Genomic DNA, 57,671 nt, shown 5'->3' on the forward strand with positions numbered 1-57,671 from the left:
GGCTCAGGCGCGTAGCGCAGTCCGGGTGTGCTGCCGGTGGGCATCCCCGTGGCTTACGCGGATAGTTGGCACTGTGCAGCACAGAGCTGCAATGGCAGCAGCCCCTGTCCCGCGCCACCGTCATCAGGTCTTCGTCGATCCGGCGTAACAGGGCAAAAAACGCCGGCGTTTGTAGCAAGGCATGGCACACTGCTGAGGTCTCCTTCATTGCTCGACACAATAAAGGCGACATCTTCCCTCAGGCGCGTGCGTGCACGCTCCCTGAGGGAACCCCTCCAGCGTCCATCACCGTTCTTGCTCAAATCCCCGCGCTTTCGGCATCACGAAAGCTGCTTATGCACAGGGCCCGCTGCGCAGCCGCCGGCGGTGTCTGCAACAGCGCATGATGCAGCGCCTGTGCGGCTTTGACGTCGTGCGCGCTTGGCGCGGGTTCCTTCGGGCTCATCATGATTCCAGCCATTTTTTGTCTCCCTTAACCGCCAAGCCGGCTGAGCATGCCGTGGATGGCCTTGATCTGGATGGCTTCGCGGGAATAGTAATCGGGCCGTTCGGCGTCCGCGCAGGTATATCCCCACCAGTCCCAGCACCCATCGGGGTTCTGCGTGAGGCTGTCATCGGTGCCCTCGGCTTGCGGGTACAGCACGATGATGTTGTTGCTGTCGGCAATGCTGTTGTAGCCGGTCGTGGTGATATACCGGTTGCCATAGGGCGGCTGGCTGGCGAAGTCTGACTGCCCGAACGTGAAGTCGATGTAGTTGTAGCCTTGCTTGCAACCATGCAGGACGATATGGACGCGCGCCTCGGCGCCTTCGGCCACCGCCTGCGGTACATAGGCGTAGCCGTACTTGCTCATGCTGGCGCGCGGCTCGTTGCCAAAGAATTCGGTCTGGTCGAATCGCATCAGGCGGCCGCTCAGGCGGTCTGAAGGCGCAGCAAGGTTGCCGTAGATATGCTGCAGGATACTGTGCGACTGGATGAATCCGCCGTTGTTGATGTAGGGCGGCTGATTCGTTTCCAGCGGTGAATCCTCGGCATTCCCGGTGATAATCGAGTGGCCAGCCGGCACGCTGTCATCGTAGTGGATGTCGGTCGTGCTCACGCCAAGCAGGTGGTAGAAATCGCGCGTGCGTGCCACCACGCTCGAATACACCACGCTGTCCTTGCTGCCGGTAAAAATATAAAGCCGATGCCCGGCAAGGTTCGTGATCTCGTCGATGAGACCGTCGCGCGCGGTTTGCCGTGCAAGTTCGGCGAGGCGGTTGGCGTTGGGTGCGTTCTGTGGCACCAGCGGATTCATACATAGATGGAGGGCGTTCAGCTCATACGCGTCTTCGCCTACCGCGGATGCCGCCCGGAAAGATTCGGCGCAACGGTACGGGCCGCCGGCAATCACCCCTGCGCCGCAAAAGCTCGACGAGTGGGCCATATGAAGCTGGACTGTCATGAATGCGCCCGAGGAAAGCCCCGAAACGGAGCTTTCGCCCTTTTTGACGTTATATGCGCCCAGTTTTACGACTTCGCCATCCATATCACCTGCCATGTCAACGCCTCCCTCTTCGAATATTTGTCTGGCACAGGCATGACCGCGCTGCGGCTCTGGCCTCAGGCACGAGGACTCCTGTCATGCCTGAGTTGCCGAACACGGTACCGAAATGGTGCAATGCACCATTGCAATGGTAGTCCAGCTTCAAAGGCGGTGCCACACAAATTTTCGGGGGCGGGTCATGCCGCTGTCATGGCGGCCGGTTAGGCGAGTATCGGAAAGCTGCAAGAGCCCTCGTCGCGAGAGCCGTGACGTCCCGCCAGGCCCTCAGCCCAACCACCGCCAGGCCAGCCGCGCCGCCACGCGCGCGCCCTGATTGTCCCGGTCGTAATGCGGGTTGTATTCCGCCAGGTCTGCCGCGCGCAGCTTGCCGCTGCGGCGCGCGAGCAGGGCGACTTCCTCCACCACCGACAACGGCACGCCGTAGGCGGCAGGCGCCGACACGCCCGGCATCACGGCCGCCGGCAAGGCGTCGAGGTCGATGGTCAGGTACACGTGGTCCGTGGCATCGATGCACGCCGCCAGTTCCGCGAGACGCGATGCCAGGTGGCGCTCCTGCAAGTCGACGTCTTCCACGTAGCTGACGCCCAGCGCATCGGCGCGGCTGAAGAGCGCCGGCGTGTTGCTCAGGCGGCTGACGCCCAGGCAGACATAATCGAACGGCTGGCCGCGCTCCGCGCACGCATTGGCGATCTGGTCGAACGGCGTGCCGGAGCTTGCGGGCCGGCTGGTGCGCAGGTCGAAGTGGGCATCGATATTGATGATGAGCAGGCGCCCGTCATCGTTCCGTGCATCAGCACCTTCATCACCTGCAGCACTTCGCCGACCAGTTCCAGGTCCAGCGCCGAGGTGGGTTCGTCGAACAGCATCACGCGCGGCTCCATGGCCAGGGCGCGCGCAATGGTAACGCGCTGCTTCTGGCCACCCGACAAGCTGGCGGGCATGGCGTGCGCCTTGTGCGCAAGGCCGACTTTCCCGAGCAGGCTCATCGCCTTGCGTTCGGCTTCTTCGCGCGAAGCACCGCGCAGCATGCGCGGGCCCACCGTGACGTTGTGCAGCACCGACAGGTGAGGGAAAAAATTGAACGACTCGAACGCCATGCCCACATCGGTGCGCAACTGGTTCAGCTCGTGTTCCGGATCCGGATGATTGCGGAATCGCTCATTCATCAAAACATCGAGTCCCGGAAAATGGGAATGATGACCAAGGGATAACCCTTAAAACGCGCAGATTCGTCGGCGAAGCGCCCGAAACGCCGCTGCGCGCCTCGGTGTACCGCAAGACTCTCACCACGCGCATCTCCTCCTGGCGGATCCTTCCCTGTCAGATAAGGGAAAGCGCCAGACGCATACGGGAAAGCGGAAAACCAGGTCAGACCCGATGATTCGCCACACAGGTTGTCCCTGCGGCGAGCCCGATCCGCAAGCTGCAGGTGCACGTTCATATTCGACAGAAGACAGGAGACGACATGGCGAAAGTCGTGAGGATTTACGAAACGGGCGGCCCCGAAGTTCTTCGTTTTGAAGACGCCAACGTTGGCGAGCCGGGACAGGGAGAGGTCCGCATCCGTCACGTGGCCGTAGGACTGAACTTTGCTGACACCTATTTCCGCAGCGGCACGTATCAGGTCCCACTGCCTAGCGGCATCGGCAATGAGGCCGCCGGCGTGGTCGAAGCCGTCGGGCCCGGCGTCACCCATCTGACGGTTGGCGACCGGGTGACTTATACGGGCTTCACCAACACGCTCGGCGCCTACAGCACCGAGCGCCTGATCTCTGCCGCGCCGCTGATCAAGCTGCCGCCGGAAATTAGTTGTGAAGCCGCCGCGGCAATGACCATGCGGGGCTTGTCAGCCTCTTACCTGATGCGCCGGATCTGGCCGTTCAAGGCCGGCGACACCATTCTGCTGCACGCCGCGGCGGGTGGCGTCGGCCTGATCATTTCGCAATGGGCCAAGCTGCTGGGGCTGACCGTGATCGGAACGGTGTCTACCGATGCCAAGGCCGAAGTGGCGCGCGCCCATGGCTGCGATTACACGATCAACTACAGCCATGAGGATGTGGCCAAGCGCGTGCGCGAACTGACGGATGGCGTGGGCGTCTCCGTGGTGTTTGACAGCGTGGGCAAGGACACCTTCATGGCCTCGCTGGACTCGCTCAAGCGCCGCGGCCTGCTGGTGTGCGTGGGGTTCGCTTCTGGCCCCGTCACCGGCTTCGATCCGGCCATCCTGGCCCGCAAAGGCTCGGCATACCTGACGCGTCCGGGTCTTGCCGACTACATCGCCGATCCCGCCGAAAAGGCGGAGCTGGTCGATGAACTGTTCGGCCATGTGGCGGCAGGCCGCATCCGCATCGAGATCAATCAGCGCTATGCGCTGGAAGATGCCGTGCAGGCACACCGCGACCTCGAGGCCCGAAAGACCACGGGCTCGTCCATCTTTGTGATTTGACGGTTTCCCGCCCGGGAAACGCGCTTATCCAATTCGACCTTCTCAATATTCACGATTCATCCTGGAGACCCATCACCATGAACTTCCTTGACGGCCACCTGTATCCCGAGAACCAGCAACCGCTGATCATTACGGCTGCTCCGTATGCGCCGGGCTGGATTCCTTCGGACTTCCCGGAAGATATCCCGGTCACCATGGAAGAACAGATCCAGAAGGCGGTGGATTGCTACGAAGCCGGCGCCCGGGTGCTGCATCTGCATGTGCGCGAAGCCGATGGCAAGGGCAGCAAGCGCCTGTCCATGTTCAACGAGCTGATTGCCGGGGTGCGCAAAGCCGTGCCCGACATGGTGATCCAGGTGGGTGGCTCCATCAGCTTCGCGCCCGAAGAGGGCCAGGCCGCCAAATGGCTCAGCGATGACACGCGGCATATGCTGGCCGAACTCGATCCAAAGCCGGACCAGGTCACGGTGACCGTCAACACGACGCAGATGAACGTCACGGAGCATGCCGGCCTGGACGACTTCAAGGGCGTGTCGCGCGGATTCCCGCATCTGTACGACACGTACAAGGACATGATCGTGCCCTCGAATCCCAGCTGGGCCGAGGAACACATCCGACGCCTCACGGCCGCCGGCATCCAGAGCGAGTTCCAGGTCTACAACATCAACAGCTTCGAAACCATCGAGCGCATGATCCGCCGCGGCGTCTACAAGGGCCCGCTGGTGATGAACTGGGTGGCGATCAGCGGTGGCATGGACCAGGCGAACATCTACAACCTGGCCAATATGCTGCGTGCGGTACCCGATGGCGCGGTGGTCACGGTGGAAAGCTCGGTGCTCAATGTGCTGCCCATCAACATGATCGGCATGGCCCTGGGCCTGCATGTACGATGCGGCATCGAAGATGTGCTCTGGAACCAGTCCCGCACGGGCAAGATGAGTTCGGTCGAGCAGATCAAGCAACTGGTGCGCATTGCCCGCGAATTCGGTCGCCCCATCGCAACGGCGCAGCAGACGCGCGAGATCCTGAAGCTCGGCGTGTTCTATGACACCGTGGAAGAAACGCTCCAGGCCAACGGCTTCGCGCCGAATCGCAACGGTGGCCACCAGGGTTTCCTGCGCAAGCACGAGAACCTGCCGGCCTGAGCTTAGACAACGGTTCACGCAGCCTCTTCATGCGCCGAGCTCCGCGTCAGCGTTGCTCATCCCGCGTCGGGCTGCGTGGGCTTTGTAGTTGGCGTGGCTGTGCGGCCAGGGCGATGCATCTGGAAATAGCGCAGGTAGAGCGATCGCCAACAGAAGAACTATATGGAGGGTGACAATGACATTTCGAATGCAAAAACCGCTTGCGGCCACGCTGGGCACGGTAGCGCTTGTGGCATTGTGCGCGTCCGCGGCGGTGCGCGCGGAAGATGCCTGGCCCGCGCGCCCGATCCAGATGGTCGTCGCATCATCGGCAGGCTCGGGAACCGATTCCCTGGCACGCCTGATGGCGCAACGGCTGTCGGTAGCCTTGAAGCAACCGGTCGTCGTTGACAACCGGCCGGGCGGCAGTGGCGTGGTCGGGACCAATGTTGTCGTCAAGGCGCCGTCCGACGGATACACGCTGCTTTACACCACGGCATCGAACATGGTCATCGCCCCGGCCGTGTTGAAGACCATCCCCTACGATCCGAAGAAGAGCCTTGTACCGATCGCCGAAACGGCGGAGGGTGGGGTGGTGCTGCTGGTGAGCAACGATCTGCCGGTTCACAACCTGCCGGAGCTGATCCAGTTCCTGAAGGCGAACCCGGACAAGTACGGATACGCCACGTGGTCCACGGGCTCGTCCGGGCAACTGACGATGGAGTGGCTCAAGAAGCAGACCGGCATGAAGACCGATCACGTCCCGTACCGGACTTCGAATCAGTTGTTGACCGACCTCGCCTCGGGTGTCGTGAAGATCGGCTGGACCGATCCGGGCGCGCCCATGCCGTTCCTGCGTTCCGGCAAGGTCCGGGCCATCGCCATTGCCGGCAATGCGCGTGCACCGCAACTGCCGGATGTCAAAACCATGGGTGAACAGGGCTACAAGTTCGATGCGGTGGGCTGGTTCGGCGTCTTCGCACCAGCGGGAACCAGCCCGGCGATCCTGAAGCGGCTGGCCGATGAGATCAACAAGGTCCAGAAGTCTCCCGATGTCGCCGCCACGATGAAAACCATGAACTTCGGGCCGCCTCCTTCGAAGACCCCCGAGCAGTTCCGCGACCTGGTCAGCCACGACCTGCAACTCTGGTCGAAGATCGCGACCGATGCGGGCATTCAGATCGATTAACGCTCTGATTCCGCTGCAGACCCGCAGCAAATTCAAGCTCTAAAACCGGACGAAGCGCAATCGCTCACCCAAGAGGGGAGGGGTCGCGCTCGTCCCTGCACATGCGCGGCTGTTCTGCGCATAGGGAGGAAATCGAATCTCGATTCGTCCCTTCGAAACGCTTTGACCTCTTGGCATTCGCGCGCCACCAGGTTGAAGACGATAACAATGAGCGTGGAGGAGTTCTGGTGAAAAGAAAGATTCTTGCCCTGGCCGCCGTCAGTGCGTGTGGGGCAGCGAGCGCGCAATCCGGCGTGACCTTGTATGGTGTGGCAGATATCAACGTAGAGTACGTCAACCGCGTCGGCGCCGCCGTGCCGTCGGCCGCCAACGGCTTCCAGTCGGGTGCCGGCCATAGCGTCGTCCGTGAGAACTCCGGTGGGTACTCCGGCTCGCGTTGGGGTCTTCGCGGCACGGAAGATCTGGGCGCCGGGATGAAGTCCATCTTCGTTCTGGAAAGCGGCTTCAATCTCGATACTGGCACGTCGCAGCAAGGCGGCCGTTTGTTTGGGCGCCAGGCCTTTGTGGGTCTTAGCTCGCAATATGGGCAGCTCACCTTCGGCCGGCAATACCATTCGATGTTCTCTACGCTGGCCAACTTCATTCCGGCTCGATATGCCACTCAGTATGAACCCGTTGGCGTGATCGCCGGTGGCAACTTCCGCGAGGACAATGCGCTGAAGTACGTCGGCGTGTTCGGCGGCCTCACGGCACAGGCCAACATGTCGTTCGGCGTAGGGACGACGCTCCCGCAAGTGATCGCAAGCGTTCCAGCCGCCGGTGGCAATGGCGAGGTGCCGGGGCAGTATCGCCGCGACACGGCCTATGGTGTTGGCTTGAGCTATCTCGCCGGGCCGTTTGGGGCAGGCGTTGCCTATGATCAATGGAATCCGACGATCGGCACCGGCAGCGGTACCTTCAGGAAGGCGGCCGTCATGGGCAGCTACGCCATCAATGGCACGGCGAAGATCATGGGCGGCTATCGTTGGGGCCAGAACAAGAACCAGAACGATGTCGTGACCCTGCGTGACGATTTCTATTGGATTGGCGGTCAGTACCGGTTCTCTCCTGCACTCGACTTCACGCTCGAGTATGACTATCAGAACGTGAAGAGCCTCGGCGGTAATGCGCACGTTGCCAATCCCTGGCAGGTCGCGCTGATTGCCGACTACTCGCTCTCGAAGCGGACAGACATCTATCTGACCATGGCCTATGCAAAGAACGCCGGCCTGGCGATGGAATCGGCAGCGAGCAATTATGCGACCAGCCTTACGGTCAACAACTACACGCTCTCCAATGGCCAAAGCTCGATGTTTGGCGCCGCGGTGGGTATCCGCCACGTGTTCTGAGGGCGGCTCTGAAGCGCAAGCGGCATGAGTTCCACCGGAAATGCCGATGCCAGGCCGATGCCAGCCTGGCACTTTCCTCGGCATTTCCGGTTTCAAAGGTTCGACAGGTAGCCCCTGTGGAACCTTTGTCCTTTTTTGATGATGCGGGTTTCAGGGGATGCGCGGCTGTGGTCTGCCTTGGACGAACCACGCGAGGGACGAAGCGGCGCAGGACTGTGATTGCGCCTCTCCTTGATGCTTTGGTGCGTGACGACGCCTTGAGACAGGCAGCTTACGCAGCAGTCTTCCCGCCGTTTACGTGAAGGATCTGGCCCGTGATGTACGTCGATTGGTCGGATGCCAGGAAGACGATCGCATCAGCCACTTCTTCCGGCGTGCCGACGCGTCCTGCGGGGATCGTTGCTGCGACGGACGCTATCCGATCCTCGCCACCGGCAATGCGGCCGAGCATGGCCGTTTCGATCGGGCCTGGCGCCACGGCGTTGACGCGGACATTCGATTGGATGGCATCGAGCGCAGCCGACTTGGTAAGGCCCTCGACCGCGTGCTTGCTGGCCACATACATCGGATTTCGCGGGTTGCCGCGGCTGCCCATCGTGGAGGAGAGATTGACAATCGCCCCACGCTTTTGCGGGATCATCGCCTGTAGTTCGTGCTTCATGCAGAGGAACGTACCAAGGACATTCGCATCGAAAGTCGTCGTGTACGACGCGACTGTTTGCTCGACGATCGATCCCGGTGTTCCTTCCGTTCCGGCACTGTTCACGGCAGTATCGAGGGATCCAAAGCGTTCGACGGCATGCCTGACAAGACGGATGACATCGTCTTCACGGCTGATGTCGGCCGCGAGGAAGTCCGCTTCCGCGCCCATTTGCCGGAGTTCCGAAACGAGGGCGTCTCCGGCAGCGGCATTCCGCCCGGAGCAGACCAGCCGCGCACCTTTGGCTGCGAAGGCAAGCGCTGTCGCGCGGCCGATGCCTGCGGTGGCACCGGTGATCAGGACAACAGGATGAGACATGGGAATTTCCTGGAGTGAGTGAAGAGAAGCGATTCGACCAATCAGAACGCGACAGCGTCCCGGCCCTTCAGCTGAAGCATGTCGCGGGCCTCGTCAGGCGTGGCCACCTCGAGGTTCAGTGATTTCAGAATGCCGACAACACGCTTGACCTGATCGGCGTTACTGGTGGACAGCCGGCCCCGGTCTTCCCACAGCGAATCCTCCAGGCCGACGCGAACGTTTCCGCCCATGGCAGCGGCCATCGAGGCAATCGGCATCTGGCTTCGGCCGGCGCCAAGCACGGACCAGTAGTAGTCCTTGCCAAACAGGCGCTCCGCGGTGCGGCGCATATGCATGACATCGTCGGGGTGCGTGCCGATACCGCCGAGCAGGCCGAATACGGACTGGATGAAGAAGGGCGGCTTGAGGATGCCTCGGTCGATGAAATGCGCTGCGGTGTAGAGATGGCTGGTGTCGTAGCACTCGATCTCGAAGCGCGTGCCGTTGCCGGCACAGGATTCGAGGATGTAGCGGATCTCCTTGAACGTATTGCGGAAGACGCGGTCTTCGGAGCCCTCGAGGTAAGGGCGTTCCCAGTCGTACTTGAAGGTCTCGTGCCGGGCGAGCATCGGATAGAGGCCGAAGTTCATCGAGCCCATGTTCAACGAGGCAACTTCCGGCTTGAGCTGCAGCGCCGGTTGCAGGCGTTCCTCCACAAGCATGTTGGGGGCGCCGCCCGTCGTGAGATTGATCACGACGTCGGAACGCGCTGCGATCCGGGGAAGAAACTCGCGGAAAAGCGCGGGATCCTGTGATGGCTGGCCATTCTCCGGCCTGCGCGCATGGAGATGGACGATTGCGGCGCCGGCCTCTGCAGCCGCAACGGACTCGTCTTCGATCTCCCTGGCGGTAATGGGGAGATGAGGCGACATCGTCGGGGTGTGAATACCGCCCGTCACGGCGCACGTGACGATCACTTTGTTCTGTGGTGCTGCCATGGTGGATGCCCTTCGCGCTTTGGCTGGGAATGCACGGCTTCGTGCGACGTTGCCATGCTACGAAACATTGCCGTCGCTTGCCGCAACGGCGCCCGCAATGTCGCTAATTGGTAAGTGAATGTCCTCGCCGAGTAAGCGTGGAAGCCTGGAACGCCAGATACTGGGCCACCAGAAAGTCGGACAGACGGAATCAACCGGACTGCAGGAGACACAGCAATGAAGATCAGGCAAATCACCCCCGCCATTGGTGCCGAGATTTCCGGCGTGAACCTTGGCGAGGCGGCACGCGATCCGGCACGTTTCGCCGAGATCAGGGCGGCGCTGCTCAAGCACCGGGTGCTCTTCTTTCGCAAGCAGGAGATCACCCGTGCCGATCACGTGGCCTTCGCAAGCGGCTTCGGCAAGCTCGAAGACCATCCGGTTGTCGGCAGCGTTCCCGATCACCCGGGCCTCGTGAAGGTCTACCGCAGCGACAACCCGCACAGCTTCGAGAACAGCTATCACTGCGACGGCCTGTGGCGTCCCAATCCGGCCATGGGCGCAGTGCTGCGCTGCCTGGAATGTCCCGAGATCGGCGGCGACACCATCTGGGTCAATATGGTGAAGGCGTACGAGGAACTGCCCGATGACATCAAGAAGAAGATCGACGGGCTACGCGCCAGGGCCAGTATCGAACACAGCTTCGGCGCAGTCATGACGCCGGAGAACCGCGCCAAGCTGGCCCAGGATCATCCTCCGGTGGAACATCCGGTGGTGCGCACCCATCCGGAGACCGGGGAGAAGATCCTGTTCGTCGGTGCCTCGTTCACGACGCACTTCACCAACTACAGCACGCCGGACAATGTGCGCCACGGCATCGACAAGTCGCCAGGAGCCTCCCTGCTGCTCAACTACCTGACCAGCCGCGCCACCATTCCCGAATACCAGGTGCGCTGGGCCTGGCAGGAGGGCGACGTTGCGGTCTGGGACAACCGTAGCACGCAGCACTATGCCGTCAACGACTACTATCCGGCGCCGCGCAAGATGGAGCGCGCGGGCATTGTCGGTGATATCCCGTACTGATTCGACGCCAGGCTGGCAGAACGACTTGTTGCGCGCAACGCGCGGCGGGACAAGGGCACCATGAAGGCGATCTGGTACGAAAGACAAGGGCGGGCGGAAGACGTATTGGCATTCGGCGATCTGCCCACGCCGCAACCGGCCCCCGGCGAAGTCCGCGTGCGGCTCCATGCGTCGGCCGTTAACCCGGCCGATGCAAAACGGCGAGCGGGACGCATGCATGGTGGCATGGAGTTCCCGCGCATCATTCCGAATAGCGATGGCGCGGGTGTGATCGACAAGTTGGGGCACGGCGTCGATCAGAAGATGCTGGGCACGCGGGTCTGGCTGCATTTCGGGCAGCGCGGGCGTCCGTTCGGTACGGCGGCCGAGTACATCTGCGTGCCGCACGAGTTGACCTCGCCACTGCCCGAGCATCTTGACTTCGCACAGGGTGCCTGTCTGGGCATTCCGGCGATGACGGCCTATATCAGCCTGTTCCAGCGCGGAGCCATCCAGGGCAAGTACGTGCTCATTACCGGCGGTGCGGGAGCTGTTGGGCACTACGCTGTGCAACTCGCCAAGTGGGGCGGGGCGCATGTCATTGCCACCACCAGCTCCGAACGCAAGGCCGCCCACGCTGCAGCTGGCGGCGCGGATGCAGTGATCGACTACCTCGCACCGGATGCCGCGCAGCGGATTCTCGATGCCACTCACGGGCAAGGCGTTGACCACATAGTCGATGTCAATGCCATCGACAATTCGGGGCTGTGCTTTCAGGTAGCCGCCAATCATGCGCAATGGGTCTCGTATGCCAGCGGTGCCGGCCTCGAGCAGGCGTTGCCCTTGGTCACGCTGATTCGCAAGAACCTCTGCCTGCAGGGACTCTATCTGCCGGGCTTGCCCTATGAGATGCGCTGGATCGCGCAGGAAGGCTTGTCGCGCTGGATGCATGACGTCCCGGATGCCATTCACGCCGTCGACAGCGTGTTCGACTTGCGAGACACCGTGAAGGCTCACCAGGCTGTCGAAGCGGGCAGCAAGCTGGGCACCGTTGTTGTTCGATGTGATACGGCGCAGGCCGACACTGACCGTGCTCGCTGACGGCTGTGTCTGTACTCACGCGTCTTCAAACCAAACGAGGAATACAACGCTCATGACATCTGGAAATCAACCAACGGTTGTGATTGTTCCCGGCTTTCGCGACCACATGCCGGAGCACTGGCAGTCGCTGTTGGCAGAACGCTTGCAGCAGCAGGGAAGAGCGGTGCGCATCGTGCCACAGATTGATCACGACAAGAGGTTGCGCCGTGCCAGGGTGGAGAACCTCGAACGTGTCGTCAGCAGCATCTCGGGGCCGGTCATTCTCGTTGGCCATAGCGTGGGCTGCCTGATCACCGTTCACTGGGCACAGGAGACGCAGTGCGCGGTGCAGGGCGTATTGCTTGCCGCGCCGGCCGACTTCGATAGCCCGTTGCCGCCCGGATACGCGGATCCGCAGACGCTGGCGGATGAGGGATGGACCCCGATTCCGCGGCGGCCCCTGAAATTCCCCAGCATCGTGGTCGCGAGCCGCAATGATCCGCTTGGCAAGTTCGAACGAATCCGCGAGATGGCGCAGGCCTGGGGCAGCCGGTTCGTCGATGCCGGGGAAGTCGGACATCTGGGACCGGTGGATGGCTATGGAACGTGGCCGCTGGCAGAGGAACTCGTTCGGGAACTCTGAGCAGAGGCGCGGCCCGGTGCTGGTAGCTGGGCCCGCTCATCGAGCGCCTGACCGGTCCGATGCCGCGATGTTCGCAGCCGTCAGCCTTGCCGCTTCGCCAGCACGTCGCGGATGATCTGCACAAAGGCCTCGGCCGGCTGTCCGCCCGTGACAAGGTAGCGGTTGTCGAAGAGGATCGACGGCACGGAGCTGATACCCATCGACCGGAACTCCGCCACTTCGCGGCGCACCTCATCAACATACTCGCTGCCCTCAAGCACGCGCCGCGCCTGGGCGGCATCGAGCCCCACAGATTGGACCGCTTCCAGCAACACCTCGTGATTGCTGGGGTCCTTGCCGTTACCGTGATATGCCTTCAGCAGCGCCTCCTTGAGCGCCAGCGTCTTGCCCTGCGTGCCGGCCCAATGCAGCAGCCGATGTCCGTCGAAGGTGTTGTAGACATGGGTCCTGGGAGCGAAGTCGAAACCAGCGCTTGCGCCGCGTTCGCGTATCAGCGCCTGCCTCTCGGCGACTTGCGTAGCGGTACTGCCATTCTTCTTGCTCGCGTAGTCGAGAAGGGTCTGGCCTTCCGGCGGCATATCCGGGTTCAGTTCGAACGAACGCACGACGACTTCGGCATCCACTTCGTCCCCGAGTTGCTCCAACGCGTGCTTGAGCGACGACAAGCCGATGGCACACCACGGGCAGGCAATATCAGAGACAAAGTCGATCCGGAGTGCTTGAGTCATTTCCTTTTTCCTGTGAGTGAGCATTTTTCCCATGGCAGATCATCCTGCATGGCAATACTTCACGCTTTGCATCAGGTGCCAGGCACTTGGCCTTTTGTGACAGCCGCCACTGCCGCAGGAAACAATGGATCACATCGTTGCGGATTCGGAGAAGACACTGATGGTGTAGCGCCACGATCGATCATGTCAGTGGCTGGTGACCGGCGTTTCGTGCGGGTTAGTCCCGCTTGACAATGCATGACTGCGATTTACCATGGGCTGTCATTTTCTGGTCAGCCCCTGATGTCGTCGTTACTTGTCCGCGCCGCAGCCCTTACCAACTACTGCGAAGTTGCGCGTGCCGGCGGGCTTGATCCGCTGCGGATGATGTTTGACGCCGGAATCAGTCCGAGCGTACTGCGCGAGCCGGATCTCATGATTCAGGTCGATCGTTTCGGGCGGCTGCTCCAGATCTCTGCAACGCTGTCAGGCAACGAGAGTTTCGGATTGAGCATGGCCGAGTCGCGCCTGTTGTCCAACCTGGGACCGGTAGGCATGCTGATCCGCGACCAGGCGACGCTGCGCGACGCGCTCGGCATGTTGATGCGCTACCAATCGATTCTCAACGGCGCGAAGTCGCTGGCAGTCGAGGAGTGTGGTGGACGGGTCATCATTCGCGAGGTGCTGATCGCCGGCAGCGCACACCAGCCAACACGCCAACGGGTTGAACTGGCACTGGGGGTCATGGTGCGGCTGATACGCCAGCTCATCAAGCCGGACTGGCAGCCGCAGCGCGTATGCTTCGAGCACCCGGCCCCGCGCGACCTCAGTACGCACCAGCGGTTCTTTGGCCCGAACGTCGCATTCAATTGCGATTTCAATGGCATCGTCTGCGCAAAGTCCGATCTCGATGCGCGCAACCCGTGGGCCGATCCGGCCATGGCGCGCTACGCGCAGCGTCTGATCGACGAGTCAGCCGCGGCGCGGCAGACGACCATGCTTGACGACGTGCGGCGCACGATCCTGCTGCTATTGCCCGGCGGGCGCTGCAGCGTCGAGCAGGTCGCGGAAAATCTCGGCGTGGTCTGCCGCACGGTCCAGCGCCGGCTGGCGGAGCAGGGGCAGAGCTTCTCATCGATCGTCAACGACATCCGCGTGGAACTCGCAATGCGTCATGTCGTCGAGAGCGATCGACCATTTACCGAGGTGGCGACGCTGCTCGGCTTTTCTGCGCCAAGCGGATTCTCGCGCTGGTATCAGACGCAGTTCGGATGTAGTCCCAAGGAAAGCCGCGCTGCAAGTGCCGCCGCGCCCCGATAGGCTGCGCCTTCCCGGTCGGCGTGGCGCCGGTTCCGCACAGAGAACAAAGATGTGGCTTGCCTGGCCCGCAGGGAGCGGGCGACAGCAATGCCATCGCTTACCCGCTCGTCGCCCACAGTGAGGCCTCTCAGTCGAGGGTGATCTTTCCCGCCTTGACGATCTGGCCATAGCGCGCGATATCGCGCTCGATCAGTTTGCGGAAGTCCTCGGAATTACCGCCCACGGGCACGAAGCCGAGGTCGGTCAGTTTCTTTGCCACGTCCGGGCTGCGCGTTGCGGCGGCAATTTCCTTCGCCATGCGGTCAACCACCGGCGCCGGTGTGCCGGCGGGCGCGAGCAGGCCCGTCCAGAAGCTCATGACGAAGCCCGGGAAGCCCGACTCTTCCATGGTCGGGATATTCGGCTCGCCCGGCCAGCGCTTGGCCGAAGCGACGGCCAGGACATTGATCTTGCCGGACTTCACGTGCGGCATGGGAACCAGTAGCGGATCGAAGGCGACCGACACCTCGCCGGCTAGATTGCGTATCGCACCTCCTATGAGAGTCCCAGCCTGCCGGGCCTGCTGACGATGGCCCGAGCCGGCCTTGCCATCACCCCGCTGGCACAGTGTGCAGTGCCGTCCGACTTTACGCTGCTCGGGGCTGCGCAGGGTCTGCCTGAGATCGGCACGCTCGAGATCGTGTTGGCGCGAAGTGTCACGTCGAACCGGCCGCCCTGCGATTTTCTTGCGGAACGCATCGTCGCTGAGTTGCACGCATGAACCGATAGCAAACCAGCCCGGAGGCCTCGCGCAAAACCATGAGCGCGATTACCAGGACTTGAAACAAGACCTCGGTCTTGGTCACTATGAAGCTCGAGGCTGGCGCGGATTCCACCATCATGCGACGCCGAGCATCGCAGCCTATGGCTTCCTGATGGCCGAACGACTCGCTGCGGTGAAGTCCGAAGGGAATAAAAAAACTTCCTCGAGCGCCAGATACCTGCGCTTCCCGCTGATTACATCCCCCGTGGCAGCCCTGCGCGCGCAGCGCCACGTGACAAATTCAATCACCACACTCCGCCATCAACCTAGCTTCCACCTGACGCGAAGCCTTGGCATTTGCCCATGTTGCGCGTCCGGCTGATCGATCACATTTGTGACACAGTAAGACTAAGCCTGTGGGGTAATACGAGCCTTGAGCTCGCAGTACGAATGAGGCGCGGGTCAGCGTATTTCATAGGGGACAGCAGCGGCGATACCGGCTGCAAGAGGGCCGAATATAGAGCTGCAGCCCATCCTGTCAGTGTCTGAACAAGCGAAAACCTAGCGCAAACGGGACGCAGCAGCAAGCCAAAACTATCGTGAGTTCTGCGAATGCAACAGTTGGGGAGTAAGCCTCGGCGCATACTGCTAGATCCCCCGTGCGGTTTCCTCTTCGGATCAGGTGCAATCCATTTGACGAGCACCGTTAGAAAATGTGCTTAACCCCTGCCATGATGCCGAACTGGTTGGCCCCAGGAGTAGGGTTGGTGCCAGCCTGACCGCTATTGACCGAGAGCGCGAGATTGCCGCCGTTGGCGATATAGCCGGCGGTGCCATAGACCGAAGTCCGCTTGCTGAAGGCGTAGGTGGTTCGGCCCGCAAATAGCCATACCTTGTTGGCGCTGTTATGAAAGCGCTGGTAAAACGCTTCGGCATCGACGCTGAGCGCTGCCGTGATGGGATACGAGGCGCCGCCGTAGAAGAGATCGCTGACAGGCGTAGAGGTGCTCGCCTGATTGTCGCGCCGCAGCCAGCCGCCGCCGATCTTAGCCTTACCCAGCATGAAATAGCCATTGACGGAAAGTCGGTCGTCGGTCAGCGAACTCCGTGTGAGACCGGCGAAGGCGCCGGGACCGCCGCGCAGGGAGTCGTAGGCGACCGCGACGCTCCATGTGGGCGCGTCGTACTTCAGTATGGCGGACCACTCGCGGCAGGCGCGGCTGTCGGCGGGATTCTCGCCGGCGCAGTTGGTCCCGGCCGGACTCGGGCCAGCATTCACGGTATCGCGGCCGAAGCTGTAGCTCGCGCCGACAGTGAGGCCGCCGAAAGTCCCTTTGTAGGACACGGCGTTGTCGGCGCGCGTATTGGGGACATAGCTATCAATCGAGCCCGAGCCGAAGATGTTCGGTCCCAGGACGTCAGGCTCGATCATCGCCCAGAACAGCATGGTGTACTGCCGGCCCAGAGCGACCTGGCCCCAGTTTCCGGAAAGGCCGACCATTGCTTGGCGGCCGAAGAGCCGCCCACCCTGGTTTGATGTCCCGCTATCGGGGGCGAAGCCAGATTCCAGCCAGAAGATGGCTTTGTTGCCGCCGCCGAGGTCTTCGCCGCCCCGCAGCCCCCAACGCGACGGCACGGTGCCTGTGATGCCGGGCATGAGTGCCGAGCTATCACGTTTCGCCCCGATGCCGTTGACGTATGCCACCCCTGTATCGATGACACCGTAAAGGGTCGCATTGCTTTGGGCGCGCGCCATGGCGGGCAGCATTACCGCACATGCGACGGCGATCAAGCGGAACTTCATAGATTTCTCCTGTGGTTGATTTTCTTCTATGGGAATGGTGGTTGCCATTCATTCGCGGCCGCAGGGAAGCAGCAGTACAGCGCCGTAGGGGACGAGACGCCAGGCGTGCCGTATCCCTGCTGACCGAAACCTGCTGTTCCGACGCTATTGCACTTCCAGCAGGATCTTTCCTGCGACATCGCCTCGCTCGAGGGCTTCGTGCGCGGCGCAGGCCTGCATCAGCGGGAGCCGTCGCGCGATCATCGGCTTGATCGTTGTGCCCATGGCCGGCCATACTCGTGCATGCAGCCATCTGGCGATATCGGCCTTCTCTGTATCCGGCAGGGGGCGCAGCAAAGAGCCTGTAACAACCGCTTCCTTGCGCATCAGTTCGCGCAGCGGAAAGGCGATGTCGGCGTTGCCGCCGGGCGACAGATGCACCACGCGCCCTCTCCTGGCAAGTGCTTCGACGTTCTGGCGGCCGTAGATCGCGCCGGCCATGTCCAGGATGACGTCGACGCCTTTACCGTCCGTCGCGGCCAGCACATCCTTTTCAAATGGGGCGTTGCGGTAGTTGAACGCTTTCCACGCGCCAAGCGATTCCGCCATGGCGCATTTGTCGTCGGTGCCGCATGTCGCGTACACCCGGTGGCCAAGCCAGGACAGCATCTGAATCGCCATTGTTCCGACGCCACTGGTGCCGCCGTGGATCAGGACGGACTCGCCTGGCTGGAGTTTGGCCACATTGAAGAAGTTGTGCACCGTCGTGAACAGTGCCTCCGGCAGGGCTGCCGCATCGCGTAGGGACATTGCCGCCGGTACCGGCAGCACTTGTCGGGCATCGGCCAGCGCGTACTCGGCATAGCCGCCGCCATTGACCAGCGCGCAGACCTCGTCGCCGATCTTGATGTTGACGACTCGCTCGCCAATACGAACCACGACACCGGAGACCTCCAGGCCGGGCACAGAGCTATGAACGTTGTCCGGTCCGCGTCGGCGCTGATTGACGTCGTGCCGGTTCACGCCGGCACAGACGACCCGGATCAACACATCGTCCGGACCGCAGGCTGGCACGGCCAATTCAACCGGGAGCAGCACGTCGGGCCCGCCGGCGGCGGTGATCAGGATGCCGATCTGCTGCTTTGGCACGCTATCGGGAGCATTCACGTCTACCTCGCTTATGAGAATGTGGGAAAAAAAGGGGGCCTGATCGCTACGCAAGCGGTCATGTGTAACTACAGGGGGCGGCATTGATTGCCCGACGGGACGGGACATCCGGTCGGCGCAGATGTACAGCCGGGCCTCCTGAGCAGGCGAGGACGGCGGGGTGATCCGGTGATGGCCGCGGCGGCCGGTACCGGCATCGTCCCCGTTTCTCTTATCTCCCGGCTACGCCGACGGGATCGAGCGCGCTCGCGTCGGCCTTGTAGCTCCGGTGGAGAAGCAGTATGAAAACGGCGGCCAGCGCCAGCACCCCGCCGAACAGCCGGTAAAGCAGAGAAGGCGTCCAGCCTAGCGTCAGCATGTACCCGGTCCAGACCGGCACGAACACAGAGACGGCGCGCCCGAAGCCGATCATCAGGCCGACTGCGGTGCCACGCACGATCGCGGGGTACATCTGCGGGCTGACTGCGTAGAAGGCGGCCACGCCGCCGCTGGCGACGAGCCCGACCAGTACCGAGAGTGGCACCGCCAGGTCGAGGTTCTTGAAATGAGAGGCGTAGAGCGTATAGACCACAGCACCGCCGAGCAAAATCAGGGCTGTAACCAGCAGCGGCCGCAGCTTGAGCGAGAGCGCGGCGAATACAAGCGCGCCGGCGACGCCGCCGATCATGATCAGCATACCGACGCGAATGCCAAGCGCCGGGCTTCCGCTCACGTCGGCGATCAGTTTTGCGGTCCAGGTGTTGGCAAAGTAGAAGGCGGCGATCAGTCCGGCATAGCCCAGCCAAAGATAGGCGGTGCGACGCAGCATGGCGCCGCCGAAGATCGCTCGCACGGCCACGGCGATGGCCGGCCCATCGTCCCTGCGCGAGGGGGCTGGCAGGGCCGAGGCACGCGGATAGCCTAGACGTTCGGCGATCTCGTTGTACTTCTCCAGTGCGTGCTTGGGACGCCGCTCGATCAGGTAATAGACGGACTCCGGCAACAGAGGGAAGACGATGGCCATCATCGCCAGGGTGAGAAGCCCGCCGAAGGCGAGCGGGCCGCGCCAGCCGTAATGAGCAACCAGCGGCGCAATGGCGCTGCCCGCGAGCGCGGATCCCAGCGGCAGCCCAATGCCGTAGAGCCCCATTACGACACCCCTGCGCTTCTCCGAGCTGTACTCCGACACCAGGACGTTGATACTGGAGATGACACCGCCGATGAAGAGTCCAGCGAAGGCACGGAACAGGATCAGTTCTATCAGCTTCTCGGAGCGGGCGGAAAGCAGCATCCCGCCGCTGATCATCAGCAAGCAAAGCAGGATATGCGATCGCCGGCCAATGCGGTCCGCCAGCGGCGAGATCACCACGGCACCGACCGCCATACCCAGCACGCTCGCACTGAGCAGATAGCCGACCTCTACCGGGCAGAGCATCCAGGCCTTAGCTAAATGGGGCATGACAAAGGGCATGACGATGATCTCGTAGCCGTCGATCATGGTCAGCATGATGCAGATGCCGACCACGGCAATCTGCTGCCATCGCATCGGACGGCTGTGTATGGCTTGTCGGATGTCCATATCCGTGTCTCCCTATATCTTGTGAGCGCTCTTTTTGGAGGGTGCGAGCGCCCCCGCGCTGTCTATTCGCGTTTGGAATTGGCTTCAGTTGCTAATGCGGGGCGCCAACTAATGAGGCACCGGGGCGGGATGCGTCGCACCAGCCTTATCGCAGACCGCCCGATGGGTAGGGTTACTCGGCGCGAATGTGGTTGCGGAGGATGCCCAGCTTGCTCACTTCTACCTCGACCACGTCGCCGTCGCGCATGAAAACCGGCGGATTGCGCTTGGCGCCGACGCCACCCGGCGTGCCGGTGACGATCACATCGCCCGGCACGAGCGTGACGAAGCTGGAGCAATAGGCGATCAGGGTGGGGATCGAGAAGATCAGCATGTCTGTGGTGGCATGCTGCATGACCTGACCGTTCAGGCGGGTCTCGAGCGTCAGCACCTCGTTCTCGCCGATCTCGTCGACCGTGACCAATGTCGGGCCGAAGCCGCCGGTCGACTCAAAGTTCTTGCCGGGGCCCCATTGCGAGGTATGCAACTGCCAGTCGCGGATGCTGCCGTCGTTGTAGCAGGCGAAGCCGGCAATGTGCTGGTAAGCCTGGTCCTCGGCGATACGGCGGCCGCCCTTGCCGATCACGACCGCGATCTCGCCTTCGTAGTCGAGGCGATCCGATTCCGGCGGCAGAACGATGGACTGCTCATGACCCACCTGCGATGCGGCGACACGCATGAAGATGGTCGGACGCTCGGTGCGCTGCTTTTTTGTTTCCTGCACATGCTCGTCATAGTTGAGCCCTGCGCACAGGATCTTGTCGGGATCCGCCACTACGGGTCGGAAGGCCTCGAATTTCGCCAGGTCGAAGTCGGCCGGCGACTTCGACGCAAGCTCTTTGATGGCATCGATGCCGACCTGGCGAAGAGCCGCGCCGAGGTCGGTCAGATTGAGGCGCGCGCCAAGATCCACCACACCTTCATTGACGATGGCGCCGAAGCTGTTGGCGCCTTTACGAGAAAAGCTGATGAGTTTCATCGATGTATCTCCAATTTCAGACTAGTCGTACTGGGGTAAAAGAAGACGCCGCTAGCGTGACCCTGTGCGGCTCGGGCGTCTCGAATAAGAGATCGCACTGCTTAGCAGGCCGCGGCTGCCGCCTGCGGTGCTTGTTCCTCGTGGAAAATTCGGGCGAGACGTGCCAGAAGCGCTTGCAGCTGCGGAACGTCCGATGCCGTGCCGAAGACGTAGCGGTCCGGGCGGATCACGACGGCGCCTGCATTCAGCTCGTCCAGGCAGGCCAGCGTTTCGGCGCTTGCGTCTTCCACGACGGCAAGTGGGTAGGGCAACAGTGCGTGCAGGGCCTGGCAGGAGTCGGCGGTGAGCAGTTCCGGTCTGGCGAGGACGACGAAAGATTGGCCGGTAACCGTATCCAGGCGCCGGCCTGAAGCCAGCAAGGGCTGGGCGGCGACGACCCCACTGGCCGGCTCGGCTAGGCGGAGTCCGCTCTGGCCCAAGCGCGGACTTAGGCTGCGCAGCATCCGCGGCGCTGTGGCTAGCGCGCTGTCGCGTTCGGCGACTTCGGCCGGTTCCCTGGCCTGGATAATGCGTCCCAGTTCCACCGCCAGACTGATGTATTCGCTGACGTGCGGTGCGCGCTCGTCCTGGTAGGTATCGAGCAAGGCATCAGCTGCGCCCTGGCGAAGGATCGCCGACAGCTTCCATCCCAAGTTGGCAGCATCCCGGATGCCGGCGCATAGACCCTGACCAAGGAAGGGCGGCGTCTGGTGCGCGGAATCTCCCGCCAGCAATAGCCGGCCGCGGCGCCAGCGCTGTGCGACCAGCGCGTGGAAGGTATACACGACGGCGCGCTCGAGCTCAGCATCCTCCGGCTTCATCCAGCGTTCGATCAGGGACCATACCGTCTCTGGTCGCGCCATCTCGGCAGCATCCTCGCCGGGATGCAGCATGATCTCGAAGCGCCGGCGCTCACCTACACCACGCACATAAGTTGCGGGGCGGGCCGGGTCACAGAACTGCACGCTGTAATCGCCCAACGCTGACCATGGGCGCTTGAGCACAGCATCGAAGACCAGCCAGCGCTCATGCAGGCCGAGATCCTCCATCTCGCCGCCGATCAGGCGGCGTACCAGCGAACGCGCGCCATCGGCTCCCACCACGTAGGCGGCCTCAATAGCTTCCAGCTTGCCGCGGCTGAGGTCTTCGTACTTGACCGTGACATGGCTGTCGGACTCTTCGATTGCGTACACCTCGCTGCGCAGATGCACGGTGACGTTGCGTCGGCCGGACAGGCGGGCGCGCAGGGTGTGCTCCAAATCGGGCTGGTGGAAGCGATAGCTCGAATGCCAGCCCTGCGCGCCGATTTCCTGTGGGCGGGGCCAATCCACCAACAGTTGCCCGCCGGCATTCACGAATTTCATGCCAGGCGAAACATGGCAAGCGGCGCCGACATCCTGCGCGACCCCGATCGTATCGAAGACGCGCATGCACTCAGCGTCGAAGTGCACTGCGCGCGGAAGCGCGTACGGCGCCGCCTCCCGCTCCAGCACCGCGACCGTGAGCCCATACGTTGCCAGCAGGTTGGCCAACGTTGCGCCGACAGGGCCTAGCCCGATGACCGCTACATCAAACATCATCTACCGTCTCCGAATCTATGACTATCAAAATGTGATAACAGTACACATTGAAGTTGAGTTGTGTCAATAAAAATGAGCTACACTATCAAAATATGATTTCAAAGGAGATTTGTGATGCGCAAGGGACTGCACTTCAGCCATGTCGGCATGTACGTCGGGGATCTGCCGGCGATGACCCGCTTCTATACGGAGTTGCTCGATTTCACGATCACGGATTCCGGCAAGTTGAGCGGACCGAGCGGACCTCTCGAATTGGTCTTCCTGAGTCGCGATCCAAACGAACACCACCAGATCGTGCTGGCCACGGGGCGGCCGGAGCACGTGTCCTTTAACGTGATCAACCAGATCTCCCTGCGTGCAGACAGCCTCGCTACGCTGAAGGAGTTGTTCGGGCGTCTGGCCGCGGCCGGCGCAACGGATATCCAGCCGATCACGCACGGCAATGCCGTATCGGTCTATGCGCGCGACCCGGAGGGCAATAGGCTGGAGCTGTTCGTCGATACCCCCTGGTATGTCAGCCAGCCGATGCGGGTGCCGGTTGACTTCTCCCTGGCGGACGACGTGCTGATGGAAGAGATCGAGAAGCACGCCCGCTCGCTGCCCGGATTCGAGCCGCGCGAGGCGTGGCGGGCGCGCATGGCGAGGAAGATGGGGGTGGCCTGACGGGTGGTGGAGGGCAGGGGCACATTCGCTACAATGTGGGCTGCCTCGGAGCTGCCTCGGTGCCGCTCCCTTACTCAGCTTGCGTCTTTCCCTTCCGCGCCGCTCCGATGTCAAGTTCGTCCAAGATGCTCTCGATCCTCGATCTCTTTTCGGTCGAGAGCCCGGTGTGGTCATCGGAAGCCATCTGCTCCGTGATCGGCTGTTCGGCGCCGACCGGCTACCGATATCTGCGCGAACTGGTGGAAGCCGGCCTGTTGGCACGTCTGGGCAACGGTAGCTATACGCTGGGACCCAGGGTGATGACGTTGGACTATCAGCTGCGCACAGTGGACCCGTTCTTCCGTATAGGGCAGCCTCTAATGCGGGAGCTATCAGAACAGACCGGCTGCGATTGCGTAATGACTCGAATCTTCGACGAGGAGATCGTCGATACCCATCGGGAGAGCACGAGCGGGGGCTGGAACCTGGCCTATGGACGAGGCCGGCCGAGGCCGCTATTCAAGGGGGCTGCACCCAAAGTCATCCTGGCGACGCAGACGCGCGCCCGGCTCGCGCGGTTGTTCGAGAAACATGCAGCCGAAATCTGCGAGGCCGGCATGGGAAGCACGTTCGATGAGTTCTGGCGTAGCATGCAGCGCATCCGTAAGGCAGGCCATTACGTATCGCGGGGCGAACTCGAGGCGCAAATGAGTTCGATCGGGGTGCCGTTGTTCGCCACCGGTCCTCAGGCGATCGGTGCGCTGGGGTTGGTGGCGCCCCTCAGCCGCTTCGAATTCATGGACCAGGAAAAACTGCTCGAGCGATTGAAGGCGACCGCGGAGAAGATCTCCGACGCCGTCGCTGAACAGGCCTTGATCACCTAGCGGGATCGCGGGCCGGGATGCGGTGCCGGCGGCAACCATGGTAGACGACATGCAAGAAGCACTTCAACGCGCCATCGAAGCCGCTGAGCGCGCCCGCTGTGAGGCAACATTGAACGACAACTGGGCGGCCCTGCAGAAGATCCTGGCCGATCGGCTGACCTTTATCCATTCGACCGGAGTGTTGCACGACAAGCCCGCCTATCTCGAGTTCCTAGCCAGCAAGATCAAGACCCAAAGGATCTGGCGACCGGAACCGCCAAGCTACCGGCTGGCGAACGGCGCGGTGCTGGCCGTCGGTCCAGTCGAGCAGGAGCTGCAGCGCCGCACCGATGCCGGCACGGTCAGCGTCAGCGGATGGACTTCGCAGCTCTGGGTGCCCATTGGCGAGGTGTGGACACTCATCCATCAGCACTCGACGAAGCGTACGGAATAATAAATTTTTGGTTCATCGCCGAATTCCGGGCCAGAACCGCCTGGCGTAGCCGCGGTGCCGGTAGTCCCACAGGGTCTTGAGATCGTCCTTGAGCACGTAGACCGTCATCAGCGCCTTGTTGGCCGCCAGAAGCTCTTCGAGCCGGATCTGGTCGGCCTCTCGTTTGACGTTCTCCCGGTTGCGTGGCAGCAGCCAGCGCGAGGATTTGACCACCTTGCGCGCCGCCCGGTCACCGCGCAGACGGTTCGCCTCGTCCACTCGAACTCTGTCGATGACCTCCCGCCCGTACTTGGCTACCACATGGAACAGGTCATAGACCACCTCGGCTTGCGGGCAATGCATGCGCACCTCCGGATCGTAGGCGGTGTTCATATCCATGACGGCTGCACGTAGCCTGGCACATCCCTCAGGGCCGAGCAGCTCGAAGAACGGGCGGATACCCATTACGTTGCCTCTTTTAGTGCTTCCTTAGACCGATCGTTAGCCTGGTGCCGGCAGCCACCATTATCCCTGCGGCCCAGAACACGCCCGCAGTGCCGATCAAGGAACCGGCTACGCCGGAGACCATGGGGATACCGACGCTCGACACGTTGATCACTATCACGCGCATCGCGACCGCTTCCCCATAGCGGTGCGCAGGCGCTAACCGGTGCAGGAGGCTCATGACCATCGGCTGCACACTGCCGAGGCAGAAACCGAGTAGTGCGGAGCACACACCCATAGCCAACGGCGCATACATTAGTGGGTACATTCCGAAAAGGATGGCGGTGGCAGTCATTGCCCCGACTAGTACGGCCCATTCGCGCAGATGTGTCAGCACCAGCGGTGTCAGTAGTCGTACGGCTGCGGCGCCGATGCCAAAGGCACCCAGGATGCTGCCGATAACCGCAGCTGACAGGCCGTGCTCGTGCCCCAGCAATGGAACCACGAAAGTGTGCACGTCCCAGCATGACGCCAGCAACCATGTGACGATGAGGAGCCGTCGCAGGCCGGGATCGCGCCAGAGGTTCCAGATACTGCCTGGGCGACCAACCGCCTCCGGTGATATGGACTCGTGACCGCCCACGCCTCGCACGGCTAGCCACGCTAGCAGCGGCAGTGTCGCCATCGCCAGGAAGGCGGCGTGAAACCCCGAGCTATCGATCACGACCCCGGCTACGAACGGCCCCAGGACATTGGATAGGGCCAGACCTATCGCAAGCCAGGAAAACGCATTCTTGAGTGCGGCCGGGCCGCTGACGATACGCGGAGTGTGGCGCTGAACCGCAATGATGGCGACACCGCCTGCACCACCTGTGAGCACTGCGCTGACGCACAGCACCGGGAATATCGGCCATGCAGCCGCAAGGGCACAGCCGAAGACGGCTAGCGCTACAGATCGCAGGATCGGTCCCTTGAGCCCATGTCGCTCGCAGTACCGGCCCGCTGGCAGTGCGAGGAAAACCTGGGAAAGGGCGAACAGCGCGATCAGGCATCCCACTGCCTCCTCGCCTTTGGCCACGCGCAGCGACATGGTCATCCGCATGCCTGCGACGCACGCGTTGAGGAATAGCTGAGTGAGCATCAGCCGCGCCAGTTCGCTGGCTTGACTATGGAGACGAGACACGGGGTGGTGGACTCTAGAAATCTGCCACCTTGCCCCAGGCCGACTGCCTGAAGCGCGCTGGGTTGTACGGGGCAGGATCGAAGATTGGCTCCTCACCGCTCACAAGATCGGCGATAAGGTGGCCTGCGCCGGGGCCGATACCGAACCCGTGACCGGAAAAGCCCGCGGCCAGGATGAATCCGGGAATCTCCGGCACCTCACCAATCCCGGGGACGCCATCCGGCGTGCTGTCCACAAAGCCAGCCCAGGCATTGGCGATGCCGGCCTGGCCCAGTGCAGGCATCAGTTCGACGGCACGGTCATAGGTTTGCTTGACAGCCGCCGCATCCGGCTTCGGATCGAGTATTCGCACCCGTTCCATGGGCGTGGGTGCATCCAGTCGCCACCGCGCGAGCGTTTCGTGGCCGCCACGAATCCCTTCCAATCCGCCGGGAAACACATTCCGCCAGCGCTTGGCGAACATCGGCAGAAACTGCGGTGCGAAGCGTAGGAGTTGCGCCGTCGGGTCCACGCGTCCGCGGCCACTGATGGCCAGGTTGTAGCTGCCATCGCTGCGGCGGGTGATGGACACGCGCGCAGTGTGCAGGGCGTCAGGGAGGTGCTCAGCCACCCCAGACACGCGCACGATGGACTGGCGAACGGTGGCTTGGGGAAAGCGAATACCCAATTGGCGACAGAACGAGGATGCCCAGGCGCCGCCAGCGAACACCGCGATGCGGGTCTTGATGGTTCCGGCTTCCGTGACAACGCCGCTGACACGGCCGCCCTCGAGCTCAATGCCTCGCGCAGCGCAATTCTGCTGCACGGTACCGCCGAGCTTCATGAGCGCAGCAGCGACCGACGGCGCCGCCTTGGCGGGATCGGCCGTGCCATCGCTGGGCGAGAACACGCCGCCTTTCCACGCGCGGCCGGTCGCCCAGCCCCGTTCGGCGGCCTCACGACCGCTCAACATGTGGGTTGTCACGCCGGCCGTTCTGGCGAAATCGCGCCATTTGGCCCAGCGTGCGATTTCCTCTTCGTCGTTGCTGAGGTACAGCAAGCCACACCGGCGGAAACCCGTGTCTTCGCCAGAGTCTTCAGCAAACCGTTCCCACAGTTCGAGGCTCCGGGTGGCCATCGGCAACTCACGCGCGTCGCGGTTCTGTTGACGGCACCAGCCCCAGTTGCGGCTCGACTGTTCGGCGCCGATGCGGCCTTTTTCGACGACGGTTACCGTCAGGCCGCGCCGGGCCAGGTAGTAGGCAGCAAAGATGCCGATGATGCCGCCGCCGATCACTACGGCGTCGGCATGGGTGGGCAGGGGAGAGGAAGTCTCGATGAGACGCAAGGGTTGGGACATGGATGAGTTTCCCCGCTCAGGGCGGTATTCATGCTGGTTGTTCATCACCGTGTTCAAGGATGGCCGTCGTTTCGAGAGACTCCTCCAGGCCTTCCGTATTCGCGACCATCCACCGAACGCTTATAGCCTTCGAAGAGGGCATGGGCGTTCCATGCCGGATAGTTGATATGCACTTGGCCGGCAGGATGCGAGCGTGTTTCATCAGGGCGGTCCTTCGCTCGAATGCTTCAGATGCATATACTCATCCTCGTCGGGCGACATGCGCGCGGCTGGGATAGCGATCCAGTACGTATTGCGCTTCATGGCAGTGGCGCTTCGATGTTTCGCTGTGGTGGAGCGAGTGAGTGAACCTTCGGCTAGTGTCATTGCAACATAGAGTTGCCATGCGCTTCTTGCGAAACACGCGGTTGATCATCACGAAGCTGCTGTTTTATGACGCGCTGCCAGCACCCTATGCCGAAATGCTACTCGAATGGCACAAAATGCAATTAGTCGCCGAGCGAGAGCCCAACAAATCAGCCGCTCACGTCACCAGCGCGTGGCGCACGCTCGCGGGCGTTGCAAATCGAAGCGCACGCGAGCTTCAACGGGCCCACGGTCGTGCTTCCCTTCGCCCTACTGATTCAGCTTGGTTAAAAGCCGCAGTCTCAGGATTAGTGGGCGTCCCTCGAAGAACCATCGATCTGCAACACGTGCTGATGGGCATGTGGGCCTTGGTGCTGGGCGTGCCGCCACCGGTCGAGTGCGACCGCTGTGAAGGCCCATCACGTAGCGCGATGGCAGGATGTGCTGTAGCGACTCGCACAACCGCAGCTTGCTTTGAGCAAGACCCCAATTTCAGCACCGGCGAGAGGCGCACGCGGCCTAAACTTTTGGACATCCAACGGCCCGACTTCAGCCCCATCATGACGCACGGCACCGCACCGCATTGCCAAGCATCCATGGCCGCGCTTTTATGGATGGCAATGAGCTCCGCTACAAGCGTTCGGTGGATGGTCGCGAATACGGAATAGAAGGTCTCGAGGAATGCCTGGAAACCAAAGCCATTCTTGGCTTCCAGGATGCATCGGCACCCGGTACCGCCTGACAGGCTTTCAGTGAAGACATCGCGCATCGCGCAGGAGCAATCATGACCGTGGCCTTAGTGCTGCATCGCGCCGACGGCGCACCCGTTTCAACCGAGTTCCGCAGGGCGGCCTTCGGCAATGACGATCCCTTTGCACGACAGCGCGAAATCGCATGGGAAGGAGCCGACTCCGTGATCGCTGGTCGGGCCAGCTTCATTGGTGAGCTCGATGTCGCGAGCTTTCCTCACATTGAAACCATCGTTGTGGTGGAAGGAGAGCTGACCCTGACCGCGGCCGGGGCGGCACCGCTGGTGCTCGGTCCACAAGCGGGCGCTGTCATCGGCTGCGGTACCGCGCTGCGCATCCACGCTGCATCCCGCGTGCGGTTTTCGTTTTGTGCGGCGGCTTGCGGGGAACCGACCAACCCCGGCCTCATCCCCTTGCGCGCCAAAGCCGACTTCAAGCCGTCCACACCGCCGCCGGCGGAGACGCTGCTGGGCCCGTCCCCCCAATGCCGCAGCGACAATGTCTTCACCGACGAGGGCGCCCGGTACCTCGCGGGCACCTGGGACTCAACACCCTACCACCGGGTCGTCCGTCCGCATCGCGTCAACGAATTCATGCATCTGCTGGCAGGCAGCGTGCGGTTCGCAGCCCCGGATGGCAGCGTGCTGTCGGTGGGCGCCGGAGATGCGCTGTTCGTGCCCCGGGGCGCACCGATCGGGTGGGAAAGCAGCGATCGCGTGGCGAAGTTCTACGTGGTTCAAAGCGTCCAGGCTTGAATCGACGAGCGAGATACATCATGTCCCCTCCGCTGTACCACATCCAAACTTCGCCCACGCTGCCGGCTTCGGCTGACGTCGTCGTGATCGGCGGCGGCATCATCGGCGTCTTTACCGCCTACTACCTGGCCAGGCGCGGCGTTTCGGTCGCCTTGGTCGAGAAGGGGAGGATCGGCGCCGAGCAATCGAGCCGCAATTGGGGCTGGTGCCGGCAGCAGAACCGCGATGCTCGCGAACTGCCGTTAGCGAGCAAGAGCCTTGATCTCTGGGAACGCTTTGGCGCCGAAAGCGGGGAAGACACGGGTTTCCATCGCTGCGGGCTCTTGTATCTCAGTAACGACGAGGCCGAGCTATCCCGGTGGTCCAGTTGGCGCGATTTTGCAAAGACGGCCGGCGTGACAACCTACATGCTCGATAGCCAGCAAGCCGCCCAGCGGGGGCAGGCGACCGGGCGCGCCTGGAAAGGCGGCGTCTTCTCGCCCAGCGATGGCACCGCCGATCCTGGCAAGGCTGCACCGGCCGTGGCAGCCGCGCTCATCAAGCTCGGTGGCAGCGTCCAGCAAGATTGCGCCGCCCGCGGCATCGAGACGGAAGGCGGACGAGTCAGCGGCGTTATCACGGAAGCCGGAGTCATCAGGACCAGGACCGCCGTGCTGGCCGGCGGCGCCTGGGCCTCCTCGTTCTGCCGCCAGCTCGGCATCCGTTTTCCCCAGGCTTCGATCCGTCAATCCATCCTCAGCGTTTCCCCTGTGGAGCGTCCCTTGCCCGATGCCCTGTATACGACAGGCGTGTCCGTCACGCGCCGCAGCGACGGACGCTACGCACTGGCCATCAGCGGCCGCGCACGCGTGGACGTGACGCCACAGTTCATGCGATTCGCCCCACAGTTCGTGCCCATGTTTGCCAAGCGCTGGCGCAGCCTTCTTCCGGGAGGCCTGGAAGGCATTCGTGGTGGGCACGAAACGCTCAAGCGGTGGCGGCTCGATGCGCCGACCCCAATGGAGCGAGTGCGCATCCTGGATCCGAAGCCCGATCCGGCGACGGTCAGGGAGACCCACCGTCGCGCTCTCGAACTCCTGCCTGAATTGCGCGAAGCAAGGATCACGGACGCCTGGGCCGGCTTTGTCGACAGCACGCCGGATGGTGTTCCCGGCATCGGCGAACTGCCATCCATACCGGGCTTCATCCTGGCGGCGGGCTTTTCGGGACACGGCTTTGGCATCGGCCCTGGCGCCGGCCACCTTATCGCGGACCTCGCCACCGGTGCCGAACCGATCGTTGATCCCTTACCGTACCGGCCCGAGCGGTTCAGCGACTCGGCATGGGGCAAGGTCGCTGATTTCTAGGCTGCGCCTGCGACGCGACCGATCACGCTCGAACAGCTGGCCGGACTTTGACTCCATTTTTTTAGTACCTGAAGATCGCACCATTCCGCTGCGCGCGGAAGTCGACCGATGGCTCGCGCAGCACTACTGATCTCTCCATTGACCACCCGAAGGGGCTTCCATGATCCGGCGCATTGCCTTCATCCATACCGTCGCGATGCTGGTCGAGCGTTTCCGTCCGCGCTTCCAGTTGGAACTGCCAGACGCAGACTGCTTTCACATGCTGGACGAAAGTGTCCTGCAGGATCTGATCCGGCAAGGTCCTTCAAGCGGCATCACGCGCCGCATCGTCACACTCTCACAGGCGGCAGTTGATGCAGGTGCCGAGCTGATCGTTTTCACGTGCTCTTCGACTTCGCCGGCCATCGATACGGCGCGCCAGACGGTAAGTGTGCCGATCCTCAAGATCGATGACCCCCTTTACGCCCGCGTGGCAAGCTCCCCGGGCCGCGTCGGTCTGATCTGCACAACCTCGTCGACGGTCGCACCGAGCCGGGCACTGTTGACTGCGCACGCGCAGAACGCCGGCCGGGTGATCCCGGCGGAGAGCGTCCTGTGTGCGGCGGCATTCGATGCCCTGGCCAGTAGCCAGCATGACCTGCACGATCGCATCGTGTGCGAAGCTGCAGCAGAGTTGGCGCCACGCGTCGATCGCATCGTCCTGGCGCAAGCCTCGTTGGCGCACTTGAGCGAACCGCTCGCTGACCAACTGGGGCTGCCGGTGTTCGCGAGCCCGGAACTGTTGGTGCAGGAGGTGGTCGCCCGGGTGCGGGAGTCGGCCTGATACTTGCCCGCCATGGCCGAAGCCACTGCCCCTCTCATACTCGAGCCTTGAAGGAACTGATGGCCTTGTGCCCATGGCCTGGCCACAGGTTTAGGTCATGGAAGAGGAATGCAGGGCTCGGCGCGGCACGCGGCGAACGGCACGATAGTCATCGCTTGGCCGTGATCCTTCTCGGGCAGCAAACTGTCCTTCGCTCGCAACACGGAAAAGCCATAACCATCTTGCTCGGCTGCATCGCCGACGATGTCACCGGGTCTGCAAGAGGCTCGGGGGGCGGGGGTCTACTTACCCCTTGCGTTGGCGGTACACGGCTTGCGGGACACTATCCTGGTAGTCTCTAATGACTAGTGACAGGTTAGGCGGTCAGAGGGTGATATGCGCTGCACAAAGTGCGGATTCGATAACCCTGCGGGCGGACGCTTTTGCGAGGCATGCGGACAGAGCCTCGCCCGGCTATGCCCACGATGCGGCCATGAGTCAGGTGCCGACGCAAGATTCTGTGGCCTTTGCGGCGTATCCCTTCCTGATTCCCCCGCCGGTCAATGCCCGCCAGTTTCCGCCGCGCCCGTTTTCTACACGCCGCCGCACCTTGCCGAGCGCATTCTTGCCGAGCAGGCGGCGATGGAGGCGAGGGGGCAAGCAGACGGCGAACGCAAAACCATTACGGCTCTTTTTGCGGACATCGCGGGGTCGACGGCCCTGATTCAGAACCTCGATCCCGAGGAGGCACGTGAGTTAATCGACCCGGTGGTGGCCTTGATGATGGAAGCCGTTCACCACTATGAGGGGTATGTTGCCAAATTCCTGGGCGATGGGATCCTGGCGCTGTTCGGGGCGCCGATCGCCCACGAGGATCACCCGTTGCGGGCCCTGTACGCCGCGCTGCGCATGCAGCAAGCGATGCACCGCCATAATGACCGTGCCCATCGGGAGACAGGCTTGCCGCTGCTGATCCGCGTTGGCGTTCATACCGGCGAAGTGGTGGTGCGTTCGATCCGAAAGGATGACCTGCGCACGGACTACGACCCGGTGGGGCACACGATTCATATCGCGTCACGGATGGAAGGGGTCGCAACACCCTCATCGATCCTCGTCAGCGAAGCAACCCATCGGCTGACCGAAGGCTACTTCGAATTCCGAAGCCTGGGAACCATTTCCGTCAAGGGCATCCAGCAACCGCTTGCGGTGTACGAGGTTGTCGGCGCTGGCGCGCTGCGTACCCGCCTGCAAGTGGCGGTGCATCGCGGTCTGGCGCGATTCTTCGGCCGCCAGGCGGAATTGCAGCGTTTGCAGGAGGCGCTGGATTCGGCAAGGCAGGGTCATGGGCGGGTCGTCGGCGTAGCGGGCGAGGCCGGCGTCGGAAAATCGCGTCTGTTTCATGAGTTCAAGGCACGGGCTCAGCAGGGCTGCAAGGTGCTCGAGACCTTTTCGGTTTCGCATGGCAAGGCGTTCCCCTATCTGCCCTTGATTGACTTACTCAAAGCGTACTTTGATATTGCCGCGCAGGATGACGACCAGCAGATTCGCGACAAGGTCAATGGCAGGCTGCTGGCGATCGATTGCGCGCCAGAGGAACTACTTCCCTACCTGCTCTACCTGCTGGGAACCAGGGAGCGGGGGTCGGCCCTGCCGATGATGGAAGCTTCTATTCGCCGGCAAAGAACGTTTGATGCCATTGTGCGGCTGCTAATGTGCGAGAGCGAGATTCAACCGCTCATGGTGCTGTTCGACGACCTGCAATGGCTTGACAGTGAGACGGAGGCTTTCCTCAATGTCCTCGCCGATCACGTGCCGAGCGCAAGCATCCTGCTGCTCGTCAACTACCGCCCGGAATATGCCCAGGTTGCAGGCATACCCTGCCACCTCAACCTGCATCTGGAGCCATTGGGGCAGGTGGATGCACAGGGATTCCTCACGGCACTGATGGGGGATCATCCCTCCCTCGAGTCGCTGAAGCGGGAAATCCAGGCCAAGACAGAGGGCAATCCCTTCTTCATGGAGGAAGTCGTCACCACGCTAGCCGAGGAGGACGTCCTGCGCGGCGAGCGGGGCAACTTCCGGCTGGAGCAGTGCATAGTGTCACTACATATGCCGACCACAGTGCAAGGCGTGCTTGCCTCACGCATTGACCGCCTTCCGCCCGTGCAGAAGGAGTTGCTGCAGACGCTTGCGATCATCGGCAAGGAGTTTACGCTGAGCCTGGTCCGACAAGTCACGGCGCTACCGGATCAGGCACTCCATGCAATGTTGGGCGAGCTGCAGATGGGTGATTTTATCTACGAGCGTCCGGCATTCCCGGAACTCGAGTATGCGTTCAAACATGCGCTGACCCAGGAGGTTGCCGCCAGTTCGCTGCTGAGTGACCGGCGCAGTGCGCTGCATGAGCGCACGGCCCAGGCCATGGAGATGCTGTTTCCCAGCAGCCTGACGGATTACTGCAGCGAACTGGCGCACCACTACAGCAAAAGCGGCAATACGCGAAAGGCGATCGAGTATCTGGGCCTTGCGGGACAGCGCGCCGCACAGCATTCCGCTCAGCGCGAGGCGATTCGTCATTTCAATGACGCGCTGGAACTGCTCAGATCGCTGCCAGACTCTCCGGATCGCGCGCGCGACGAGCTCAACTTGCTGCTGAATCTCGGCATTGCGTATATCACGGCGCGAGGGCATGGGGCGCCCGAGGTAGAAACGATCTATACGCGCGCGTTGGCCTTGTGCGAACAAGGAGCGGCAACGCCACAGCGCTTTTCGGCGCAGTTGGGATTGTGGTCTTTCTATCTTCTGCGGGGTCAGCTTTTGACAGCGCAAGCCTTGGCAGAAGGGCTGCACTGCCTCGCAGAGGACAGCGGGGATCCGGAACAGGCGGCTGAGGCGCAGCGCATGCTGGGCGTCACCCGATTCCGGCGGGGCGAGATCGTTATGGCTCGCACACATTTGGAACAGGCCCTGGCGCTGCACCGGCCCGCGCAGCACGCATATGCTCATCTGCTCCGTTACGCACGGAACCCCGCGGTCCATATGCGCAGCTCCCTGAGTTGGGTGCTTTGGTACCTCGGCCTGTCGGCACAGGCCTGTGCCCGAAGCGAGGAGGCGATCGCATTGGCCAGGCAGGCCACCGATCCATTCGGTCTCACCCTCAGCCTGACCTTCGCAGCCGAGTTGCATCAGCGCCGGCGCGACACGCAACGGGTATTGGAGTGCGCGGAAGCCGCGATCGCGCTGTCGGAGGAACATGGCTTCCAGCTCTATCTGTCCTGGGGGACGATATTGCGCGGCTGGGCGCTCGCGGCGAAGGGTTCACCCGAAGACAGTATCGCGCTGATGCGCCGCGGCTTTGACGGCCTCGAAGCCTCCGGCGCGGTATTGGGACGACCTTCACTCCTGGGATTGCTGGCGGATGCTTATCGGCAGGCTGAAGATGGCGACTTAGCGCTTCGCGTGCTGGGCGAAGCGCTGGCCATGGTGGCCAATACTGGCGAGCGCTTTGATGATCCTGCGTTGATCCGGCTCAAAGGCGAGGTGCTGCTGCAGATGGCGGGTGAGGAGGGTTCGTCTGCAATCGTCCATGAAGCCGAGGCATGTTTTGGCAAGGCGATGGAGTTGGCCCGCGACGAGGGTGCCAACGCCATCGAGTTTCGATGCGCGGTGAGCCTGGCCGACCTGTGGCATCGCCAAGGTAAGGATGATGCGGCGCGGCGATTGCTGGCGCGCGTGCAGGGTCTTTGCACGGAAGACATGAATTCCGTGGACTGGAATCAGGCCAGACAGTTGCAGGAAGAACTGTCCTGAGGCCTACGCCAGCCCCCTGAGCCAGACAGCTACGCTTGCCCGCCGAAACTGATCCGTTCCACTGCGTGGGCAATGGCTTCGCCCATTTCCGTGGTCGAGGCATTGCCGCCCAGATCGGCTGTGCGCGGACCGTGGATCAAAACATGCTCGATCGCGGCAAGAATCGCGTCGTGCGCTTTCCTTCCGGCGTCGTTATCGGTGTCGAGGAAATCGAGCATCATGGCGCCTGACCAGATCATGCCGATGGGGTTGGCAATGTTCTTGCCGTAAATGTCGGGCGCGGAGCCATGCACCGGCTCGAACAGCGAAGGGAATGTGCGCTGCGGATTCAGGTTGGCCGAAGGCGCCAGCCCCAGCGTACCGGTGCAGGCGGGGCCGAGGTCCGACAGGATGTCGCCAAACAGATTGGACGCCACCACCACGTCGAAGCGCTGCGGCTGCAGCACGAAGCGGGCGCACAGAATGTCGATGTGCTGCTTTTCCCAGCTGACATCCGGATAGTCCTCCGCGATAGCGGAGGCCCGGCGGTCCCACCACGGCATGCTGATGGCAATGCCGTTGCTCTTGGTGGCAACCGTAACATGCCTGCGTTGCCGCTGCTGCGCCAGATCGAATGCGAATCGGAGTGCGCGATCCGTGCCGTGCCGCGAGAACACGGCTTGCTGCATGACGACTTCGCGTTCCGTGCCTTCGTACATCACACCACCGACCGAAGAATACTCGCCCTCGGTATTCTCGCGCACGATGATCGTGTCGATATCCCCCGGTTTCTTGCCCGCCAGTGGGCAAGGCACGCCTTCGAACAGGCGGGCGGGGCGCAGATTGATGTACTGGTCAAACTCCCGACGGAACTTCAGCAGCGAGCCCCACAGCGAGATATGGTCCGGCACGATATCGGGCCAGCCCACGGCACCGAAGTAGATGGCATCCATGCCGGCAAGCTGCGCCTTCCAGTCGTCCGGCATCATCTTTCCGGTGGCTGCGTAGTAATCGCAACTTGCCCACTCGATATGGGTGAAGTTCAGGCCGATACCAAAGCGGCTCGCGGCGGCGCCGAGCACGCGCAAGCCTTCCGGCATGACCTCCTTGCCGATGCCATCTCCGGGGATCACCGCGATGTTGAAAGTCCGGGTCGTCATGACGATTTCCTGTGAAATAAGAGACTGCGCCATGGCCCTGCCAAGGCCGCGCCAATGACCGCTATTGTAGAAGCGGTGTTTCAGCGGCACATTGCGTATTCCTGCCGCGCGACAGAAGGAAATCCTTTATTCGTCGTCGTGTCCGGCATGCTGTGCGTGGGCAAGGCTTGCATGCCGGCCAGCGTGCGCTTCCCTGTGGGGCCGCATCCGCGGATTCAGAACTGGTATCGCAGTCCGGCGACAAATTGCCGTCCCAGCCCCGGCGCGACGGCGAGGTTGCCCCACGACGCGGGATAGTAGGCCTTGTCGAACACGTTATGAACGTCCAGGAAGACGCGCGTGCGGCGATCGACCTGCCAGTAAGTGACTAGCTTCACGGTGGCGTAGGCGGGCAGTGAATAGGTGTCAGTGGCATTGCCGGAGCGCGATCCCACATAGACGAGACCTGTGCCGATGCCGTACCGCCCGCCGAACACGGGCATGGCGTCTTCACGAATCGCGAGCAGGCTCGCGCTGACCTTGGGAATATTGGTCAGGCGGGTGCCGGGCGCGATGGCGTTGTCCTCAGTGACTTTTGCGTTCATCAGGGTAAAACTGCTGCTGATGCGCCAGTGCTGGTCCAGCTGGCCGAAGGCGTCGATCTCGAGCCCGCGGCTTGTGGCTTCGCCGGCGGCGATGTTGAAGTTAGGGTTGGTCGGGCTGCGCGTCAGGACGTTGTTCTTGCGAATATCGAAGACCGCGAGTGTTGCACCGAGGCGAGCGTCCTCGGACTGCCATTTCAGCCCGGCCTCGATCGCGCGCGCATGCTGGGGGTCGAACGCATTGCCTGCCTCGTCCACGCCGCTGTTGGGGCGGAATGACTTGCCAAGTGACAGGTATGCCGAGAGTTGGGCCGTGGGCAGCCACGTCAGGCCGATCCTGGGCGACACGGCAGTCTGGCTCTGGCGTGTCGATGTGGCGGTAAGCAGGTTATCGACCGATTGGTGGTAGTTGTCGAACCGGACGCCCGCCATCAGCTTCCATTGGTCATTCAGCGAAACTTCGTCCTGAAGGTAGGCGCCAAGGTTTCGCTGGTTTTCGCGTGTCGAGATGCTTGGCGATACCGGCGGTTTGGCTTGTCCGTATACCGGCTCGTAGATATCGATCGCATACGGGTTTGCCGCCAGGCTCGAATAGAAAATGTCCATCCCCATGTACAGACGCGAAGCCTCGACACCAACAAGCATCCGGTGAGCCAGTCCACCCGTATGGAAGTTGCCTTCCACCTCGGAGTGGGCCGACGTGTCGCGTGACGGTAGCGTTCGCCAGCTGTTGCGTCGTGTGAGCGTGCGACCGTCCGCCAGCACGCTGCCGAACTCCGCCGCATAGCCTTCGAAGCCCGATTCCTTGTAACTGACGCCCAGCCTGGCCCGCCAGCCAGGGGCGACTTCGCGGTCCAGCGTCAACTGATGCGTGTTGCTGGAAAGATGAAGGTTAGGGTCGTTCGGCTCCTGAAGGTAGCGGTCGCGGGGAAGGGTCAGCTCTCCGTTCACATTGACGAGGCCACGGTCCAGAGGCGTGCGCACGCGCATGAATTCCCCCTCGTACTGCACCAGGGTGCGCTCGTCGGGCGCCCAGGCGAGTGCGGGGGCAACCAGATACTTGTTGCTGTCGATCAGCGAGCTTCGGCTGGCACTATCCTCCGCCATGACATTGAGACGATAGGCCAACTGGTCGTTGATGGGGCCGGTGGTGTCCACCGTGGCACGCGCGAAGCCAAGCGTACCGGCACTGAGTTCCGCTGAAGTTGCCCGTGTGAAGCGAGGCTTCTTTGTGACGATGTTGATGGTGCCGCCCGGTTCGCTACTGCCGTACAACGCCGCGGCAGGGCCTTTCAGGAATTCAAAGCGCTCGACCGTCGCGGCATCGCGCATCGGATTGTAGCCGCGCGATCCGGGAAAGCCGTTAACCAGGTATCCCATGTCCGTGCTGCTGAAGCCACGGATGGCATAGTTGTCCCAGGTTCCCCCGAAGTCATTGAGGCGTGCCACCCCGCTGACATAGTCCACCGTGTCGGCAAGGCGCGTCGCGCCCAGGTCGTCGATCAGTGCCGACGTGACCACGCGCACTGACTGCGGCACTTCCCGCAGCGGCGTCTCGGTCCGGGTTGCACCGCTGGCCTCGGCAGCAACGTATCCGCCTGTGCCGCCATTCGCGCTGACGCGGACTTCTGGAAGTTGGGCCGAGGCTGCCACGTCCTGCGCCTGGGCAAGCGCTGCATTGGACAGAGGAAACAGGATCAGGCTGGCGCGACAGGCATGGCTGGCGATGCGCCTGGCGTGAGAGGGAAATGCTGGCATGAGCGAGACAAAGGCAAGAGGCGCCACAATGTAGCGGCGCAAATGAGAGGAATTCTCATTAACCTATTTTTTGCGTGGGAATTGTCAGGCACGGATGGTTGCGTGCTAGCGCGGGCAAGGCCATACAGCACGGCCCACCTGGCGGGCGCTGCGTCGACACGAGCGTGGCACGGGAGCCCAACAATCTGCTCGCGCGGTGGAGCAGAACTCAATTCACTGCGGTACGCCCCCCCGCGATCGCCACAATCGTTGGTGCTACTGCTCTTAACCTAGGAACGATGCAGCACTGCCTGGCTGCTGCCCTCCCTCTCTGTTCCGCACCCCTCTCAGGATCGCGCCAATGGCCTTTCGCAGTCACGAAGTCTTGCCTCTGCATCCCTTTTCTACGGGGACCAGACATGTCGCTACAGCGGGGACCCGCCCGTGACCTGGCAACGCATCGCCGAACCGGTAGCCGATCTGCTGCCGGACCTCGTGGCGCTGCGCCGCGACCTGCACGCCAATCCGGAGCTGGCTTACGAGGAGCACCGTACGGCCGGCATCGTGGCGCAGTCTCTGCGCCTGCTGGGTCTCGCGGTGCACGAGGGCATTGGCGGCACCGGTGTGGTGGGCACGCTGCGCGCCGGTCGTGGCACACGCAGCGTGGGCTTGCGCGCGGATATGGATGCCCTGCCGATGGTGGGACTGGGCCGCGTAGCCCATGCCAGCCGCACGCCCGGCAAGCATCACGGCTGCGGGCATGATGGCCATACCAGCATGCTGGTGGGTGCGGCTCGCCAACTCGCGCGCAGCGGCATCGATGGCACGGTTCACTTTATCTTCCAGCCTGCCGAAGAGGGCAAGGGCGGTGCCCGCCGCATGATCGATGACGGCCTGTTCGAGCGCTTTCCTTGTGACAGCGTCTATGCCTTGCACAACTGGCCGGACTTGCCGCTGGGCCATGCGCAGACGCTGCCCGGCGCGATCATGGCGGCAGCAGATCGGTTCGATATCGTGCTGCGCGGGCGCGGAGGACATGCCGCGCAGCCGCACCATACCGCAGACGCCATCCTTGCTGCCAGCCACCTCGTGTCGCAACTGCACACCATCGTCGCGCGCCGCATCGATCCGGCTGAGTCCGCCGTGCTGTCAGTCACGCGGATCGAAGGTGGCCATAGCCACAACGTGTTACCGGCCGAGGTGCGGATCACCGGCACGGTGCGCAGCTTCAATGCCGCGTCGCAGGACCGGATCGAGACGGCCCTGCGTGCGATGGCCCAAGGCGTCGCGATGGCGAGCGGCGCCGAGGTTGAAGTGGACTACGACCGCTATTACCCGGCCACGGTAAACAGCCCTGGCGAAGCATCGCTGGCGCTGGATGCGGCACGTGCCGTCGGCTTGCAGGCACAGATGGCGCCGCGCGCCGCATTTACCTCGGAGGACTTCGCCTTCATGCTGCAGCGCAAGCCCGGCGCCTATCTCTGGCTGGGTCAGGGTCGCGCCGAACCGGGTCCGGATGGCGAGCGGCCCCTGCACCATCCTTGCTATGACTTCAACGACGACGCGCTGGCACTCGGGGTGCGCTGGTTCTGCGAAGTCGCCCGGCGCGCGCTGGTTGCCGCGTAACGTTTTCCCCTGACCTAACCTGGAGTACTCATGCCTATCACCATCATCCGCCAATCGGCCACCGTCGATGGTTTCGCACAGCAGGGCACGCCTGCACGCCCGCTCACCCAGCCGCCGGCCCAGCTCAGCGGCATCGACGTCGATCTGGACGGCGCCGGCGATAACCAAGCCGGACTCTGGGAATGCACGCCGGGGCGGTTCGAGCGCCAGATCGCCAATGCCGAGGTCATGCACATCCTCGCTGGCGCCTGTACGTTCACGCCCACGCATGGGCAGCCGCAGCAGGTCCGTGCAGGCGATACGCTCTTCTTTTCCGCTAACACGACCGGCGAGTGGCACGTGACAGAAACGCTGCGCAAGGTATTCGTGGTGCTGTCGGACTGAGGCCTGATGAAGTTTCAGGCGGAAGCGAAATATTGCCGGTTCCGCCTATCGTCCTCGCAGCAAACCGCGTCGCCCGTTGCGACGAGCAATGCAGCCGATTGCGATGCATACTGTGTCAGCTGGTTTCCTGAAGCGCCCGCGCGCCGGCAAAGCGTCCGATGGCATACGGCTCGAGCGGAATGGAGGTACGGCCGGTGGTGATCAGCTCGGCCATGGTCTCGCCCACGCCCGGGCTGATCGCGAAGCCTTCGCCGTTGAAGCCGAAGGCGTAATGCAGCCCGGGCACCCTGGTGCTCGGGCCGATCACCGGCTGCAAGTCGGCGGTATAACCTTCGATCCCGCTCCACACCCGAATCAGTTGCACATGCTCGAAGGCCGGCACGAAGCGGCGCAGCTCGCGTAGTTGGCGCAGAACGTTGTCGGGCTTGACGTAGGCACGGATGGGGTCGATCAGCGCGGGTCCCTTGAGGCCGCCGCCGAAGACGATGTTGCCGCGCGCGACCTGGCGAAAGTACAGGCCCTCGAGCTCAATCGGCGACGAGATGCCGATCGAGGGACCGATGGCATAGGGCAGCGGCTCGGTGACGCCCATCTGCGGCCCGCGTGCGTCCAGCGGCACGGCTTCGCCAAACTGGCTCGCCATGCGGTTGGACCATGCGCCGCAGGCCACCAGCATTTGTGGCGCGCGAAAGCGCCGGCCATCGGCGGTGTGGGCAAGGAAGCCGCCGCCGTCGTGCTCTACCTGCATCACCTCGGCATGCTCGACAACCTGCGCGCCGGCGCGGCGCGCGGCGCGCGCAAAGGCGGGGCCGGCCAGGCGCGGGTTGGCATGGCCGTCCTGCGGCGAATAGGACCCGGCCACGATGCCGGGCGCAAAAATGCCCCAGCGCTGGCGCAGCTGTTCGGCGGTGTAGAGCTGCAGGTCCAGCCCGAGCGGCTTCACGTCACGGACATGCTGTTCGAGCACGGCCGCCTGCTGTTCCGTGTAGCACACGCGCAGGTGACCGTAGGGGACGAACTCGAGGTCCTCGCCCAGCAATTCCTTCACGCGGCCCCAGACGGCGCGCGCTCGGTTGGCGAGTGGCATCTGGTGCAGCGCGCGGCCCTGGCGGCGAACGTTGCCAAAATTGGTGCCGCTGGCCTGCCGCCCGATCAGCTCGCGCTCGAGCAGCACGGCCGAGAGACCATGCTGGCGCAGGAACAGAGCGGTAGTGGTGCCCATCAGGCCGCCGCCGAGGATCAGCACGTCGGCGTCATGGGTGCGGGTTGCCGTGCTGCTCATGCCTTCACCTCGCGGGTATTCATCATCAGCGGCTTGACCGGTGCCTGCGAGCGCAGGCGGCAGACTTGCTCGACCGGGATGCCGCAGGTGTGCGCCACGATCTCGGCCGCGGCATGGCCGCAGAAGCGGCCCTGGCAGCGGCCCATGCCGACGCGGCTGAAGGCCTTGGCGCGGTTGACTTCCTGGCTGTCGAGCTCGGTCACGCAGCGGCGCAGCTCGCCCGCGGTCACCGCCTCGCAGCGGCACACCACCGCGCTATCGGGCAGGGTGGCGGCCTGCGCGTGCGGCCACGGGAAGGCGCGGGCCAGGCCCTGGCGGAAGCGGTCCATCTTGTCGAGGGTGCGGCGCAGCGTCGCGGCTTCGCTGCGATAGAGGTCGCGGCCGCGCGCGTGCCCGAGGTCGGCCAAGGCCGCCAGCGCCGCGAGCCGGCCTGCGGCCTCGGCGCCATCGGCGCCCAGGATGCGTGCGCCATCGCCGGCCAGGTAGACGCCGCGGGTGCTGCTGCGGCCATCGACGTCGATGCGCGGCAGCCACTGGCGGCTCACGGGTTCGAAGGCGAACTCGCAGCGCGCGAGGTCGGCCAGCTGCGTCTCGGCGCGCAGGTGCCAGCCCAGCCCCACGGCGTTGCACGCGAAGCGCTGCGTGCCCCCGTGTGCATCGCGCACGGTGACGCCCTGTACACCCGCTTGCTCGGAGCCATCGATGGCCAGCGGCGTCACGCCCTGCAGCACCGGCACGCCGGCCGACTTGAGCGCGCGGATCAGTCCGAGGCCGCGTAGCGCGAGCCGCGGTCGCGCCAGCAGCCCGGTGATGGCCGCCCATGACCGGGTGGCCGGCGCGGTGTCGAGCACCGCGACCACATGCGCGCCAGCCTGCACGTACTGCGAGGCAACCAGGTAGAGCAGCGGCCCGCTGCCGAGGAAGACGACCTGGGAGCCGATGGCGCAGGCCTGGGCCTTGAGCGCGATCTGCGCGGCGCCCAGGCTGTAGCAACCGGCGCGGTGCCAGCCCGGCACCGGCATGAGCCGGTCGGTGGCGCCCGAGCACACCAGCAGCGCATCGAAGGGCAGCGCCAGGGGCTGCGCGTCGCGCACCACGTGCAACTCGCCCTCGGTCAGGTTCCATGCCAGCGTGTCGGGGTGGTAGTCGATGCGCCCGCGCAGCGCGTCGAAATCGCGGTGCAGTGCCTGGGCCTTGGCCGCCTCGGTGCCATAGAGCTTGGCGTAAGAGCGCTTGAAGCCGTCAGGCTGGCGGCGGTAGATCTGTCCGCCGTCGCGCCGGCCTTCGTCGACCACGGTGGGGCGCAGGCCCGCCTGCACCAGGGCCTGGGCCGCGCGCACGCCGGCAGGCCCGGTGCCGACCACGACGATGCGCGGAAAGGATGCGGGCGCGTTCATGCGACGGCTCCCTGGCGATGGCGTGCGAGCGATTCCTGCAGGTCCGGCGTCGCGGGCCAGTGGTGCGCGGGCGGGCGTGTCAGCACCTCCATGCCGGCCTCGGCGGGGGTGGAGCAGGCGCGCAGGCGCTCGCCGGCGGGGGTCCAGACCCAGCAGTCCTGGCAGGCGCCCATCAGGCAGAAGCCGGCGCGGGGGCCGTCGCCGAACTCGCTGTCGCGCACGCGCCGGCCATGGGTGAGCAAGGCGACCAGCAGCGTGTCGCCGGCCAGCGCAGTGGCGGCGACGCCGTCGATGCGCAGCGTGATGGTAAGGCGGTCGGATTCTGCCAGCCGGACGAAGCGCGCAGGCAGCGGTGGAGAAAGAGCGGGCATGGCGTTTGCTCGGAAAGTATGACGGGACTGTCGGAACAACAATCTCCTGAAGTTTAGGAGCGCTATGGCGCGGCATGGTGCTGCATTGAGGGCGCTGGACGGAGCATGCTGCTGTTATGTGGGTTGCGGCAGCAAGATCTGTGGCGCGATTAGTCCGAATGTCGTGCCGGGCGCCGGGCGGTCGCGCCTTGCAAGGCGATGCGATCGCACGGACGCCTGCCGGAAGTGCGAACGTGCCTGCCAGTCGAAGAAAATCTGTCCGGACCCATGTTGATCCGCGTTTGCTGCAGCGCGCTAGCGGTGCGTCATGGACGGTCTGGCGCCCACCGTCGGTGCATACCGCAGGACATGCCGCAGCGCCCCTGACAAACCGCAGTTTCACCGCGTGCCGCGAGCGATCTTCCCAACAAACGCCGAGCACCTGCGTGCTTTAATCCATTCGGAATCAAGACTCTCTTCTGCGCGCAACAACGCAGGTTCCCTGGAACCCACCATTGAGGATCAGAAGCCATGACGTTCCGCCCAAAATACATCACCTTCGACTGCTATGGCACGCTGACGCGCTTCCGCATGGCAGAGATGACGCGCGAACTGTTTGCCGATCGGATTTCGACGGAACACATGGAGCACTTCATCGCCGACTTCAGCGCCTTCCGGTTCGATGAGGTACTGGGTGACTGGCAACCCTACGAAGTGGTGCTGAAGAATGCCGTGCGCCGCCTGTGCAAGAAGTGGAAGATCCAGTACCTGGACAGCGATGGCCAACAGTACTACGACGCCGTGCCGACGTGGGGTCCGCACGACGATGTTCCGGCGGGGCTGGCCAAAGTGGCCAGGGAAATCCCGCTGGTGATCCTGTCGAATGCCGCCGACGCCCAGATACAGAAGAATGTGGCCATGCTCGGTGCGCCGTTTCACCGGGTCTACACCGCGCAGCAGGCCCAGGCGTACAAGCCGCGCCTGAAGGCCTTCGAATACATGTTCGACTCGCTCGGCTGCAATCCCGAGGACGTGCTGCATGTGTCGTCGAGCCTGCGTTACGACCTGATGTCGGCCCATGACATTGGCGTCGTGCACAAGGTGTTCGTGAACCGTGGCCATGGTCCTGGCAACCCGGCGTACCAGTACACCGAGATTCAGGATATCGCTGGCCTGCCTGGCGTAGTGGGTCTCTGAGGTTCCTTCCCGCTGTTGGCCTGTCTGTCCAGTCCAAGGACCGGTTCAAGGACCGGCTTGGCCAGCCTTGTGCTTTCACTGCGCATACTCTTTCGCCCCTCGCTGTTTCCCCGCAGCGGTTTCTCTCTTATTAGACCAATCAGGAGCACAACCATGAACGATAGCCGCAACGAGTTTGAAAAGCTTGTCGGTCCCAGCGATAGCCTTCGGGTGATGGACCTGCTCAAGCGCGGCGCGACTCGGCGTGACGTTCTTGCGATGCTGCTGGCGGGAGGCATGCAGGCCACGCTCGCAGGGAGCCTGGCCGGCGCGGCCGTCACGGCCCACGCGCAGACGCCAAGGAAGGGCGGCCGACTCCGCGTGGCCGTTGGCACGGCAGCCGCATCGGATACGCTCGACCCGGCCAAGCAGTCGAACCAGAACGACTATGTGCGCTGTAACATGGTCTACAACGGCCTGACCTGGCTCGATGCGAGCCTGACGCCAAGGGCCGCCCTGGCCGAATCGTTCAACACGACGGATGCGAATACGTGGGTCTTCACACTGCGCAAGGGCGTGACCTTCCACGACGGCAAGGCATTGTCGCCGGCCGACGTGGTCTACTCGATCATGCGCCACAAGGACCCAAGCACCGCTTCCAAAGGCAAGGTGCTGGCCGAGCAGATCGAGAGCGTGAAAGCCACCGGCCCGAACGAGGTCACGGTGGTATTGACGAGTCCCAACGCCGATCTGCCGGCGATCCTTGGGACTTCGCATTTCCAGATCGTCAAGGACCGTACCACGGACTTCTCTGCCGGCATCGGAACGGGGCCATACAAGCTCAAGGAATTCAAGCCTGGGGTGCGCACGCTGGTGGTGCGCAACGAGGCTTACTGGAAGCCGGGCAAGCCCCACCTCGACGAGATCGAGCTGGTGGGGATCGCCGACGACAGTGCACGTATCAACGCGCTGTTGTCGGGCGGGATGGATCTGGTGGGCATGGTCAATCCGCGCTCCGTGGCCCGGATCAAGGGTACGCCAGGCTACTCGGTGATGATCACGCAATCCGGACAGTACTCGGACCTGGTCATGCGCAAGGACGTTGGCCCTGGCACTAACCCCGACTTCGTGATGGCGCTGAAGTACTTGCTGGACCGCCAGCAGATGAAAAAAGCCATCGCGCTCGACCACGCCGTCATCGGCAATGACCAGCCGATCGACCCCACCAACCGGTTCTACTTCAAGGATCTGCCGCAGCGCGCCTTCGATCTGGACAAGGCAAAGTACCATCTGCGCAAATCCGGCGTGACGGGCAAGGTGCCGGTGGTGACGTCGCCGGCCGCCCTGTACTCGGTGGAGATTGCGATGGTGCTGCAGCAGACCGCGCAGCGTGCGGGGCTGGACCTCGATATCAAGCGCATGCCTGCCGACGGCTACTGGTCTAACCATTGGCTCAACAGCCACGTCGGATTCGGTAACGTGAACCCGCGCCCCAGTGCCGACACCATTCTCACGCAGTTCTTCAAGTCCGATGCACCGTGGAACGAATCGCGCTGGAAGAACCCGCAGTTCGACCAATTGCTGCTTGCCGCGCGGGCGGAGACGGATTTTGCAAAGCGCAAGCAGATGTATGCCGACATGCAGACGATGATCCATGCGGAAGCGGGCATCGGTATCCCCTTGTTCCTGGCCAGCGTCGATGCACATTCCTCGAAACTGAAGGGCTTGTCGCCGATCCCGCTTGGCGGCCTGATGGGCTATTCGTTCGCCGAGCACGTCTGGCTTGACGCGTGATGTGGGAGATGGCGAGGTGCTGCCGGCTCCCGCCCTTCACCTGCGCCGACAAGGCAATCGAACAGAGGAGACTGACCACGTGAGCACATTTCTTTACAAGGCTGATCCGGTGCGGGGCCGGCAGTGGGCTGAGATCTTTGCGCGGGAGCAACCGGATCTCGAGTTCCGCATCTGGCCGGACATCGGCGATCCGGAAAAGGTCAGATACCTGGCGGCCTGGGTACCGCCCGACGACCTGGAGCAACGCCTGCCCAACCTGCAGGTAGTGTTTTCGACAGGCGCCGGCATCGACCAGTTCGACCTGAGCGCGATCCCTGCCGACGTGCCGCTGGTGCGGATGATCGATCCGGGTATCGTCGAAGGCATGGTGGAGTACGCCGTGTTCTCGGTCCTCGCACTGCATCGGGATATGCCGGCGTATCGCCGGCAACAGGCCCAGGCCTCGTGGCACCCGCTGCAGGTCCGGGCCGCGCATGAGCGGCGCATTGGCGTGCTGGGATTGGGCGCGTTGGGGCAGTCGCTGCTGGAGCGCCTGCGGTTGTTCGGATTCGATTGCGCGGGGTGGGCCAGGTCGCAGCGCAGCATCGAAGGCGTGACGTGCTTCGCTGGCGCCGAGTCCCTTGACGCTTTCCTCGCGCGCACCGATATCCTGGTTTGCCTGTTACCGCTGACGGAGGAAACGCGCGGGATGCTTGGGAGCCGCGTGTTCAACGCATTGCCGCGCGGAGCCGGGCTTGTGCACGTCGGGCGTGGGCAACACCTGAATACTGCCGATCTGATGGCGGCCCTCGATACAGGTCAACTCGGTGACGCGATTCTTGACGTGACATACCCGGAGCCGCTCCCGGCCGACCATCCATTGTGGCGCCACCCCAAGGTCTGGATCACGCCGCATATTGCCAGTGTTACGCGGCCTGTTACGGCCACCAGGGCCGTGCTGGACAATATCCGCCGCTTTGAGCGCGGCGCGCCGCTCATCGGGCTGGTCGATCGCGCTCGAGGGTATTGAGAGCGCGCGGCGCCGATAAATCAGCACGGCATAAGCTCACACACAGTGAATCAAGAATTCCATGGTGTGGTCTGGCGGAAGCAAAAAAAAATAGATAGGGATAGATTTGCAACAGCAGGATTGTTGCGTATTTGTGGGCGTTAAAAAAAAGCAAAGCAGAATTTGCCGAGCCATTCCAAGAAAGGCAAACAATCTGCTTACCATCATTCGAGGAAACGATTTCATGAAATTGAAGCTCCTGGCCATGTCCGCCGCCTTGCTGGCTGGTTCCGGCGCATACGCGCAGTCCGGCGTGACCCTGTACGGGGTTGCCGATGTGGGTATCGAGTACCTCAACCACGCCGTGGCTTCGACCGGCACCGTGCCGGCCGGCGCGCAGAGCCACAATCTCTGGGCCATGCAGTCGGGAAATCAGTCCGGATCGCGGTGGGGATTGCGCGGCGTGGAAGACCTGGGAGGGGGACTGAGCGGTATTTTCCTGCTCGAAAGCGGGTTCAACCTTGATACCGGCACGTCGGGACAAGGCGGCCGTCTGTTCGGACGGGGAGCCTACGTTGGCCTGAAGAACCAATGGGGCCAGCTGACGCTGGGCCGGCACACGACCCCGTTCTTTGACTTTGGCGTCTACTACGACCCGATGGCCATCGCGGCCCGTTATTCCTCCGGCGCGCAGGACCCATACATGGGCGGAGCGCGCGCCGACAACTCCGCGAAGTATATGGGCAAGTTCGGCGGACTGAGCGTGACGGCCCTGTACAGCCTCAACAGCAACAACCAGGAGGTGGCAGGCAATTTCACCAATGGACGTTCGTACTCGCTGGCGCTCAGCTATGACGGCGGCCCGTTCTCGGTCGGCGCCATCTACGACCAGTCTAACCGGTCCGCCCCCACCGCGCTTTCGACCGATAGCCTGATTCGCCGAGCCGCGGTGGCCGGCACCTACACACTCGGTCCGGCCAAGCTCTACGCAGGATATCGCTACGCGCATGCGTTCAACGGGGCTACGCTGCCTGGCGTTGCCGTGACGAACACGGTGTCGAACCTCGGCTGGTTCGGTGTTGGCTACCAGGTGTTGCCGGCACTGTCGGTGACCGGCTCTGCGTACTACCAGAACCTGCGTGAGGGGAATGCCGGGAATCCGTGGCTGTTCGTCGCGCTGGTCGACTATACGCTGTCGAAGCGCACCGATATCTACACTTCGGTTGCGTACTCGCTGAACCGCGGCAAATCCAATCTCGGTGTGGTCGGGTTCAACGACCAGCTCGGTGCGAGCAGCGAAGCGGTTCGCCCGGGTGCCAACCAGTTTGGCGCGATCGTTGGCATTCGCCACAAGTTCTGAACGCACATCCCATTCGCGCCGACCCCGGGGGCGCAAGCTGAATCCCCGGGGTCAGGCCTCGATCCGTCAGCACAAACAGCGCGCTAACTGATCGGCGTGCAATCTTCAATCAGCTGACAGCCTTCCATTCGCTCAAAGATATAGCCATGTCCAACATCGCCCCGTTGAACCAGGACTCCGGGCTCTTTCACCCCCCCGTGCATTTTGTGGAACACGCCAGAATCTCCGGCATGGAAGGCTACCGGGCCCTGTGCGCCGAGGCCGAAGAGGACTACGAACGCTTCTGGTCCCGGCATGCGCGCGACAACATCAGCTGGCACAAGCCGTTTACCCAGACGCTGAACCAGGATCATGCTCCCTTCTACCGCTGGTTCGAGGACGGCGAACTGAACGTCTCGTACAACTGCCTGGACCGGAACCTGGTAAATGGCAATGCCGGAAAGACCGCGATCATTTTCGAGGCGGACAACGGCGAGGTCAGCCGGATCACCTATGCGCAGCTTCACGCCAAGGTCTGCCAGGTTGCCAACGGCTTGCGTGCGCTTGGCATCGGCAAGGGCGACCGCGTAGTGATCTACATGCCGATGTCGATCGAAGGCATTGCCGCGATGCAGGCGTGTGCGCGCATCGGTGCGGTGCATTCGGTGGTGTTCGGCGGCTTCTCGGCCAGGTCGCTGCGCGAGCGCATCATTGACGCCGGCGCGGTGGCGGTGATCACGGCTGACGAGCAGGTACGCGGCGGCAAGTGCCTGCCGCTGAAAGCCATCGTAGACGAGGCGTTGGGCCTGGGCGGTTGCGAGACGGTCAGGCGCGTCGTCGTTTACCGGCGCACGGGCGCCGACATCGGCTTCGTCGCCGGGCGCGACTTGTGGCTGGATGACCTGGTCGCCGGCCGGGACGCATCCTGCGAGCCGGAATGGGTCGACGCCGAACATCCGCTGTTCATCCTCTACACCTCGGGTTCCACCGGCAAGCCCAAAGGCGTGCAGCATGCCTGCGGCGGCTATCTGCTGTGGGCAATGCTGACGATGAAGTGGACCTTCGACATCAAGCCTTCGGACGTGTTCTGGTGCACCGCCGACATCGGCTGGATCACCGGCCACACCTACATTGCCTACGGTCCGCTTGCGGTCGGTGCAACCCAGATCGTGTTTGAAGGTGTGCCGACCTATCCCGATGCAGGTCGGTTCTGGGAGATGGCAAGCAGGCATCGCGCCACCATCTTTTATACGGCCCCGACGGCGATCCGTGCGCTGATCAAGGCCTGCGACAAGGAACCGGCCGTGCATCCCGCGCAGTACGACCTGTCCTGCCTGCGCCTGCTCGGCTCGGTAGGCGAACCGATCAATCCCGAGACCTGGATGTGGTACCACGAGAACGTGGGCAACGGAAAGTGCCCGATCGTCGATACCTTCTGGCAGACCGAAACCGGCGGCCACATGATCAGCCCGCTGCCGGGTGCGATGCCGCTGCAGCCGGGATCCTGCACGTTGCCATTGCCCGGCATCATGGCGGCCGTGGTGGACGAAGCCGGCAATGAACTGCCCCATGGACAAGGTGGCATCCTGGTCATCAAGCGCCCGTGGCCATCGATGATTCGCACCATCTGGGGCGATCCGGAGCGGTTCCGGACCAGCTATTTCCCGCAGGACCTTGGCGGCAAGCTTTACCTGGCTGGCGACGGCGCGGTGCGCCATGACAAGACCGGCTATTTCAGCATCACCGGGCGCATCGACGACGTGCTCAATGTCTCCGGACACCGTATGGGAACCATGGAGATCGAATCCGCGCTCGCAGCGAACCAGCACGTGGCGGACGCGGCGGTGGTCGGCAAGCCGGACGACACAACTGGCGAAGCGATCTGCGCGTTTGTGGTGCTCAAGGATGTCCGCCCCCAGGGCGACGCAGCACAGCAGATGGCCCGGGAGCTGCGTGATTGGGTGGCCAGGGAGATTGGCCCGATCGTAAAGCCCAGGGAGATCCGTTTTGCCGACAACCTGCCAAAGACCCGGTCGGGCAAGGTCATGCGGCGCCTGTTGCGCCTGATCGCTCGGGGGGAGGAGATCACGCAGGATCTGTCTACCCTCGAAGATCCGGCGCTCCTCGAGCAACTGAGACAAGCGCAGTAATCCCGCCCGCCGACCGGCGTTCCGCACCATGAGCGAGGCCCGCGCGGTTGCCGGTCAATTCAGCAGCGGCCATGCGAAGAGATACGGGAACGGATGACGAAAGTCGTCAAGCCGAACCTATATGCGAAAGGACCAAACAAGGGCACTGGAACCGTGACCTGAAGGCAGAAGCAATGCAGCAGACGGATAAGATCAGGCAGCACCGGGAGAGCGCCAATGTCTCCTAAGCAACGTTGGACGGCGATGCGCGAGCGTTATCCCGCGCTGGGTGACTTTGGCTATGTCAGCATGATGCTCAATTCATCCATGCATCCCAGGACGCAGCATCGCGTTCTGGATTGCATCGAGGAACAGCGCGTATGGGAGTGGCGCGATGCGCCGGGCATCGGCATCACCCGCTTCGGACGCTTCGAACATTCCTGCTGCGTGACGTTTGCACGCAGGGGCCACGGCATCATGTACTACGTGAGTCAGGATGGGCGTTACCGCATGGAGGAAGCGCCGGCATTTGTCTCCGAGTTCGCGTCGTACCGGCAATAAGAATGAATGCGCATGGCGGAGCGGGGCATGGCGACACAGCCCGCCACGCTGCCACCGCTGCCAGGCTCAGCGTTGCCTGACGACCTGCCTGAGTGCGTTCACGAATACATCGAGATCGCTCTTGAAGGGAGCGCCGTGTCGAGCTTGCTCCACATGTTCACGTCCGGGTTCTGGCTGATCAGCCGATAAGCGTCGATCATTGCCTGTTCGACCACGAGCGGCGGCGGGCTGACCGCGGCGTTGTTGAGGTTCAGCAACGGCTGTTGCCTGGGATAGGGTCGCGAACTCGCTCCCACCATGATTGATCGGCGGCATGACTGCTCGGCATTCGGTATTCCTCGGATTATTTCTTCGAATTAAAAAGAAAGCGCCCGCTGGAGGCATGACTCAGCAAAGCGCCTGGTTGATCAGGGCAAACTGCTGCAGTGTGGAGTCGGCCTGCGGCACGCCATTGCGGGCCATGGCCACGACGGTGTCCACCTGAGGCAATCCCGCCTGCGCCAGCCAGTCCTGCAGCCCGCTGGTTCCGGTGACATCCACGCGCACGAAGGATCCGGCGCAGGCAGCTCCCCAGTGGGCGACCAGCGCCTTGGCGCGCTCGCTGTCGGGGGCCACCACCGGGCCGATCACATGGCCTCGGCCGAACCGGCGCAAGATCGAGAATCCGATAGCTTCGCCATTGCGTTCCAGTACGACAGTTTCGGCGATGGGGAGCAGTGCCTTCAGCAGTTCGCTGCGGAACATGCCGGTAGCGCGATTTGCCAGTGCGGTCACCGCGTCGATATCGCGCGGCTCGAACGGGCGGAGCCGTTCTCCTGCAGCCAGTGCCACCGGGCCGACGGCGTTCATCGTGCCCTGATGCTGGTGGATGGCGCCGGTCGCGACGAAGCCCAGGCGCTCATACAGCGGCTGCCCGGCAGGGGTTGCATTGAGCAGCGTGGTGCGGTCGCCCAGCACTTCGAGCACAAGGCGCATCAACTCCTTGCCGATGCCCTTGCCCTGATGTGCCGATGACACAATGATCATTCCCAGCGATGCCTGCTGCCCCTGCGTCCAACATAGCCCGGTGCCGATCACCGCGCCGGCTTCTTCGGCGACGAAGCCAGTTCCCAGGCGCAGGACGAATTGCCAGTCTTCGGCCCGATGGGGCCAGCGCAGCGCCTGCGACAAGGCATGTGCCGCTGGCACGTCCTGTTCGGTCATTGCACGGTAGGTCACTGATTCATTGATGTCGTGGCTTGGCATGGCGTCTTCCTTTAAGTACGAAAGCTATCTTGCCATGGTCGATATGCCTTTGACGGGGAAACGGACCGTGAAATGCGATTCCACATATTCCCCTCAACTTCCGCATCGGGACGCTGAGGTTATGCTGTCCAGCTGGTGTCAGACCGCATCCATTGCTAAAACCATGCGCGTGCCATCGGTTTGCGTACGCACTGCCACGTTCGCGCATGCGGGTACGGCCGATGCCTGCCCGACAGTATCCGTGGGCCACCTGCAGCAAATCATGCCGATTCTGAGTGCAAATGCAACTGTTTGTAGGTTTGCGGGCAATCTGAACACGATATGTCGCAGGCGCGGTGGTGCTGTAATTCTCTGAGCGCGGCCAGCGCTGCGCGGTTCCATATCCTCCTATCAAAGGATTGCGCGAGCCACACCAACGTAATCCTCACGAATCACGAGAACCGGTCATGTCGAGCTTGCAGGGCGCCACGTTGCGCGCCACCCCCGCTTCTTTCGTCGATCTGCGCGCGTTTGCGCAAGATCAGGCCCTTGGTATTCCCTTCCCCCGGCCATCCACGGAAAACGACTTCCTGTCCAGCCGCCGCTTGTTGGACCTGCCGCCGGGGCCGGTCACTGTCGGCGTCATCGCCCTTGATGCCGGCACCGGGACGGTGATGGCACAGCCGGCGGATGAATTCATCATCGTCAGCGAGGGCAAGTTGACCCTGACGCAGCAGGGCCGTACCGTTGCATTGAGCCCGGGCAACAGCGCCATGTTGTTGCATGACGCCGAGTTCAGCTGGTCTGCTGACGGCCCGGTGTCGGTCATCTTCATGCGCTACGGCATCAGCCAGCCTGGGGCGCGCGCGGTCCTGCCGATCGCGGAAGCACCGACGCTGGTGCCGACGGGCACGCCCGCCGCAGAATTGCTGCTCACGCCGACGCCCGCTTGTCGCAACTTCACCGACTATCGCTCCGAGGACACCCAGTTCGTCTGCGGCACCTGGGATTCGACGCCGTACCATCGCCGGGCGATGTCCTATCCCCACTATGAGCTGATGCATCTTTTGGCCGGCAGTGTGACGTTTGAAGACGAGACGGGCCGGCGCGGAACGTTCTCGCGAGGTGACATTTTTCTTGTCGAGCAGCACGCGCAATGCAGTTGGGAAAGCCGCGAGCATGTGGCCAAGGTTTATGCAATCTTCCGGCCCGCCTAGGCGGGATGGCTTGCCGTTGTACTTCGGTGGTCTCCGCTTCCTTGTGAAGCCTTGCCCGCAGGCAGCGATGCCTGCGGTTTTTTTTTGGACAAGACGGAACTCGCCGGCTACGCCTGCCAAAGCGGACCACGTCCGCCAGGCACACCGGCCGGCCGCAACGCCCCAAGGCCATTCATCACTGGCACCGCGCAGAAACAGAGCGGTAGCGGTTCCCAACACTGAGTGGGCGGCATCGTGCTGGTGCAATCCGGGCGGGGCAAACGTGCCAGAGAACCCCAAAGCATTCGGGTTTCTCCTTAACTCGGAAGATTCGTTTGCGCCGGGCGTCAGTTTTGCAATTCGATGCGGAAGCGCCGTCCTTAACCGGGATAAATCTTGGGCATTCTTGTCTAGCATGGAAGGCATGAATCCACCCTTGGCGCCGACCTGAAAGCGCCCGTCATTCCGTGCAAGTATTTGACCCCCACACTGTCGCCGTATCCACCGGCCATTTCATTGGTGGACAGTTCGTGCCCGATGCCGGCCGTATTGCCGTGCGGCGTCCCTCTGATAGCCAGGTGCATGCCGAGCTTCCGTTGGCCGACGCCGCGGCGGTCGATGCTGCCGTGCAGGACGCTTGGAAGGCCTGGCGCACCAGCGACTGGGCGCGCCGGGCGCCGCGCGAACGGGCCCGCGTCCTGCGCCGATGGGCGGACCTGATCGAAGCGGACGTGCGCGGCCTCGCGCCGCTCGAAGCCGTGTGCTCGACCCGGCCGGTCCGCGATGCTACCGCATGGGATGTACCGTTCACGGCGGAGGGACTGCGGTTCTTCGCCGAGTATGCCGACAAGCTGGGCGGAGAGGTGGCGGCCACGCGGCACGATCACCTAGGCATGGTGGTAGCCGAGCCGTATGGCGTGGTGGGTGCGATCACGCCCTGGAATTTCCCGCTGGTGATGGTGTCCTGGAAGGTCGGTGCCGCGCTTGCCGCAGGCAACGCCGTGGTGCTGAAGCCTTCTGAACTGACGCCGTTCTCCGCGGTGCGCCTCGCCCAGTTGGCCATCGAAGCCGGCCTGCCGCCGGGCCTGTTCAACGTGGTGCAGGGTGACGGCGCGACGACGGGCGATGCGCTGACGCGCCACCCCCTGATCTCGAAAATGACCTTCACGGGATCGACGCGTACGGGCGCCGCGATCATGGCGACTTGCGCGTTGCAGGGGCCGAAGCCCGTAACGCTGGAACTGGGCGGCAAGAGTCCTCAGCTTGTATTCGATGATGCACCGGATCTTGACCGGCTGGCCGGCATCATTGCCGGCGCCATCACCGGCAATGCAGGACAGGTATGCGTCGCCGGCTCGAGGTTGATTGTGCAACGCGGCATCGCCGAAGCGCTGGTCGAGCGCATCGTGGCGCGCTTCTCCGGCCTGCTACCCGGTGCGACCTGGGATGATTCCACCACGCTGGCGCCGATTGTTTCGGCGGTGCAGGCGGCGCGCATCCTCGACATCGTGGAGCGTGCGCGTGGCAATGGCGCGGAACTGCGTTGCGGCGGTGGCCTCGTTGACGGCGGTCCGGGCGGGGCGTTCTTCAAGCCCACGCTGATCCAGGGCGTGAGCGCGGACAATCCTGCCGTGCTGGAAGAAATCTTCGGCCCGGTGCTGACAGTGCAAACCTTCGAGGATGAAGAGGAGGGTCTGGCGCTCGCCGCGCACGAGCACTATGGCCTCGCCGCAGGCGTTCACACTGCCGATATCGGCCGGGCGCTGCGCGCGATGCGCGGCATTTCCGCGGGCACGGTATGGATCAACCGCTATGGGCGCAGTGCGGACTTTGTCATCCCGACCGGCGGCTATCACCAATCTGGCATCGGCAAGGATCTCGGGCGCCAGGCGGTGGAGGCAAACCTGCGCTTCAAGAGCGTGCTGATCGATTTTGCCGCGAGGGGTAACGACAACCATTCCTGACCGCACGAACTGCCGTCTGGGTTTTTGAAAACCGCATCTTTTACGCGTCGTATTCGCCCATTTCCCGATAAATGGCGTGGGGACGCATGCTTAAATCGCCTCACATCAACGCTTTTGCTTGGGCCTGCCCACCAAACCAGGAGTACCACCATGAAGGATCGCTGTAACGAGTTTGCAAGCCTTGTCGGTCCCGGTGAAAGCCTTCGTGTCCTGGATGGCCTCAAGCGCGGCGCCACCCGGCGCGATGTGCTGAAGATGCTGCTGGCGGGCGGCATGCAAGCCACGCTGGCCGGTAGCCTGGCCAGCCAGGCGGTCGAGGTTCATGCGCAGACACCCCGGCGCGGCGGACGCATCCGCGTGGCCGCTGGCACGGCATCTGCGGCCGATACGCTGGATCCTGCCAAGCAGGCGAACCAGAATGACTATGTGCGCTGTAACATGGTCTACAACGGCCTGACCTCGCTCGATGCCAGCCTGACGCCGCGCCCCGCGCTGGCGGAGTCCTTCAACACCACCGATGCAAAGACCTGGGTATTTGCGTTGCGCAAGGGCGTGACGTTCCATGACGGCAAGGCGTTGTCGCCCGCCGACGTGGTGTACTCGGTCATGCGTCACAAGGACCCGGCCACCGCTTCCAAGGGCAAGGTGCTGGCCGAGCAGATCGAGAGCGTCAAGGCCACCGGTCCCGGCGAGGTTACGATTGTGTTGACTCAGCCGAATGCCGATCTCCCGGTGATCCTCGGGACGTCTCATTTCCAGATCGTCAAGGACGGCACCACCGACTTCAGCGCGGGCATTGGCACCGGACCCTACAAGATCAAGGAGTTCCGGCCCGGCGTACGCACCGTTGCGGTGCGCAACGACGCGTACTGGAAGCCAGGCAAGCCGTACCTCGACGAGATCGAGTTCGTTGGCATCGCTGACGAAAGTGCGCGTGTCAATGCGCTGCTGTCGGGCGAAATGGATCTGGTGGCCATGGTGAACCCGCGCGCCGTAGCCCGCATCAAGGGCACCCCTGGCTACGGGCTGCTGATCACCAGATCGGGTCAATATACCGACCTGATCCTGCGCAAGGATGTTGGCCCCGGCACGAACCCGGACTTCATCATGGGGATGAAGTATCTGCTGGACCGGCAGCAGATGAAACAGGCGATCGCACTCGGCAATGCCGTCATTGGCAACGACCAGCCCATCGATCCCACCAACCGCTTCTATTTCAAGGAACTGCCGCAACGGCCGTTCGATCCGGAGAAGGCGAAGTTCCATCTGCGCAAGGCCGGCGTGACGGGCAAGGTGCCGGTGGTGACGTCGCCGGCGGCGCTGTATTCGGTCGAGATGGCGCTGATGCTGCAACAGGCTGCCCGGCGCGTTGGCCTCGAACTCGACATCAAGCGCATGCCGGCCGATGGCTACTGGTCGAACCACTGGCTCAACAGCCCTGTTGGCTTCGGCAATGTGAATCCGCGACCCAGCGCCGATACGATCCTCACCCAGTTCTTCAAGTCCGACGCGCCCTGGAACGAGTCGCGCTGGAAGAACCCGCAGTTCGACCAGCTGCTGCTCGGTGCGCGCGCCGAGACTGACTTCGCCAAACGCAAGCAGATGTATGCCGATATGCAAACCATGATTCATGCGGAGGCGGGCATCGGTATCCCATTGTTCCTGTCCAGCATCGACGCGCATTCAACGAAGCTCAAGGGCTTGTCGCCCATCCCGCTGGGCGGTCT

The 57,671-nt window shown here is 63.1% G+C and carries 46 protein-coding genes and 7 pseudogenes (1 of these 53 running past the window's edge); 29 read left to right on the forward strand and 24 right to left on the reverse strand.

Annotated features, from left to right (window positions below; all coding sequences use genetic code 11):
• Nucleotides 1–298: 298 nt before the first annotated feature.
• The 4 genes and pseudogenes from K309_RS41910 to K309_RS37315 form a co-directional block, all read right to left on the reverse strand.
• Complete coding sequence (locus tag K309_RS41910) at nt 299–460, reverse strand: hypothetical protein (RefSeq protein ID WP_156914447.1); 162 nt, start codon at nt 458–460, stop codon at nt 299–301.
• 12 nt (nt 461–472) lie between these two features.
• Nucleotides 473–1,540, reverse strand: coding sequence for an extracellular catalytic domain type 2 short-chain-length polyhydroxyalkanoate depolymerase (locus tag K309_RS0124670; RefSeq protein WP_029048890.1), 1,068 nt, complete (start codon nt 1,538–1,540; stop codon nt 473–475).
• 270 nt (nt 1,541–1,810) lie between these two features.
• Nucleotides 1,811–2,338 (reverse strand): annotated as a pseudogene (locus K309_RS37310) (formimidoylglutamase); the annotation flags it as partial.
• A pseudogene (locus K309_RS37315) lies at nt 2,320–2,679 on the reverse strand (ATP-binding cassette domain-containing protein); the annotation flags it as partial. The pseudogenes K309_RS37310 and K309_RS37315, both read right to left, overlap by 19 nt.
• 332 nt (nt 2,680–3,011) lie before the next feature.
• Here K309_RS37315 and K309_RS0124685 point away from each other — a divergent pair.
• The 4 genes from K309_RS0124685 (at nt 3,012) to K309_RS0124700 (ending at nt 7,693) form a co-directional block, all read left to right on the forward strand.
• On the forward strand, nt 3,012–3,992 hold the full coding sequence (locus K309_RS0124685) for a quinone oxidoreductase family protein (protein WP_029048892.1): 981 nt from the start codon (nt 3,012–3,014) through the stop codon (nt 3,990–3,992).
• A gap of 77 nt (nt 3,993–4,069) precedes the next feature.
• Entirely contained in the window at nt 4,070–5,137 is a 1,068-nt protein-coding gene (locus K309_RS0124690) for a beta-keto acid cleavage family enzyme (protein ID WP_029048893.1), read from the forward strand.
• A 175-nt stretch (nt 5,138–5,312) separates the two neighbouring features.
• On the forward strand, nt 5,313–6,305 hold the full coding sequence (locus K309_RS0124695) for a Bug family tripartite tricarboxylate transporter substrate binding protein (RefSeq protein ID WP_029048894.1): 993 nt from the start codon (nt 5,313–5,315) through the stop codon (nt 6,303–6,305).
• Between the two features lie 227 nt (nt 6,306–6,532).
• The gene (locus K309_RS0124700; RefSeq protein ID WP_029048895.1) at nt 6,533–7,693 is read left to right on the forward strand and encodes a porin; all 1,161 of its coding nucleotides are present in this window, start codon (nt 6,533–6,535) and stop codon (nt 7,691–7,693) included.
• A 271-nt stretch (nt 7,694–7,964) separates the two neighbouring features.
• On the opposite strand, the gene K309_RS0124705 is transcribed toward K309_RS0124700, so the two are convergent.
• Both K309_RS0124705 and kce read right to left on the reverse strand, forming a co-directional pair.
• The gene (locus tag K309_RS0124705; protein WP_029048896.1) at nt 7,965–8,711 is read right to left on the reverse strand and encodes an SDR family NAD(P)-dependent oxidoreductase; all 747 of its coding nucleotides are present in this window, start codon (nt 8,709–8,711) and stop codon (nt 7,965–7,967) included.
• A 41-nt stretch (nt 8,712–8,752) separates the two neighbouring features.
• Nucleotides 8,753–9,688, reverse strand: a complete 936-nt coding sequence (kce, locus tag K309_RS0124710; protein ID WP_029048897.1) for a 3,5-dioxohexanoate:acetyl-CoA acetone transferase — start codon at nt 9,686–9,688, stop codon at nt 8,753–8,755.
• Between the two features lie 216 nt (nt 9,689–9,904).
• Between kce and K309_RS0124715 the strand changes: the two genes are divergently transcribed.
• The 3 genes from K309_RS0124715 to K309_RS0124725 are packed head-to-tail and all read left to right on the forward strand — an operon-like array spanning nt 9,905 to nt 12,452.
• A complete protein-coding gene (locus K309_RS0124715; RefSeq protein ID WP_029048898.1) occupies nt 9,905–10,750 on the forward strand; it encodes a TauD/TfdA dioxygenase family protein in 846 nt (281 codons plus the stop codon).
• A gap of 60 nt (nt 10,751–10,810) precedes the next feature.
• The gene (locus tag K309_RS37320) at nt 10,811–11,830 is read left to right on the forward strand and encodes an NADPH:quinone reductase (RefSeq protein WP_035878341.1); all 1,020 of its coding nucleotides are present in this window, start codon (nt 10,811–10,813) and stop codon (nt 11,828–11,830) included.
• A gap of 52 nt (nt 11,831–11,882) precedes the next feature.
• Nucleotides 11,883–12,452 (forward strand): RBBP9/YdeN family alpha/beta hydrolase, encoded by a 570-nt coding sequence (locus K309_RS0124725; RefSeq protein WP_029048899.1) that lies wholly within the window; start codon nt 11,883–11,885, stop codon nt 12,450–12,452.
• An 80-nt stretch (nt 12,453–12,532) separates the two neighbouring features.
• On the opposite strand, the gene K309_RS0124730 is transcribed toward K309_RS0124725, so the two are convergent.
• Nucleotides 12,533–13,180 (reverse strand): DsbA family oxidoreductase, encoded by a 648-nt coding sequence (locus tag K309_RS0124730; protein ID WP_029048900.1) that lies wholly within the window; start codon nt 13,178–13,180, stop codon nt 12,533–12,535.
• 237 nt (nt 13,181–13,417) lie between these two features.
• On the opposite strand from K309_RS0124730, the gene K309_RS0124735 reads away from it, so the two are divergent.
• Nucleotides 13,418–14,479, forward strand: a complete 1,062-nt coding sequence (locus K309_RS0124735; protein ID WP_369796500.1) for an AraC family transcriptional regulator — start codon at nt 13,418–13,420, stop codon at nt 14,477–14,479.
• 127 nt (nt 14,480–14,606) lie between these two features.
• Here K309_RS0124735 and K309_RS37325 read toward each other — a convergent pair.
• Nucleotides 14,607–14,996, reverse strand: a pseudogene (locus K309_RS37325) (Bug family tripartite tricarboxylate transporter substrate binding protein); the annotation flags it as partial.
• Between K309_RS37325 and K309_RS43105 the strand changes: the two are divergent.
• Nucleotides 14,997–15,239 (forward strand): annotated as a pseudogene (locus tag K309_RS43105) (LysR family transcriptional regulator); the annotation flags it as partial. It abuts the pseudogene before it with no gap.
• Nucleotides 15,240–15,279: 40 nt separating this feature from the next.
• A pseudogene (locus tag K309_RS40330) lies at nt 15,280–15,551 on the forward strand (IS701 family transposase); the annotation flags it as partial.
• A gap of 376 nt (nt 15,552–15,927) precedes the next feature.
• Here the strand turns inward: K309_RS40330 and K309_RS0124745 are convergent.
• The 5 genes from K309_RS0124745 to mhpA all read right to left on the reverse strand — a co-directional run bounded on the left by K309_RS0124745 (nt 15,928) and on the right by mhpA (nt 22,366).
• Nucleotides 15,928–17,025 (reverse strand): porin, encoded by a 1,098-nt coding sequence (locus K309_RS0124745; RefSeq protein ID WP_029048902.1) that lies wholly within the window; start codon nt 17,023–17,025, stop codon nt 15,928–15,930.
• Nucleotides 17,026–17,169: 144 nt separating this feature from the next.
• Nucleotides 17,170–18,171 carry an NAD(P)H-quinone oxidoreductase gene (locus K309_RS0124750; protein WP_035878342.1) on the reverse strand — a complete coding sequence of 334 codons (1,002 nt, stop codon included), beginning with the start codon at nt 18,169–18,171 and terminating at the stop codon, nt 17,170–17,172.
• Nucleotides 18,172–18,382: 211 nt separating this feature from the next.
• On the reverse strand, nt 18,383–19,729 hold the full coding sequence (locus tag K309_RS0124755; protein ID WP_029048904.1) for an MFS transporter: 1,347 nt from the start codon (nt 19,727–19,729) through the stop codon (nt 18,383–18,385).
• Between the two features lie 172 nt (nt 19,730–19,901).
• Entirely contained in the window at nt 19,902–20,747 is an 846-nt protein-coding gene (locus tag K309_RS0124760) for a fumarylacetoacetate hydrolase family protein (protein ID WP_029048905.1), read from the reverse strand.
• A 101-nt stretch (nt 20,748–20,848) separates the two neighbouring features.
• Nucleotides 20,849–22,366, reverse strand: coding sequence for a bifunctional 3-(3-hydroxy-phenyl)propionate/3-hydroxycinnamic acid hydroxylase MhpA (mhpA, locus tag K309_RS0124765; RefSeq protein ID WP_232232477.1), 1,518 nt, complete (start codon nt 22,364–22,366; stop codon nt 20,849–20,851).
• Nucleotides 22,367–22,480: 114 nt separating this feature from the next.
• Here mhpA and K309_RS0124770 point away from each other — a divergent pair, with 114 nt between their 5' ends.
• The 3 genes from K309_RS0124770 (at nt 22,481) to K309_RS0124780 (ending at nt 24,325) form a co-directional block, all read left to right on the forward strand.
• Nucleotides 22,481–23,029 carry a VOC family protein gene (locus K309_RS0124770; RefSeq protein ID WP_029048907.1) on the forward strand — a complete coding sequence of 183 codons (549 nt, stop codon included), beginning with the start codon at nt 22,481–22,483 and terminating at the stop codon, nt 23,027–23,029.
• Nucleotides 23,030–23,154: 125 nt separating this feature from the next.
• Entirely contained in the window at nt 23,155–23,892 is a 738-nt protein-coding gene (locus K309_RS37335) for an IclR family transcriptional regulator (protein WP_051320593.1), read from the forward strand.
• A 49-nt stretch (nt 23,893–23,941) separates the two neighbouring features.
• A complete protein-coding gene (locus tag K309_RS0124780; protein ID WP_029048908.1) occupies nt 23,942–24,325 on the forward strand; it encodes a nuclear transport factor 2 family protein in 384 nt (127 codons plus the stop codon).
• A 30-nt stretch (nt 24,326–24,355) separates the two neighbouring features.
• Here the strand turns inward: K309_RS0124780 and K309_RS0124785 are convergent.
• The 4 genes and pseudogenes from K309_RS0124785 to K309_RS43110 form a co-directional block, all read right to left on the reverse strand.
• Nucleotides 24,356–24,760: pseudogene (locus K309_RS0124785) on the reverse strand (transposase); the annotation flags it as partial.
• Between the two features lie 22 nt (nt 24,761–24,782).
• Nucleotides 24,783–25,889 carry an MFS transporter gene (locus K309_RS0124790; RefSeq protein WP_035878344.1) on the reverse strand — a complete coding sequence of 369 codons (1,107 nt, stop codon included), beginning with the start codon at nt 25,887–25,889 and terminating at the stop codon, nt 24,783–24,785.
• 55 nt (nt 25,890–25,944) lie between these two features.
• Nucleotides 25,945–27,270, reverse strand: a complete 1,326-nt coding sequence (locus tag K309_RS0124795; RefSeq protein ID WP_029048911.1) for an NAD(P)/FAD-dependent oxidoreductase — start codon at nt 27,268–27,270, stop codon at nt 25,945–25,947.
• Between the two features lie 28 nt (nt 27,271–27,298).
• Nucleotides 27,299–27,452, reverse strand: a pseudogene (locus K309_RS43110) (aldehyde dehydrogenase family protein); the annotation flags it as partial.
• 201 nt (nt 27,453–27,653) lie between these two features.
• On the opposite strand from K309_RS43110, the gene K309_RS42530 reads away from it, so the two are divergent.
• The 5 genes from K309_RS42530 to K309_RS0124815 all read left to right on the forward strand — a co-directional run bounded on the left by K309_RS42530 (nt 27,654) and on the right by K309_RS0124815 (nt 35,077).
• Complete coding sequence (locus K309_RS42530) at nt 27,654–28,283, forward strand: hypothetical protein (protein WP_198030851.1); 630 nt, start codon at nt 27,654–27,656, stop codon at nt 28,281–28,283.
• A 116-nt stretch (nt 28,284–28,399) separates the two neighbouring features.
• Nucleotides 28,400–29,119: a cupin domain-containing protein gene (locus K309_RS0124800; protein ID WP_029048912.1), complete on the forward strand. Its 720-nt coding sequence runs from the start codon at nt 28,400–28,402 to the stop codon at nt 29,117–29,119.
• 20 nt (nt 29,120–29,139) lie between these two features.
• Nucleotides 29,140–30,465 (forward strand): NAD(P)/FAD-dependent oxidoreductase, encoded by a 1,326-nt coding sequence (locus K309_RS0124805; protein ID WP_029048913.1) that lies wholly within the window; start codon nt 29,140–29,142, stop codon nt 30,463–30,465.
• Between the two features lie 160 nt (nt 30,466–30,625).
• Nucleotides 30,626–31,288 (forward strand): aspartate/glutamate racemase family protein, encoded by a 663-nt coding sequence (locus tag K309_RS0124810; protein WP_029048914.1) that lies wholly within the window; start codon nt 30,626–30,628, stop codon nt 31,286–31,288.
• Between the two features lie 375 nt (nt 31,289–31,663).
• Complete coding sequence (locus K309_RS0124815; protein ID WP_029048915.1) at nt 31,664–35,077, forward strand: adenylate/guanylate cyclase domain-containing protein; 3,414 nt, start codon at nt 31,664–31,666, stop codon at nt 35,075–35,077.
• Between the two features lie 29 nt (nt 35,078–35,106).
• On the opposite strand, the gene K309_RS0124820 is transcribed toward K309_RS0124815, so the two are convergent.
• Both K309_RS0124820 and K309_RS0124825 read right to left on the reverse strand, forming a co-directional pair.
• Nucleotides 35,107–36,216 carry a tartrate dehydrogenase gene (locus K309_RS0124820; RefSeq protein WP_029048916.1) on the reverse strand — a complete coding sequence of 370 codons (1,110 nt, stop codon included), beginning with the start codon at nt 36,214–36,216 and terminating at the stop codon, nt 35,107–35,109.
• Nucleotides 36,217–36,431: 215 nt separating this feature from the next.
• Nucleotides 36,432–38,555, reverse strand: a complete 2,124-nt coding sequence (locus tag K309_RS0124825; protein WP_029048917.1) for a TonB-dependent siderophore receptor — start codon at nt 38,553–38,555, stop codon at nt 36,432–36,434.
• Between the two features lie 423 nt (nt 38,556–38,978).
• Between K309_RS0124825 and K309_RS0124830 the strand changes: the two genes are divergently transcribed.
• Both K309_RS0124830 and K309_RS0124835 read left to right on the forward strand, forming a co-directional pair.
• Nucleotides 38,979–40,160 carry a M20 aminoacylase family protein gene (locus tag K309_RS0124830; RefSeq protein WP_029048918.1) on the forward strand — a complete coding sequence of 394 codons (1,182 nt, stop codon included), beginning with the start codon at nt 38,979–38,981 and terminating at the stop codon, nt 40,158–40,160.
• Nucleotides 40,161–40,190: 30 nt separating this feature from the next.
• Nucleotides 40,191–40,544: a cupin domain-containing protein gene (locus K309_RS0124835; RefSeq protein ID WP_029048919.1), complete on the forward strand. Its 354-nt coding sequence runs from the start codon at nt 40,191–40,193 to the stop codon at nt 40,542–40,544.
• Nucleotides 40,545–40,659: 115 nt separating this feature from the next.
• Here the strand turns inward: K309_RS0124835 and K309_RS0124840 are convergent, their stop codons facing one another.
• The 3 genes from K309_RS0124840 to K309_RS0124850 are packed head-to-tail and all read right to left on the reverse strand — an operon-like array spanning nt 40,660 to nt 43,594.
• Nucleotides 40,660–41,826 (reverse strand): NAD(P)/FAD-dependent oxidoreductase, encoded by a 1,167-nt coding sequence (locus tag K309_RS0124840; RefSeq protein ID WP_029048920.1) that lies wholly within the window; start codon nt 41,824–41,826, stop codon nt 40,660–40,662.
• Nucleotides 41,823–43,223 (reverse strand): FAD/NAD(P)-dependent oxidoreductase, encoded by a 1,401-nt coding sequence (locus tag K309_RS0124845; RefSeq protein WP_029048921.1) that lies wholly within the window; start codon nt 43,221–43,223, stop codon nt 41,823–41,825. Before K309_RS0124845 ends, K309_RS0124840 begins: the two co-directional genes overlap by 4 nt.
• Nucleotides 43,220–43,594 carry a (2Fe-2S)-binding protein gene (locus K309_RS0124850; protein ID WP_029048922.1) on the reverse strand — a complete coding sequence of 125 codons (375 nt, stop codon included), beginning with the start codon at nt 43,592–43,594 and terminating at the stop codon, nt 43,220–43,222. The genes K309_RS0124845 and K309_RS0124850 overlap by 4 nt, the downstream gene beginning before the upstream one ends.
• A gap of 510 nt (nt 43,595–44,104) precedes the next feature.
• Between K309_RS0124850 and K309_RS0124855 the strand changes: the two genes are divergently transcribed.
• The 6 genes from K309_RS0124855 (at nt 44,105) to K309_RS0124880 (ending at nt 51,560) form a co-directional block, all read left to right on the forward strand.
• The gene (locus K309_RS0124855; protein WP_029048923.1) at nt 44,105–44,770 is read left to right on the forward strand and encodes a haloacid dehalogenase type II; all 666 of its coding nucleotides are present in this window, start codon (nt 44,105–44,107) and stop codon (nt 44,768–44,770) included.
• Between the two features lie 153 nt (nt 44,771–44,923).
• On the forward strand, nt 44,924–46,543 hold the full coding sequence (locus K309_RS0124860) for an ABC transporter substrate-binding protein (protein ID WP_029048924.1): 1,620 nt from the start codon (nt 44,924–44,926) through the stop codon (nt 46,541–46,543).
• Between the two features lie 79 nt (nt 46,544–46,622).
• The gene (locus K309_RS0124865) at nt 46,623–47,552 is read left to right on the forward strand and encodes a 2-hydroxyacid dehydrogenase (RefSeq protein ID WP_029048925.1); all 930 of its coding nucleotides are present in this window, start codon (nt 46,623–46,625) and stop codon (nt 47,550–47,552) included.
• Between the two features lie 223 nt (nt 47,553–47,775).
• Nucleotides 47,776–48,891, forward strand: coding sequence for a porin (locus K309_RS0124870; RefSeq protein ID WP_029048926.1), 1,116 nt, complete (start codon nt 47,776–47,778; stop codon nt 48,889–48,891).
• A 146-nt stretch (nt 48,892–49,037) separates the two neighbouring features.
• Nucleotides 49,038–51,020, forward strand: coding sequence for an acetate--CoA ligase (acs, locus tag K309_RS0124875; RefSeq protein ID WP_029048927.1), 1,983 nt, complete (start codon nt 49,038–49,040; stop codon nt 51,018–51,020).
• A 216-nt stretch (nt 51,021–51,236) separates the two neighbouring features.
• On the forward strand, nt 51,237–51,560 hold the full coding sequence (locus tag K309_RS0124880) for a hypothetical protein (RefSeq protein ID WP_156914449.1): 324 nt from the start codon (nt 51,237–51,239) through the stop codon (nt 51,558–51,560).
• A gap of 98 nt (nt 51,561–51,658) precedes the next feature.
• Here K309_RS0124880 and K309_RS40335 read toward each other — a convergent pair whose 3' ends face one another.
• The gene (locus K309_RS40335) at nt 51,659–51,817 is read right to left on the reverse strand and encodes a hypothetical protein (protein ID WP_198030852.1); all 159 of its coding nucleotides are present in this window, start codon (nt 51,815–51,817) and stop codon (nt 51,659–51,661) included.
• 130 nt (nt 51,818–51,947) lie between these two features.
• Nucleotides 51,948–52,805, reverse strand: a complete 858-nt coding sequence (locus K309_RS0124890) for a GNAT family N-acetyltransferase (protein ID WP_029048929.1) — start codon at nt 52,803–52,805, stop codon at nt 51,948–51,950.
• Nucleotides 52,806–53,251: 446 nt separating this feature from the next.
• Between K309_RS0124890 and K309_RS0124895 the strand changes: the two genes are divergently transcribed.
• The 3 genes from K309_RS0124895 to K309_RS0124905 form a co-directional block, all read left to right on the forward strand.
• Entirely contained in the window at nt 53,252–54,001 is a 750-nt protein-coding gene (locus tag K309_RS0124895; RefSeq protein WP_029048930.1) for a cupin domain-containing protein, read from the forward strand.
• 446 nt (nt 54,002–54,447) lie between these two features.
• Entirely contained in the window at nt 54,448–55,944 is a 1,497-nt protein-coding gene (locus K309_RS37340) for an aldehyde dehydrogenase family protein (RefSeq protein ID WP_035878346.1), read from the forward strand.
• A 150-nt stretch (nt 55,945–56,094) separates the two neighbouring features.
• Nucleotides 56,095–57,671: the 5' portion of an ABC transporter substrate-binding protein gene (locus K309_RS0124905; RefSeq protein WP_029048931.1), read on the forward strand. 43 nt of this gene lie beyond the right edge of the window; 1,577 of the gene's 1,620 nt are visible here — the first part of the coding sequence; the start codon lies at nt 56,095–56,097; its stop codon lies off the right edge, out of view.

Origin of the sequence: Cupriavidus phytohabitans (assembly GCF_000426345.1) — a bacterium.
In the GTDB taxonomy this organism is placed as follows: Bacteria; Pseudomonadota; Gammaproteobacteria; order Burkholderiales; family Burkholderiaceae; genus Cupriavidus.

Excerpts from the sequence above, each read along its gene's own strand:
- K309_RS42530 (WP_198030851.1), top strand. The coding sequence starts at position 27,654 with ATGCGCTTCTTGCGAAACACGCGGTTGATCATCACGAAGCTGCTGTTT.
- K309_RS0124735 (WP_369796500.1), top strand. The coding sequence starts at position 13,418 with ATGACTGCGATTTACCATGGGCTGTCATTTTCTGGTCAGCCCCTGATG.
- K309_RS0124705 (WP_029048896.1), bottom strand. The coding sequence starts at position 8,711 with ATGTCTCATCCTGTTGTCCTGATCACCGGTGCCACCGCAGGCATCGGC.
- K309_RS0124845 (WP_029048921.1), bottom strand. The coding sequence starts at position 43,223 with ATGAACGCGCCCGCATCCTTTCCGCGCATCGTCGTGGTCGGCACCGGG.
- K309_RS0124825 (WP_029048917.1), bottom strand. The coding sequence starts at position 38,555 with ATGCCAGCATTTCCCTCTCACGCCAGGCGCATCGCCAGCCATGCCTGT.
- K309_RS0124860 (WP_029048924.1), top strand. The coding sequence starts at position 44,924 with ATGAACGATAGCCGCAACGAGTTTGAAAAGCTTGTCGGTCCCAGCGAT.
- K309_RS0124805 (WP_029048913.1), top strand. The coding sequence starts at position 29,140 with ATGTCCCCTCCGCTGTACCACATCCAAACTTCGCCCACGCTGCCGGCT.
- K309_RS0124815 (WP_029048915.1), top strand. The coding sequence starts at position 31,664 with ATGCGCTGCACAAAGTGCGGATTCGATAACCCTGCGGGCGGACGCTTT.
- K309_RS0124780 (WP_029048908.1), top strand. The coding sequence starts at position 23,942 with ATGCAAGAAGCACTTCAACGCGCCATCGAAGCCGCTGAGCGCGCCCGC.
- K309_RS0124730 (WP_029048900.1), bottom strand. The coding sequence starts at position 13,180 with ATGACTCAAGCACTCCGGATCGACTTTGTCTCTGATATTGCCTGCCCG.
- acs (WP_029048927.1), top strand. The coding sequence starts at position 49,038 with ATGTCCAACATCGCCCCGTTGAACCAGGACTCCGGGCTCTTTCACCCC.
- K309_RS0124725 (WP_029048899.1), top strand. The coding sequence starts at position 11,883 with ATGACATCTGGAAATCAACCAACGGTTGTGATTGTTCCCGGCTTTCGC.
- K309_RS0124835 (WP_029048919.1), top strand. The coding sequence starts at position 40,191 with ATGCCTATCACCATCATCCGCCAATCGGCCACCGTCGATGGTTTCGCA.
- K309_RS0124690 (WP_029048893.1), top strand. The coding sequence starts at position 4,070 with ATGAACTTCCTTGACGGCCACCTGTATCCCGAGAACCAGCAACCGCTG.
- K309_RS0124670 (WP_029048890.1), bottom strand. The coding sequence starts at position 1,540 with ATGGCAGGTGATATGGATGGCGAAGTCGTAAAACTGGGCGCATATAAC.
- K309_RS37320 (WP_035878341.1), top strand. The coding sequence starts at position 10,811 with ATGAAGGCGATCTGGTACGAAAGACAAGGGCGGGCGGAAGACGTATTG.
- K309_RS0124795 (WP_029048911.1), bottom strand. The coding sequence starts at position 27,270 with ATGTCCCAACCCTTGCGTCTCATCGAGACTTCCTCTCCCCTGCCCACC.
- K309_RS37335 (WP_051320593.1), top strand. The coding sequence starts at position 23,155 with ATGCTCTCGATCCTCGATCTCTTTTCGGTCGAGAGCCCGGTGTGGTCA.
- K309_RS0124770 (WP_029048907.1), top strand. The coding sequence starts at position 22,481 with ATGCGCAAGGGACTGCACTTCAGCCATGTCGGCATGTACGTCGGGGAT.
- K309_RS0124895 (WP_029048930.1), top strand. The coding sequence starts at position 53,252 with ATGTCGAGCTTGCAGGGCGCCACGTTGCGCGCCACCCCCGCTTCTTTC.
- K309_RS0124685 (WP_029048892.1), top strand. The coding sequence starts at position 3,012 with ATGGCGAAAGTCGTGAGGATTTACGAAACGGGCGGCCCCGAAGTTCTT.
- K309_RS0124810 (WP_029048914.1), top strand. The coding sequence starts at position 30,626 with ATGATCCGGCGCATTGCCTTCATCCATACCGTCGCGATGCTGGTCGAG.
- mhpA (WP_232232477.1), bottom strand. The coding sequence starts at position 22,366 with ATGATGTTTGATGTAGCGGTCATCGGGCTAGGCCCTGTCGGCGCAACG.
- K309_RS0124745 (WP_029048902.1), bottom strand. The coding sequence starts at position 17,025 with ATGAAGTTCCGCTTGATCGCCGTCGCATGTGCGGTAATGCTGCCCGCC.
- K309_RS0124855 (WP_029048923.1), top strand. The coding sequence starts at position 44,105 with ATGACGTTCCGCCCAAAATACATCACCTTCGACTGCTATGGCACGCTG.
- K309_RS0124695 (WP_029048894.1), top strand. The coding sequence starts at position 5,313 with ATGACATTTCGAATGCAAAAACCGCTTGCGGCCACGCTGGGCACGGTA.
- K309_RS0124790 (WP_035878344.1), bottom strand. The coding sequence starts at position 25,889 with ATGCTCACTCAGCTATTCCTCAACGCGTGCGTCGCAGGCATGCGGATG.
- K309_RS0124760 (WP_029048905.1), bottom strand. The coding sequence starts at position 20,747 with ATGAAACTCATCAGCTTTTCTCGTAAAGGCGCCAACAGCTTCGGCGCC.
- K309_RS0124715 (WP_029048898.1), top strand. The coding sequence starts at position 9,905 with ATGAAGATCAGGCAAATCACCCCCGCCATTGGTGCCGAGATTTCCGGC.
- K309_RS41910 (WP_156914447.1), bottom strand. The coding sequence starts at position 460 with ATGGCTGGAATCATGATGAGCCCGAAGGAACCCGCGCCAAGCGCGCAC.
- K309_RS0124820 (WP_029048916.1), bottom strand. The coding sequence starts at position 36,216 with ATGACGACCCGGACTTTCAACATCGCGGTGATCCCCGGAGATGGCATC.
- kce (WP_029048897.1), bottom strand. The coding sequence starts at position 9,688 with ATGGCAGCACCACAGAACAAAGTGATCGTCACGTGCGCCGTGACGGGC.
- K309_RS0124800 (WP_029048912.1), top strand. The coding sequence starts at position 28,400 with ATGACCGTGGCCTTAGTGCTGCATCGCGCCGACGGCGCACCCGTTTCA.
- K309_RS0124890 (WP_029048929.1), bottom strand. The coding sequence starts at position 52,805 with ATGCCAAGCCACGACATCAATGAATCAGTGACCTACCGTGCAATGACC.
- K309_RS0124870 (WP_029048926.1), top strand. The coding sequence starts at position 47,776 with ATGAAATTGAAGCTCCTGGCCATGTCCGCCGCCTTGCTGGCTGGTTCC.
- K309_RS0124850 (WP_029048922.1), bottom strand. The coding sequence starts at position 43,594 with ATGCCCGCTCTTTCTCCACCGCTGCCTGCGCGCTTCGTCCGGCTGGCA.
- K309_RS0124755 (WP_029048904.1), bottom strand. The coding sequence starts at position 19,729 with ATGGACATCCGACAAGCCATACACAGCCGTCCGATGCGATGGCAGCAG.
- K309_RS0124880 (WP_156914449.1), top strand. The coding sequence starts at position 51,237 with ATGTCTCCTAAGCAACGTTGGACGGCGATGCGCGAGCGTTATCCCGCG.
- K309_RS0124840 (WP_029048920.1), bottom strand. The coding sequence starts at position 41,826 with ATGAGCAGCACGGCAACCCGCACCCATGACGCCGACGTGCTGATCCTC.